Here is a 56553-nt window from a genome sequence, read left to right as displayed (position 1 = left end):
CCCCGGCCCGCGCGCTGGACGCGACCGGCGGCGCCCTGGTCAACGTCGTCGCCATGCTCCTGGTCGCCTGGCTGATCGGTTCCGCGCTGGCCCGGACCACGATGCCGACGATCGGCAAGGAGGTGCGGCAGTCCACGGTGCTGGGGGGTATGCAGGAGGTGCTGCCCGCGGGTGCCGACAGCTGGTTCGAGAGCTTCACGTCGGCCCTTGAGCAGAACGGCTTCCCGCAGGTCTTCAGCCCCTTCGCCAACGAGTCGATCCCCGACACGCAGCCGCCCGACCCCGCGCTGGCGAACAGCCCCGTCGCCGACCGCGCCAAGCGGTCCATCGTCAAGGTCATGGGCACAGCCCCCGACTGCGGCAAGGTCCTGGAGGGCACCGGCTTCGTCTTCGGCGACCGCCGGGTCATGACCAACGCCCATGTGGTGGGCGGCGTCGACGAGCCCACCGTGCAGATAGGCGGCGAGGGCAGGAAGTACGACGCGACGGTCGTCCTCTACGACTGGCGGCGCGACATCGCCGTACTCGACGTGCCGGAACTGGACGCGCCCGCCCTGCGGTTCGCGGACGAGGACGCGAGCCGCGACGACGGCGCGATCGTCGCGGGCTTCCCGGAGAACGGCGCGTACGACGTCCGTGCCGCGCGGATCCGCGGGCGCATCACCGCCAACGGTCCGGACATCTACCACCGCAACACCGTCGGCCGCGACGTCTACTCGCTGTACGCGACCGTCCGTCAGGGAAACTCCGGTGGCCCCCTGCTGACGCCCGAGGGCGAGGTCTACGGCGTGGTCTTCGCCAAGTCCCTGGACGACCCCGAGACCGGCTACGCGCTCACCGTGGACGAGATCCGCGAGGACATCAGCGAGGGCCGCGCCGCCAACCAGCAGGTGGACAGCGACAGCTGCGCGCTCTAGCGGTCACCCGGGGGATCTAGACCTGCGAGCCGCGTTGGTGGCGCAGTCGTACCGAGACCCAGCGGGCCCGGCGGCGCAGGATGAGGGGGATGCCCACCCGTGGGTCCGCACCCGCCAGTTGCGGGGTGCCGCCTCGTCGGTGGATGCTCATGCCGCTCGTGGAGCGGCCGTCGCGTGCTACGTCGTTGTAGTCGTGCGTCCAGCCCATACCGGCACGTGTGCCCCCGACCCAAGGTCGATAACCGCTCGGCGGGCGCCCAATTGGCCTATGCGCGAGGCAAGTGGCCGTTCATAGGACAAGCGTTCTGGTTCGGATGCGGGGTGCGTTCGTTCCGTCACCGATCGGGTTCGGGATCCTTCAGCCAGTTGATCAGTTCGGTCGAGAACGCGACCGGGTCCTCTTCGTGCGGGAAGTGGCCGAGATCGTCGAACAGCCGCCAGCGGTACGGCGCTTCGACGTACTGCCCGGACCCGGCCGCGCTCCGCGTCCGCATCACAGGGTCGAGCGAACCGTGCAGGTGCAGGGTCGGCACGCGCACCGGCCGCTTCATGCGGCGGTAGAACTGGATGCCGTCCGGACGGGCCAGCGAACGCACCAGCCAGCGGTACGGCTCGACGGAGCAGTGCGCCGTGGACGGGACGCACATCGCGCGCCGGTACGCCGTCACCGCCTCCTCGTCCAGCAGCCGCGGCCCCGACCAGTCGTGGAGCAGCCGGCCGACCAGCGCGCCGTCGTCCGCGGTGAGCTGACGCTCCGGCACCCACGGGCGCTGGAACCCCCAGATGTAGGAGCCCGCCCGGCTCTGCCGGACGTCTCCGAGCATGGCCGAGCGCCAGCGCCGGGGGTGCGGCATCGAGGAGACCGCGAGCCGCCGCACCAGCTTGGGCCGCATCGCCGCGGCCGTCCAGGCCAGGTAGCCGCCCAGATCGTGGCCGACCAGCGCGGCGTCGGGCTCGCCGAGCGAGCGGACCACCCCGGTGATGTCCAGGGCCAGGCCGGCGGGGTCGTAGCCGCGCGGGGTGCGGTCGCTGCCGCCGACGCCGCGCAGGTCCATGGCGACCGCGCGGAATCCGGCGTCGGCGAGCGCCACGAGCTGGTGCCGCCAGGTCCACCAGAACTGGGGGAAGCCGTGCAGCAGCAGCACCAGCGGCCCGTCGCCCAGCTCGGCGATGTGGAAGCGCGCGCCGTTGGCCGCGACGTCCCGGTGGATCACCTCGTGGCCGCCGGGCATGGCCGGCCGGACGACCGAGGTGGGGGGCGGGCCCGAAGGGGTGGTGGAGCCGGTCATGAGGACGAGCGTGCCACAGCCTCGATGGCTTCGGGGGACCGGTCCGCGGGCAGTTCCGGACGCGGGTGCGGCTTGGCGTTCTGCAGTACGCCCGCCGACTGCTTCACCGAGGCGGCGACCTTCTGCGGGCCCTTGCCCTTCTTGGCCTTCTTCGCGAAGACGATGCCGATCAGCGCGAGGAGGGCCGCGACGAGGACGTTCGCCGCGAAGGACAGCAGGAAGCAGACGGCCATGTTCCAGCCGCTCCAGGTCCGGATGGCGTAGGCGAGCGCGAAGCTCAGCATCGGCAGCGAGAACAGGAGGACGGCCCCGGCCGCGGAGAACGCGCCGCCGCTCGTCGCCCCGCGCTTGACGTCCTGCCTCAGCTGCGCCTTGGCCAGTGCGATCTCGTCGTGCACGAGCGCCGACAATTCGGTGGTCGCCGAGGCGAACAGCTGGCCGATGCTGCGTTCGGTGCCGACCGGGCTGCCGTCGGGTGCGCTCATCGCGGTCTCCCTCTTCTGCTGGCTCATCTGCGTACGGTTTCGTGACGCCGTCCTCGGCCCCGATACGTCCGGTCCGAGTGCGAACGGTCCCGTCTTCTGTACCGTCTCGTCAGATCATGCCGGACCGCCGCCCTCATCGCCTGCCCCGCCCTTCACTTCGGCAAGCCGTGCGGTCTCCATCTCCTCGGCGATCCGGCGGTGCTCGGCGGCCTTCTTGTCGTAGATGGCGGCCACGCGCAGGTGGTAGGCGGGGTCGTCCTCCTCGTAGATGTCCGGTACGCCGCTGAGGTCGTCGTCGCGCTCCTCGTTGGCCACCAACCCGCGGTACTTGGCGTTCCGTATCTTCAGCAGCACCGTCGCCAGGCCCGCCGCGATCAGCGAGCCGGTGAGGACGGCGGCCTTCACCTCGTCCGTCAGCGCCGCGTCGCCCTCGAAGGCCAGCTCGCCGATGAGCAGCGAGACGGTGAACCCGATGCCGGCCAGCGTCGCCACCGCGAACACGTCGGCCCATTCGAGGTCGTCGCTGAGCGAGGCCTTGGTGAAGCGCGCGGTCAGCCAGGTGCCGCCGAAGATGCCGACCGTCTTGCCGAGCACGAGGCCCAGCACCACACCGAGGGTCTCCGGCCTGGTGAACACGTCGGCGAGCGCTCCACCCGAGATGGACACACCCGCGCTGAACAGCGCGAAGAGCGGCACGGCCAGGCCCGCCGACAGCGGGCGCACCAGGTGCTCGATGTGCTCGCCCGGCGAGTGCTCCTCGCCCTCGTTCCGGTGGCAGCGCAGCATCAGACCCATCGCGACACCGGCGATGGTGGCGTGGATGCCGCTGTTGTACATCAGCCCCCAGATCACGAGGCCGAGCGGGACGTACACGTACCAGCCGCGCACGCCCTTGCGCAGCAGCAGCCAGAAGACGCCGAGGCCGACGACCGCGCCGCCCAGGGCGGCGAAGTTCAGGTCGGACGTGAAGAAGACCGCGATGATCAGGATCGCGAACAGGTCGTCGACGACCGCGAGCGTCAGCAGGAACGCGCGCAGGGCACTCGGCAGGGACGTGCCGATGACGGCGAGCACCGCGAGCGCGAAGGCGATGTCGGTGGCGGTGGGCACGGCCCAGCCGGCCAGGGAGCCGCCGCCCGTGGTGGCGGTGACGGTGTAGACGAGGGCCGGTACGACCATGCCGCACAGGGCGGCCACCACGGGGAGGGCGGCGGCCTTGGGGTCCTTGAGGTCACCGGCGACGAGTTCGCGCTTGAGCTCGATGCCGGCGACGAAGAAGAAGATCGCCAGGAGCCCGTCGGCGGCCCAGTGTGCGACGGAGAGGTCCAGGCCGATGGCCGCGGGGCCGAAGTGGAAGTCGCTGACGCTCTCGTAGCTGTCGTGCAGCGCCGGTATGTTCGTCCACACCAGTGCGGCGACCGCGGCGACCAGCAGCAGCACACCGCCGAGGGTCTCGGTGCGCAGCGCCTCCGCGACGTAGTTCCGTTCCGGGAGGGACAGGCGTCCGAAGGCTTTGCGGGGGGTGTGGGGCGCGGTCACGGGGCAGACCTCCGGTCTGTGGGCAGCACTGAAGCACTCGCCGACCAGACTTCCCGGCACACCATGAGGATCTTGTGGGTTCTCTTACGCGCTTTTTAGGGTACCCAAACCCTGGCGCGGTGGCCGGGTGATCTTTGCAACTGTGCATAAGGGTGCCAAGCGCGCGAAAAGGGCACCCGGCGGTGTCGCCGGGTGCCCTCGGAACGGGTGGTTCAGTCCTCGCTGGGTGCCGCGGGGAGCTTCGTCTGGATGAGGTCCATGACGGTGGAGTCGGTCAGGGTGGTGACGTCTCCGAGCTGGCGGTTCTCCGCCACGTCCCGCAGCAGGCGCCGCATGATCTTGCCGGAGCGGGTCTTCGGCAGCTCGGCCACCGGCAGGATCCGCTTGGGCTTGGCGATCGGGCCGAGCGCGGTGCCGACGTGGCCTCGCAGCTCGGCGACCAGGTCCTCGGACTCCGCCGCCGTGCCGCGCAGGATCACGAAGGCCACGATGGCCTGTCCGGTCGTCTCGTCGGCCGCGCCGACCACGGCCGCCTCGGCGACCGAGGGGTGGGAGACGAGGGCCGACTCGACCTCGGTGGTGGAGATGTTGTGGCCGGAGACGAGCATCACGTCGTCGACCCGGCCGAGGAGCCAGATGTCGCCGTCGTCGTCCTTCTTGGCGCCGTCGCCCGCGAAGTACCTGCCCTCGAAACGCGACCAGTACGTGTCGATGAACCGCTGGTCGTCGCCCCAGATGGTGCGCAGCATCGACGGCCACGGCTCGGTGAGGACCAGGTAGCCGCCTCCGCCGTTCGGCACCTCGTTCGCCTCGTCGTCGACGACGGTGGCGGAGATGCCGGGCAGCGCGCGCTGGGCGGAGCCGGGCTTGGCCTCGGTCACGCCGGGCAGCGGTGTGATCATCATCGCGCCGGTCTCGGTCTGCCACCAGGTGTCCACGACCGGGGTCGCGTCCGCGCCGATGTTCTTGCGGTACCAGACCCATGCCTCGGGGTTGATCGGCTCGCCGACCGAGCCGAGGACGCGCAGGGAGGACAGGTCGAACTTCGCGGGGATGTCGTCGCCCCACTTCATGAACGTCCGGATCGCGGTGGGCGCGGTGTAGAGGAGGGAGACCTTGTACTTCTGCACGATCTCCCAGAACCGGCCCTGGTGCGGGGTGTCCGGGGTGCCCTCGTACATGACCTGCGTCGCGCCGTTGGCCAGCGGGCCGTAGACGATGTAGGAGTGCCCGGTGACCCAGCCGACGTCGGCGGTGCACCAGTAGACGTCGGTCTCCGGCTTGAGGTCGAAGACCGCCCAGTGCGTGTACGCCGTCTGGGTGAGGTAGCCGCCGGAGGTGTGCAGGATGCCCTTGGGCTTACCCGTCGTACCGGACGTGTAGAGGATGAACAGCGGGTGCTCGGCGTCGAACGCCTCGGGCGTGTGCTCGGCCGGCTGCCGGTCGACGGTCTCGTGCCACCACTTGTCGCGGGAGTCGTCCCAGGCGACGTCCTGCCCGGTGCGGCGGACGACGAGCACGTGCTCGACGATGCCGGCCCGCTCGGCGGCCTCGTCGACGGCAGGCTTGAGCGCGGACGGCTTGCCGCGCCGGTAGCCGCCGTCGGAGGTGATGACGACCTTGGCGTCGGCGTCCTGGATGCGGGTGGCGAGGGCGTCGGAGGAGAAGCCGCCGAAGACCACCGAGTGGGCGGCGCCGATCCGGGCGCAGGCCAGCATGGCGATCGCCGTCTCCGGGATCATCGGCATGTAGACCGCGACCCGGTCGCCCTTCTGCACGCCCAGCTCCAGCAGGGCGTTGGCGGCCTTGGAGACCTCGTCCTTGAGCTCGGCGTAGGTGACGGAGCGGCTGTCGCCGGGCTCGCCCTCGAAGTGGATGGCGACGCGGTCGCCGTGCCCGGCCTCCACGTGCCGGTCGACGCAGTTGTAGGCGACGTTGAGCTTGCCGTCCTTGAACCACTTGGCGAACGGCGGATTCGACCAGTCGAGCGTCTCGGTCGGCTCCTCGGCCCAGGTCAGCCGGCGGGCCTGCTCGGCCCAGAAACCGAGCCTGTCTGCCTTGGCCCGTTCGTACGCCTCTGCCGTGACGTTGGCGTTCGCGGCCAGGTCGGCGGGGGGTGCGAACCTGCGTTCTTCCTTGAGCAGGTTGGCCAAGGATTCGTTGCTCACGACATCTCCCTTTCTCAGGGTTGTCCGTTGTGTCCCAGGCCACAGCTCATCAGACCCGGGGGGCCGGTGACAAGGGCCGACGGGCAATTGGTTTAGACCTGTCGTGTTCCTTCGCCGCGTTCCCTTCACGGCCCTGGTCACCCGTACCCACGGACGTCGGTGGTGCCGAGTTCAGCCTCTGTAACGCCCGTCACACCCCAGGGGCGGTCAGGCGGTCAGGTCGGTCTCCAGCACCCGCTCGAACACGGCCTCCCCGCCGCCCTCGGCCAGCAGGTACGACTGGGCCTCGCCGACATGGAAGTACATGCCGTGCAGTTCCAGGTCGCCCGTGCCCAGGGCCCGGGACACCGACTCATAAGCCCGCAGGTGCTCCAACTGCTGGACCACGTTGGCCAGGCAGAGCTGCTCCGCCGCGTCGGCGGGCCCGCGTCCCGCGAGCCGGGGCAGGGTGCCGTCGTCCTCGGGCAGGCGCTCCAGGCTCGGCAGCCCGTGCCGCAGCCACCTCTTGAGCGGCGTCTGTCTGCCGCCGGGCTCGGCGCTGAGCAGCGTCTGCATGGCTCCGCACCCGGAGTGCCCGCACACGGTGATGGACCGCACCTTCAGTACGTCCACCGCGTACTCGATCGCGGCGGCCACCGAGTCGTCGCCCTCGTCGCCGGGCAGCGGCACGAAGTTGCCCACATTGCGTACGACGAAGAGGTCGCCGGGGCCGCTGGAGGTGATCATCGATGTGACGACCCGGGAATCGGCGCAGGTCAGGAAGAGCTGGGAGGGCTGCTGTCCCTCCCGGGCCAGCCGGGCCAGCTCGCCGCGGACCAGGGGGGCGGTGTTGCGCTGGAAGGCGCTGATGCCGCGCGCGAGTTCGCGTCCGTCGGCGGCACCGGGGGCCGTGTCGGGGGCGTCGCCGGCGGCGCCGGTGGCATCCGGCCGGCCGGTGCCGGGCGGGGGCGCGGTGGGCGGCCGTTCGCACTGGTGGTTGCGCCAGGGGGTCCAGGGGCGGCAGCGGCAGTTGTCCGTGTCCGCCGGTTCGGAGATGCGGGTGCCGGGACGGCGGCCGGTGATGTCGACGGAGCCGCCCTGCGCGGTGTGCGTCTTCTGCCAGTCCTGCAGCGTCTCGAACGCCGCGTGGTCCATGAACGACCCGTCCAGCTCCACGACGGCGGCCGATCCGTGCGGCACCTGGTGCAGGATCCGGCTGAGCCGGGGCACCGCGAGGAACGTCAACTGGCCCCGTACGTGGACGTGGTGGACGCCTTCGGCCTCGTCGTGGGTGATGCGCATGCGGGTGAGCCGGTGCAGGGCCACGGCGACGGCGACGGCGATGCCCAGGGCAACGCCCTCCAGGACGCCGAGGAACACCACACCGGTGGTGGTGACCGCGTAGACCAGCACCTCACGGTGGCGGGTCACCGTACGGATGTGGTTCAGCGAGACCATCTTGAGGCCGACGGACATCACCAGGGCGGCGAGCGAGGCGAGCGGGATCAGCTCCAGCGCCGGGACCAGCAGGAGCGCGGCGATCACTACGAGAACGCCGTGCAGCATCGTGGAGTTCCGGCTGACGGCGCCCGCCGCCACGTTCGCGGAACTGCGCACGGCCACCCCGGCGATGGGCAGTCCGCCGAGTGATCCGGAGACGATGTTGGCGGCGCCCTGTCCGAGCAGCTCGCGGTCGAGGTTGGAGCGCTCGACGCGGCCGGTCGGCCCCGGCCGGGCGGCGACCAGCTTGTCCACGGCGACCGCGCCGAGCAGGGACTGCACACTGCACACCAGCGTGGTGGTGAGGACGGCCGCGACCAGCCCGAGCACCGGACCCTCGGGCAGCGTCGCCAGTGCGTGACTGCTCCAGGACGGCAGGTCGACCTTGGGCAGGCGGAGTCCGGCGAGGGCGGCGACCGCGGTGGCGCCCGCGACGGCGATCAGGGCGGCCGGCATCTTGCCCAGGAGCCGCCCGGCCCGGCCCGGAACACGGGGCCAGAACGTCAGCAGGGTCAGCGTCAGCACGCTCACCGCCACGTCGGCCGGGCGCAGGTTCGCCAGTTGCGCGGGGAGCGCGACCAGGTTGTCGGGCACGGAACTCTGCGGGGTGCCGCCGAGGACGATGTGCAGCTGGGCGACGGCGATGGTGACGCCGATGCCGGCGAGCATGCCGTGCACGATGGCGGGGCTCACCGCGAGGGCCGAACGGGCCACGCGCAGGCATCCGAGGCCCAGTTGGGCGAGGCCGGCGACGACGGTGATGGCGCAGGTCGTGCGCCATCCGTACTGCTGGATGAGGTCGGCGGTGACCACGGTGAGGCCGGCGGCGGGGCCGCTGACCTGCAGGGGGCAGCCGCCGATCCGCCCGGCGACGATCCCGCCCACCGCGGCGGCGACGAGGCCTGCCTGGAGGGGGGCGCCGGTGGCGAGGGCGATGCCCAGGGAGAGGGGCAGGGCGATCAGGAAGACCGCGATGGCGGCCGACACGTCGGCGCCCGCGACGCGGAAGCGCCGGGGGCCGCGGGGCGGCGGGCTGTGCGGTGGGTGGACGTGCTCGGCACGGGCCGAATCGGCGTGGGCGGGGACGCAGGCTGACATCTTTTCCCGTCTCCTCCGGGGCTGCGCGGTCGCGGTCATGCGGCCGTGGGTCACGGCGTACAGCGGCGGGATGCCAGAGCGCTCGGTGATTGCGCTCAGTAAACAGAGCGTAATTCAGAGTAAAGAAAAGGCATAGGCTTTTCGCGCAAATGGAGTAATGGACCGCTCGACCGAGTGAACCGGTTATTTCATCGGCTTGTCGTACTAATTCCCTCTCATTTCCGTGTCACCTTGACGGCGCTGACGGCACGGCCCGGCTCAGCACCCGACATCGCCTCGTCGGCGTTGGCCCGAGAGAAGGAAGAAGGTGGGCGGAACATGGCCACCACCCACAGGATGGCCGCGTGCACCGTGGTCGCGGCGGTCTGCGCCTCCGCGCTCGCCGGTTGCGCGCTCGACAGCGGCAGCGGTTCCGGCGAAGGGACACACGGCTCGCAGAGGGAAAGGAAGGAAGCCGCCCCGGCGCCGAAGAACGCGGTCCGGCTGATCGGCGACGGTTCCACCGCGTACACCGGGGCGCAGCCGCACCTGCCGCGCCCCGAACGGCTCAAGCCCGGCCAGAAGCCACCGCAGTTCGTGGTCTTCTCGTGGGACGGCGCGGGTGAGGACAGTCAGAAATTGTTCTCCCACTTCCGTGAAGTGGCCAAGGAGAACAACGCCACGATGACGTACTTCCTGAGCGGCGTGTATCTGCTGCCGAAGGAGAAGCGGGACCTGTACAGGCCGCCGCAGCATTCCCCGGGCCGCTCCGACATCGGCTTCAACGACGAGCAGGGCATCGCCGACACCGTCGAGCAGTTGCGTCTGGCGTGGCTGGAGGGCAACGAGATCGGCACCCACTTCAACGGGCACTTCTGCGGCGCCGGCGGCGGCGTCGGCGAGTGGTCGGTCGAGGAGTGGAAGGACGAGATCAGCCAGGCCAAGCAGTTCGTGAAGTCCTGGAAGACCAACACCGGGACGAGGAACGCGTCGCCCCTTCCGTTCGACTACGACAAGGAGCTGATCGGCGCCCGCACCCCGTGCCTGGAGGGCCAGAAGAACTTCGTGCGGGCCGCGAGCGAGATGGGCTTCCGCTACGACAGCAGCGGCGTCAACAACCAGGTCTGGCCGGCCAAGAAGCAGGGCCTGTGGGACCTCTCGATGCAGCTCGTGCCGTTCCCCGGCCACTCCTACGAGCAGCTCACCATGGACTACAACTACATGGTCAACCAGTCGGGCACCACCACCCAGGGCGACCCCGCCAAGCGGGAGTTCTGGGGCGACCAGATGCGTGACAGCCTGCTCCAGGGCTTCCGGCGGGCCTACGACGGCAACCGCGCACCCCTGATCATCGGTAACCACTTCGAGTCCTGGAACGGCGGCACCTACATGCGCGCCATCGAGGAGGCCATCGAGCAGATGTGCAACGAGAAGGAGGTGCGCTGCGTCTCCTTCCGGCAGCTCGCGGACTGGCTGGACGCACAGGATCCGAAGGTCCTGAAGAAGCTGCGCACCCTCGGCGTCGGCGAGGCCCCCGCGAAGGGCTGGGCGCCCTTCCTGTCGGCCGCGCCCGCACCGGCGCCGAAGGGCGTCCCCGGGGCACCGGCCGCCAAGCAGTAGCCAGACGGCCCCCGCGCGGGGGTCACACGGGGGCGGCGACCTCCTCGCCGAGCACGAAGCCGGGGTCGACCTGCGCCGCCAGGTCGGCCCCGGTGCGCTCGTTGCCCCAGCTCTGGGCGTTCTTCAGGTGGAAGTGGACCATCTGGCGCGTGTAGCGCTCCCAGTCCCGCGACTCGTACGTCTCGTCCGCGGCCGTGCGCAAGGCGCGCAGCGCACGGCCGTTGACGTCCTCCAGGAGGTCGAACCGGGGCGGGCGGCCCTTCTCCATGGCGCGCACCCAGTCCGAGTGCCCGACGGTCACCAGGAGGTCGTCGCCGACCTGTTCGCGCAGGAAGTCGAGGTCGTCCGGTCCCTGCACCTTGTTGCCGACGACCTTCAGGGTGACGCCGAAGTCGCGGGCGTACTCCTTGTACTGCCGGTAGACGGAGACGCCCTTCCGGGTCGGCTCGGCGACGAGGAACGTGATGTCGAAGCGGGTGAACATGCCGGAGGCGAACGAGTCCGAGCCGGCGGTCATGTCGACCACGACGTACTCGTCACGGCCGTCGACCAGGTGGTTCAGGCACAGCTCCACCGCTCCCGTCTTGGAGTGGTAGCAGGCCACTCCCAGGTCGGCGTCGGTGAAGGGGCCGGTGACCATCAGACGGACGGCCCCGCCGTCGAGCTGGACCGGCCGGGCGCAGGCGTCGTACACCGGGTTGTCCTCGCGCACCCGCAGCAGGCGTGAGCCCTCGCCGGGCGGCGTCGTCTTGATCATCGTCTCGGCGGAGGAGATGCGCGGATTGGTGCCGCGCAGGTGGTCCTTGATCAGCGGCAGGTGCGCGCCCATCGCGGGCAGCGCGGCCGACTCCGCCTCGTCGAGGCCCAGCGCGGCCCCGAGGTGCTGGTTGATGTCGGCGTCGATCGCGACGACGGGTGCGCCGCCGGCGGCGAGATGGCGGACGAACAGGGAGGACAGGGTGGTCTTTCCGCTGCCGCCCTTCCCAACGAAACCAATTTTCATGTTCACCAAGCGTAGCTGCTCGATAGCTTTCCGTGTCACACGGGGCCGGTAATACGTGAAGAAGACCACTCATTCGTGGGGTGCGGCGCCGGGATGCGTAGGGTCGTACTCATGAGTACGACAGGCGCGACCGCCGATCCGCTCGCGGCCCTGGGCGCACTGCCCGGCGTGGCCGAGTCCGTGGAGTCCGTGCGCAAGGCCGTGGACCGCGTCTACGGCCACCGGATCATGCGGCGCCGCAGCAACGAGATCACCTCCGAGGCGGCCCTGCGCGGCGCCCGGGGCTCGGCCGCGCTGTCCGGCGCGGACTGGGCCCTGGAGGAGGTCCGCAGGCGGACCGACTTCAGCGGTGACGCCGAGGCACGCGCGGTGGGCGCGGCCCTGCGGCTGACCGCCGAGGCGGGGCAACTGCTCTCCATCTGGCGTCAGTCGCCGCTGCGGGTGCTGGCCCGGCTGCACCTGGTCGCGGCCGCCGACAAGGCGGACCAGGTGGGACGGCCCCGCCAGGAGGGCGAGCCGGTGGACGAACCGCTCGTCGAACTGCCGCTGCCCGGCGCCGGGGAGGCGCACGGCCGGCTGGACGGGCTCGCCGCGCTGGTCACGGCGGGCGGCTCCGCGCCGGCGCTGGTGACGGCCGCCGTCGTGCACGGTGAACTCCTGGCCCTGCGGCCCTTCACCTCCCACAACGGGCTGGTCGCGCGCGCGGCCGAGCGCATCGTCCTGGTCGGCAGCGGCCTCGACCCCAAGTCGGTCTGCCCGGCCGAGGTCGGCTACGCCGAACTGGGGCGCGCGCCCTACCTGGCGGCGCTCGACGGCTACGTTTCGGGGACTCCCGAGGGCATGGCCGCCTGGATCGCCCACTGCGGCAGGGCGGTGACACTGGGCGCGCGCGAGTCGACAGCGGTGTGCGAGGCGCTCCAGCGCGGGGCGGCATAGGCGCCGGGCAGAGAAATGCGGCGGTACGAAGGTTCGTACCGCCGCTGGCATGTCCACCGGGGTACCAAGCGTCCTCGGTGTGTTGCCCATCAGGCCGGGTACTTTGCCCGTCACCTGGTGCGGCTGGCCCGTAATCGACGGGTCGACGTCGCGTGGGTGCCCAGTGGCCATGCTCGGTCCGTGGGGCCAAATGCGTTCTCTAAGGTGATCCTTTCGGATGTCCTTGGTCTCGCGGGCCGTTGATTCCTTTGTACTCCTGCCCCCGGACAAGCGGAAGTGCTCGCCGCACTTCTTTACTTTTGCGCTCATACGCGGGTGAAAGGGCCCTACTGGATCGGCGTGCCGTCAGGCTGCCGCCGCGGACCTCCGTCGGCTCGCGTACCAGACGAGGCCCGCGGTGGCCGCCGCGGCGCCGACCGCCGCGGCGGCCACCAGGGCCGGGCGGGGCGGGACGGAGAACCCTCGGATCCGCTGCTTGAGCCGCACCGGCCGGTGGAAGTCGAGAATCGGCCACCCGCGCGTGAGGGCCTCGCGGCGCAGCGCCCGGTCCGGGTTCACCGCGTGGGGATGGCCGACGGCCTCCAGCATCGGCAGGTCGGTCGCCGAGTCGCTGTAGGCGTAGCAGCGGGACAGGTCGTAGCCCTCCGACCCGGCCAGCTCTCGGATCGCCGCCGCCTTCGTGGGCCCGTACGCGTAGTACTCCACCTCTCCGGTGAAGCAGCCGTCGTCGCCCACGATCATGCGGGTCGCCACCACCCGGTCCGCGCCCAGCAGTTCACCGATCGGTTCGACGACCTCGGCGCCCGACGTGGAGACGATCACGACGTCGCGGCCGGCGGTGTGGTGCTCCTCGATCAGGGAGGCGGCCTCGTCGTAGATGATCGGGTCGATCAGGTCGTGCAGGGTCTCGGCGACCAGTTCCTTGACCAACTGGACGTTCCAGCCCCGGCACAGTGCGGACAGGTACTCCCGCATCCGCTCCATCTGGTCGTGGTCGGCCCCTCCGGCGAGGAAGACGAACTGGGCGTATGCGGTACGCAACACAGCCCTGCGGTTGATCAGTCCGCCTTGGTAGAACGACTTGCTGAACGTCAGTGTGCTCGACTTCGCAATGACCGTCTTGTCCAGGTCGAAGAAGGCCGCTGTGCGAGGCATGGAGTGGGGCAAGGAGGGGTTTTCCACGACCCCGAGCATAGGCGCAGCCCATTCGGCGTAAGGTGGGGCGTGTGGGTTTGCCTGAGAAGGCTCTCGGGTACACCATGGAAGTCACGGATCGTTCGCGACCGTGCTAACCCGGTCCGACTCCTCCCCCCCCGAGTCGGCCGTGGAGACGACCCCCGCTCTCCCCCCCGGCGGGGGTCGTCGCATGTCCGGGTGGGTTTTCCGGCTCTCGTCCCGTTCCGGTCTCCGTGTCGTGGTGACGTACGGGGTCCTGTTGTCATGCCCATGAGCGACTACTCAGTGTAGTCGTCGGGCTGCTCTGCGGCAGCCGCGCACGGGTTCGGGCGCGGTGTGGACGGGGTGTGGGCGCGAGTACGGGAAGCCCGGCAGGGCTCACCGGTTTGAGTGACGGCGATATTCACAATCGTCAACTTGTCCACAGTTTTGGACCAAGATCCACACTATTTCCGCGTTCGCCGCACCGTGATTCCCATGCGTCCGGGCCGCGCCGACTTCATGGCCGGATCTCTTTGCCGGACGCGTCATGTCGGCCGTTCAGGCGGGGACCGCTTTCCGGTTCTCCCCACGGCCGCGAATCGAAGGGGGAAGCGAACCATGGCCGGAAACATCACGCACGATCCGCCGCCCACCGCGGGAGGGCGGCACGGCGGGCCGCTGATCGTCACCGAGGACACCGAACTCCTCGACGATCTGCTGCGCCTGTGCGCCGCGGCCGGCGCCACACCGGAGGTGCACCACTCGCTGCCGGCGGTGTCGGGGGCGTCCGCCGGGGGGACCGGGGGCGGTACGTCCGGACAGCTCGGGCGCTGGGAGGCCGCGCCGCTCGTGATCGTCGGTGACGACGCCGCGCGGCGCGTGCGCGGAGCGGCGCGGAGGCGGGGCGTGGTCCTCGTCGGCCGCGACCAGGACGACTCCGGGGTCTGGCAGCGGGCCGTCGAGATCGGCGCCGACCACGTCCTGGTGCTGCCCGACGGCGAGCAGTGGCTGGTCGACCGCATCGCCGACGTCACCGAGGGCGTCGGCCGGCCGGCCCTCACCGTCGGCGTCATCGGCGGCCGGGGCGGCGCGGGAGCGTCGACGCTGGCCTGCGCGCTCGCCGTCACCTCCGCGCGGGAGGGGATGCGCAGCCTGCTGGTGGACGCCGATCCGCTGGGCGGGGGTCTGGACGTCCTCCTCGGCGGTGAGACCGCCGACGGTCTGAGGTGGCCCGCGTTCGCCGCCTCGCGCGGACGCGTCGGGGGCGGCGCCCTGGAGGAGTCGCTGCCGGAGCTGCATGCGCTGCGGGTGCTCAGCTGGGACCGGGGCGACTGCGTCGCGGTACCGGCGCAGGCCGTCCGCGCGGTGCTCGCCGCGGCCCGGCGCAGGGGCGGCACGGTCGTCGTCGACCTGCCGCGCCGGATCGACGACGGCGTCGCGGAGGTCCTCGCCCAGCTCGACGTCGGGATCCTCGTCGTCCCCGCCGAGCTGCGGGCCGTCGCGGCGGCCGGCCGGGTGGCCACCGCGGTCGGCATGGTCCTGCGCGACCTCCGCGTCGCGGTACGCGGGCCGTACGCCTCCGGACTCGACGACCGCGAGGTGGCCCGGCTGCTCGGACTGCCCCTGGCCGGCGAGGTGCCGGTCGAGTCGGGACTCCTGCGCGCCACGGAGAGCCGACGCCCACCGGGCACGTCCGCCCGCGGACCCCTGGCGCGCTTCTGCCGGGAGTTCTGGGACCGGGCGCTGGTGGAGACGGGGGGTGCGGTGTGAGCGCGGTGGGTTCGGTCTTCGCGGGGGAGCTGGGCGGGGGAGTGGGTGCCGTGGACGAGGGATCCGGAGGGCGCGGTTCCGAGACGCCGAGGGGGCGGACTGCCGGAGTCGTCCCCGGCTGGGCCTCCCGGACGCCCTCGGGTGGCGCCGGTCCGGTCCGGACGGCCGGTTCGGTCCGGTCGGCCGGTTCGGTCGCGGGTGGGTCTCAGGGATCGGCTCCCGCTCCCGGGATGCTCGACGGGGTGCGGAGGTGGCTGGCCGAGAGCGGGGCGGAGCCGACACCCGCGCGCGTGGCGCAGGCCCTGCGCGAACAGGGGCGGGTGCTCGGGGACGCCGAGATCCTCGGCACGGCGGCCCGGCTCAGGTCGGAACTGGTCGGCAGTGGGCCACTGGAACCGCTGCTCGCCGACCCGTCGGTGACCGACGTGCTGGTCTCCGCACCGGACCGGGTCTGGGTCGACCGGGGCGGTGGTCTGGAACTCACGCCGGTCTCCTTCCCGGACGCCGGGGCGGTACGGCGGCTCGCCCAGCGCCTCGCCACCGTCGCCGGACGAAGGCTCGACGACGCCCGGCCGTGGGTGGACGCCCGGCTGCCCGACGGCACCCGGCTGCACGCGGTGCTGCCACCGGTCGCCGTCGGCTGCACCTGCCTGTCGCTGCGGGTGGTGCGCCCGCGCGCGTTCACGCTCGACGAGCTGGCGGCGGCGGGGACCGTGCCGCCGGGCGGGGACCGGGTGCTGCGCGCCCTGTTGCGAGCCCGGCTGTCGTTCCTCGTCAGCGGAGGCACGGGCAGCGGCAAGACGACGCTCCTGAGCGCGTTGCTGGGGCTCGTCGGACCGGACGAGCGCATCGTGCTGGCCGAGGACTCGGCCGAACTGCGGCCGGATCACCCGCATGTCGTCCGCCTGGAGACCAGACCCGCCAACCAGGAGGCCGCGGGCCTGGTCACCCTTGAGGACCTGGTCCGGCAGGCGCTGCGCATGCGCCCGGACCGGCTGGTCGTGGGCGAGGTGCGCGGCCCCGAAGTGGTCCATCTGCTCGCGGCGTTGAACACCGGTCACGAAGGCGGGTGCGGGACGGTGCACGCCAACGCCGCCGCCGACGTACCGGCCCGGCTGGAGGCGCTCGGCACGGCGGCCGGCCTGGACCGCGCGGCCCTGCACAGCCAGCTCGCCGCCGCCCTCTCGGTCGTCCTGCACCTGGTCCGCGACCGGACCGGCGGGCGTCGGATCGCCGAGGTGCACGTACTGGAGCGGGACCCGTCGGGGCTGGTGCGGACGGTACCGGCCCTGCGGTGGGGCACGTCGGCCTTCGTGGCCGAACGCGGTTGGGAGCGGCTGCGGGAGCTGCTGCGTGGCGAAGGGCGCGGAGAGCTCGGAGGGCTCGGAGGGCTCGGAGGGTTCCGGGGACTCGACGGATTCGGAGGGCCAGGAGGAGCCGGAAGGCTCGATGGAGTCGGAGGACTCGAAGGAGCCGGAGGGATCGACGGGCTCGACGGGCGGACCCGTAGGACGGGAGGCGGGCGATGACGGTGACCGGAGCGGGTGAGCTGTCGACGGGTGTGGCCCTGGCGTGCCTGGGGACCGCCGCCTGGCTGGCGGGCGGATGGCACTCCGGCGTACGACGCGCGCGGGCGGTGCTGGCGAAAAGGGCTGAGGGCGGGACCGGACCGCCCTCGGTGCGCCGGGTGACGGAGCGGCTGTGGCGGGCCCTTGGCCGGCTGGGGTTCGAGTGGTGGTCCCCGGCCGCGGGGCTGGTGCTGGCGCTGCTGGGCGCCTCGGTGCTGCCGCTGCTCGCGGGAGCGGCCGGGGTGCCGGTACTGCGGCGGACGCGGCTGGCCGGCGATGAGAGGCGGGCCCGGGAGCGGCGGCAGGACGCGGTGCTCGCGCTCTGCGGAGCGCTCGCCGGGGAAGTGCGGGCGGGCCGGCAGCCGGGCGAGGCGCTGTTGTGCGCCGAGCGTGACTCCGGCGGGCTGGGGGACGCGCAGGCCGCCGTGCTGGCGGCGGCCCGGTTCGGCGGGGACGTTCCCGCGGCGCTCGCGGCGGCGGCGCGGCAGCCGGGCGCCGAGGGGCTGCGGGGTCTCGCCGCCTGCTGGCGGGTCGCCGTCGACCAAGGGGCGGGGCTGGCCGCGGGACTCGACCGGCTGGAGGCCGCGTTGCGTGCCGAACGGGATCAGCGCTCCGACCTGCGCGCCCAGTTGGCGGGCGCCCGGGCCACGGCGGTGATGCTCGCGGGTCTGCCGGTCCTCGGTCTCCTGCTCGGCGTCGCTCTCGGCGCCGATCCGCTGCACGTGCTGCTGCACACCGGAGCGGGGCTCGGCTGCCTGCTGGCCGGCGGGCTGCTGGAGGGCCTGGGCGTGTGGTGGGTGACGCGGATCGTGCGCGGAGCGGAGGCGGTGTCGTGAGCGGTGACGTTGTCCACAGGCTGGGGGTGGTGGTGGGGGTTCTGGCGGCGGTCGTCTGGCCGGCGCGGATGCTCGGAGCCGCGCGGCGGGAGCGGACGGTGCACAGGCGGCTCACGGGGCTGCTGACGCCGGTCCCGGTCGCCGTGACGCCACGACGCACCGAGGAGGTGAGGGCCCTCGCCCGCGCGTGGCTGCCGCTGCTGGGCACGGTGTGTGCCGGCTGGGTCGCGGTCGGGGGTGCCGTCGGTGCCGTCGTGGGACTGGCGGGCGCGGCGTGGCTGTGGCGGCGACGCTCCCGACGTCCGGCCGCCGGTACGTCCGAGGCGGGGACAACCGCCGCACAGGCCGCGCGTCAACTGCCCTTGGCGGCCGATCTGGTGGCGGCCTGTGTCGCCGCGGGAGCGAGTCCGGTGACCGCCGCGCGGGCGGTCGGGGACGCCTTGGACGGGCCCGTGGGAGAGGCGTTGGGGCGGGGCGCCGCGGAGGTGCGACTCGGCGGTGAACCGGAGCGTGCCTGGCGGGGGTTGGCCGAGATTCCGGGCGCCGGTCCGCTGGCGCGGCTGCTGGAACGGGCCGACGTCTCGGGACTGCCCGCGGCAGGTCCGGCCGCCCGGCTCGCCGCCCAGGCCCGCGCCGACTGGGCCCGCACCACGACGGCTCGGGCCCGCCGGGCGGCCGTCATGGTCACCGCGCCGGTGGGGCTGTGCTTCCTGCCCGCCTTCATCGCGGTGGGCGTACTGCCGGTCGTCATCGGGCTGGCCGGCGGTGTGCTGGGAGACGGAGGAGGTGGTCGCTGACGGAAGCGGGTGTACCGGCGCGGGCCGGAGAGCGAGTGACCAGAAGGACGAGCGAGTGAACAACGGGACCGAACCTCACGGGGGTTGAGATGTATCAGGCGGTACGGGCACGGCTGCGTGCCCTGGTGTGCGGAGCACGGACGGCGCTGCGGGGACGGGGCGTGGGGCGGGACGCGGGCATGGTCACGTCGGAGTACGCGATGGGGATCGTCGCGGCGGTGGCCTTCGCCGTGGTCCTCTACAAGGTCGTGACGAGCGGTACGGTCAGCGCCGAGTTGCAGGGCATCGTGAAGCGGGCGCTCGATGCGCGGATGTGAGCGGACGGCGGGGACGGAGGCCGTGCCGGCGGCACGCCGGGGGTGCGGCCGCCGCTCGGACGGAGGGTTCGTGACCGCCGAGACGGCCGTGGTGCTGCCGGTGTTGGTGGTGTTCGCGATGGCACTGGTGTGGGGGCTGCTGGTGGTGGCCGCCCAGATCCAGTGTGTGGACGCGGCCCGCGCCGGCGCACGTGCGGCGGCACGCCAGGACCCGGACGGCGCGGTCGTCGAGCTGGCCCGGGAGGCGGCGCCGCGCGGGGCACGCGTCACGGTCGCCCGGGAGGCGGGCCTGGTCCGGGTGACCGTGGTGGCCGAGCCGCCGGCGTTGCACGGCCTGCCTTTCGAGGTACGGGAGGAGGCCGTGGCGCCGGCGGAGCGAGCGGTGGGGGCGGAGCCGTGAGGCGCGCTCACGACCAGGGGTCCGCCACGGTCTGGAGTGTGGGTGCCGTCGCCGTCCTGTGCCTGGTGTTCGGCCTCGTGCTGGCCCTGGGACAGGCGGTGGTGGCCCGGCACCGCGCCGCCGGGGGCGCCGATCTGGCCGCGCTGGCGGCGGCGGACCACTGGGACCGGGGCGGCACGGCGGCGTGTGCCGAGGCCGACCGGGTCGCGCGGGCCCAGGGCGCGCGGTTGGTGCGCTGCGTGCTGACCGGGCAGGTCTCGGACGTGTCGGCGGCGTCGGGCCGGGGCCCCTTCGCGGCGGAGGTCCGTGCGAGGGCGGGCCCGGGCCTGCCCACCGGGCGTCAGCCCACCGAGCCCCGGCCAACCGAAGCCCGGCCCGAACCTCGGCCCACCGAACCCCGCCCCACCGAGCCCCGGCCAACCGACGCCCGGCCCGAACCTCGGCTCACCGAACCCCGCCCCACCGAACCCCGCCCCACCGAACCCTTGCCTACTGGGCCTCCACCGCCGCTGTCGCCGCCTCCGCGCCCCGCAGCAGCACCGTGAGCAGCCGCACCGCCCCCCGCTTGTGCAACGGGTCGTTCCCGTTGCCGCATTTGGGCGACTGGATGCAGGACGGACAGCCGGCGTCGCACTCGCAGGAGGCGATGGCCTCCCGGGTGGCCGTAAGCCATTCACGGGCCGTGTGGAAGGCGCGCTCGGCGAAACCCGCGCCGCCGGGGTGGCCGTCGTACACGAAGACGGTGGGGAGCAGCGTGTCCGGGTGCAGCGGGATCGACACCCCGCCGATGTCCCAGCGGTCGCAGGTCGCGAACAGCGGCAGCATGCCGATGGAGGCGTGCTCGGCGGCGTGCAGGGCGCCGCCGAGGATCTCCGGGTTGATCCGGGCCGCGTCGAGCTGGTCCTCGGTGACCGTCCACCACACCGCGCGCGTGCGCAGCGTCCGAGGCGGGAGGTCGAGCTTCGTCTCGCCCAGGACCTCGCCGGTGATGAGGCGCCGGCGGAGGAAGGAGACCACTTGGTTGGTGACCTCGACGGAGCCGTAGCACAGGCGTCCGTCGCCCCAGGGGACCTCGATGTCGGTCTCCAGGACCGAGATCGCCGTCGTGTCGCGGGCGACCGTCGAGTAGGCGGGGGTGGCCTGTTCGACCAGGGCGACGGAGTCCTCCAGGTCGAGCGAGCGGACGAGATAGGTGCGCCCCTGGTGGAGGTGGACCGCGCCCTCGTGGACGCTCGTGTGGGCGGCACCGGCGTCCACCGTGCCCAGCAGCCGCCCCGTACCGGCCTCGACGACCTGGACCGGACGCCCGCCCTCCCCGCGGATGTCCGTCAGGTCGGCGGCCCGCTCCCGGCGTGTCCAGTGCCAGGCCCGGGTCCGCCGGCGGAGCAGCTTGGCCGCCTCCAGCTGGGGCAGCAGCTCCTCGCAGGCGGGACCGAAGAGCTTCAGGTCCTCCTCGGTCAGGGGCAGCTCGGCCGCCGCCGCGCACAGGTGGGGGGCGAGGACGTAGGGGTTGTCGGGATCGAGGACGGTCGACTCGACGGGCTGGTCGAACAGCGCCTCGGGGTGGTGGACGAGGAAGGTGTCCAGCGGGTCGTCCCGGGCGACCAGCACCGCCAGGGCCCCCTGCCCCGCGCGACCGGCCCGCCCCGCCTGCTGCCACAGGGATGCCCGGGTGCCCGGGTACCCCGCGATCACCACGGCGTCCAGGCCGGAGATGTCGAGGCCCAGTTCGAGGGCGTTGGTCGCCGCGAGACCGAGGAGTTCGCCGGAGTGCAGGGCGCGCTCCAGGGCGCGGCGTTCCTCGGGGAGGTAGCCGCCGCGGTACGCCGCCACGCGCCGGGTCAGGGAGCGGTCGACCTCGGCGAGGCGCTCCTGGGCGATCACCGAGATCAGCTCGGCGCCGCGCCGGGACCGTACGAAGGTGATCGACCGCATGCCCTGGACGGTGAGGTCGGTGAGCAGGTCGGCTGCCTCGGCGGTGGCCGTGCGGCGCACCGGGGCGCCCTTCTCGCCCTCCAGCTCGGTCAGCGGCGGCTCCCACAGGGCGAACACCAGTTCACCGCGTGGTGAGGCGTCGTCCGCGACCTCGACGACCGGGAGCCCGGTGAGCCGGCGGGCCGCCACCGACGGCTCGGCGGCCGTGGCGGAGGCGAGGAGGAACACGGGCGACGCGCCGTAGCGGGCGCACAGTCGGCGCAGCCTGCGCAGCACCTGCGCGACGTGGGAGCCGAAGACGCCGCGGTAGGTGTGGCACTCGTCGACGACGACGTACTTAAGCGATTTCAGGAAGGAGGACCAGCGGGGGTGGGACGGCAGGATGCCGCGGTGCAGCATGTCCGGGTTGGTCAGCACGTAGGTGCCGTACTGGCGGATCCACTCGCGTTCCTCGAACGGCGTGTCGCCGTCGTAGACCGCGGCGCGGACGGCCGTGCCGAGGGGTTGTGAAAGTTCCTTCACCGACCGGCACTGATCGGCCGCGAGCGCCTTGGCCGGGGCGAGGTAGAGGGTGGTGGCGCCGCGTCCGTTGGGGGCCTCGGAGCCGTCCAGCAGCGTCGAGAGCACCGGCACCAGATAGGCCAGCGACTTGCCGGAGGCGGTGCCGGTGGCGACCACCACGGAGTCGCCGTCCAGGGCGTGCTCGGCGACCCGTGCCTGGTGGGCCCACGGGCGTTCGATACCCGCGGCCTGCACGGCGGCGACGACCTCCGGCCGAATCCGGTCCGGCCAGCGGGCATGACGGCCCGCACGCGGGGGCAAGTGCTCCGTATGAGTGATGCGCGCAGCCCGACTCGGTCCCGCGGCGAGCCGGTCCAGGACCGTGCCTGGACCCGGCCGGGAGCCGGGCTCCGCCGGGGGTCGATCGGGTCGGTGATTCTTGGCCATCGGCACCGAGTCTGTCACTGGCGTGACGGACAATGGGACCAAGGCGTCGTGCACGCCTGCCGGTAAGTGATTGAATGCCATCGCGGCTGGCGTACCGTCCTGGGGGCTTCAAGCCGAGGTGTCCCGATGGACGACCGCTCGATAGCAAGGTGCTGGAGGATCCGTGGACCTGTCCCTGTCGACCCGTACCGTCGGCGATCGTACGGTCGTCGAGGTCGGTGGCGAAATTGACGTATACACCGCGCCCAAGCTGCGTGAGCAGCTGGTCGAGCTCGTGAACGACGGGAGTTTCCACCTCGTCGTCGACATGGAGGGCGTGGACTTCCTCGACTCCACGGGGCTCGGCGTGCTGGTCGGCGGACTGAAGCGGGTGCGCGCCCATGAGGGCTCGCTGCGCCTGGTCTGCAACCAGGAGCGCATTCTCAAGATCTTCCGTATCACCGGCCTCACCAAGGTGTTCCCCATTCACACCTCGGTCGAGGAAGCGGTGGCGGCCACCGACTGACGACCGGTCCCGGGCCCGCGGGCCCGGGAGGGTGAGAGAACGAGGGGGGTCCGGGCCGTCGCCGGCCCGGACCCTCGAAAGCACGCCCGTAGTTCCGAGGGGGATGCATGGCCACCGTTGAACTCCGCTTCAGCGCGCTGCCCGAGCATGTCCGTACCGCCCGTCTGGTGGCGGCCGCGGTGGCACGCAGGGCCGGAGTGGACGAGGCCGTCCTCGACGAGGTCAGGCTCGCCGTCGGCGAGGCATGCACGCGGGCTGTGGGCCTGCATCAGCACGTCGGCATCACGGCGCCGGTCAAGGTGTCGCTGATCGAGGAGGAGAAGCAGTTCTCCATCGAGGTCGGTGACGAGGCGCCGCACGCGGTACCCGGTGACCGGACCCCGGGCTCCGGGGCCGACGAACCGGAGGCCGAAGAGGACGAGATGGGCCTCGCGGTCATCAGCGGACTCGTCGACGACGTGGAGGTCAAGGCCGGCGAGGACGGCGGACTGATCCGCATGACCTGGCCGACCGCGCCGGCGGTGCTGCCGCCGGTCTGACCGCTCCCGCCTCACCACCCGTATCACCCGTGTCACCCGAAGGGCCCTACCTCGTAGGGCCCTTCGTCATGTGCGGATCTACAGTGGTGCCGTGCGGGCGCCAAGTGAATTCATTCACGATCAATGGCGCGGTGAATTGATCACAAATGGATCGCAGCAGGAAACCGAGACGTTAATGCGGGAAGGGCATTACTACTTCCCCGCTCCGTGTGGTTGACAGGTCATTTCCTTTTGTCGTGCACTGTTTTGATCAGCTTCCGGTACCTACAATCCCGTCCACATCTTGAGCTCAGCCCAAGCGTCAAGGAGGACGAATGGCGGAGCTTTCCACCCCTCATCAGTTGGGCGACCCCTCGACCCTCGCGGCCGCCGTGCTCACCGACGGAAACCGTGTCCTGATCGCGGTCATCGCCGTCGTCGCACTGGCCGCCCTGGTGCTCGCGGGCATCCTGGTGCGCCAGGTGCTCGCGGCGGACGAGGGCACCGAGAGCATGAAAGAGATCGCGGCGGCCGTCCAGGAAGGCGCGAACGCCTATCTGGCCAGGCAGCTGCGCACGCTCGGCGTATTCGCCGTCGTCGTGTTCTTTCTGCTCATGCTGCTGCCCGCGGACGACTGGAATCAACGAGCCGGGAGATCGATCTTCTTCCTGATCGGCGCGGCGTTCTCGGCGGCCACCGGCTATATCGGCATGTGGCTCGCCGTACGCAGCAATGTGCGGGTCGCCGCGGCGGCGCGGGAAGCGACCCCGGCCCCGGGCGAACCGGAAAAAGATCTCACCCTCGTCTCGCACAAGGCGACGAAGATCGCATTTCGCACGGGCGGCGTGGTCGGCATGTTCACGGTGGGGCTCGGCCTGCTGGGCGCCTGCTGCGTGGTGCTGGTGTACGCGGCCGACGCGCCGAAGGTCCTGGAGGGCTTCGGGCTCGGTGCCGCGCTGATCGCGATGTTCATGCGGGTCGGCGGCGGCATCTTCACCAAGGCCGCCGACGTCGGCGCCGACCTGGTCGGCAAGGTCGAACAGGGCATTCCGGAGGACGATCCGCGCAATGCCGCGACCATCGCCGACAACGTGGGCGACAACGTCGGCGACTGCGCGGGCATGGCCGCCGACCTCTTCGAGTCCTACGCCGTCACCCTGGTGGCCGCACTGATCCTCGGCAAGGTGGCCTTCGGCGACTCCGGGCTGGCGTTCCCGCTGCTGGTGCCGGCGATCGGTGTGGTCACCGCCATGATCGGCATCTTCGCGGTGGCGCCCCGGCGCTCCGACCGCAGCGGCATGAGCGCGATCAACCGGGGCTTCTTCATCTCCGCGGTGATCTCGCTCGTCCTGGTCGCGGTGGCCGTCTTCGTCTACCTGCCCGGGAAGTACTCGGAGCTGGACGGCGTCACCGACGCGGCGATCGCGGGCAAGAGCGGCGACCCGCGGATCCTCGCGCTGGTCGCGGTGGCCATCGGCATCGTGCTCGCCGCCCTGATCCAGCAGCTCACCGGCTACTTCACCGAGACCACCAGGCGCCCCGTCAAGGACATCGGCAAGACCTCGCTCACCGGTCCCGCCACCGTCGTCCTCGCCGGTATCTCCCTCGGTCTCGAATCCGCCGTCTACACCGCCCTGTTGATCGGCCTCGGCGTCTACGGGGCCTTCCTGCTCGGCGGCGCCTCGATCATGCTGGCGCTGTTCGCGGTGGCGCTGGCCGGCACCGGCCTGCTCACCACGGTCGGTGTGATCGTCGCCATGGACACCTTCGGCCCGGTCTCCGACAACGCGCAGGGCATTGCCGAGATGTCCGGCGACGTCGAGGGCGCCGGTGCCCAGGTGCTCACCGACCTGGACGCCGTCGGCAACACCACGAAGGCCATCACCAAGGGCATCGCCATCGCCACCGCGGTCCTCGCGGCGGCGGCCCTGTTCGGGTCGTACCGCGACGCCATCACCACCGGCGCGGCGGACGTGGGCGAGAAACTCAGCGGCGAGGGCGCGCCGATGAGTCTGATGATGGACATCTCGCAGCCCAACAACCTGGTCGGGCTCATCGCGGGCGCGGCGGTCGTCTTCCTCTTCTCGGGGCTGGCGATCAACGCGGTGTCGCGGTCGGCGGGCGCGGTGGTCCACGAGGTGCGGCGGCAGTTCCGGGAGCGGCCCGGAATCATGGACTACAGCGAGAAACCGCAGTACGGCAAGGTCGTCGACATCTGCACCAGGGACGCCCTGCGGGAACTCGCCACGCCCGGACTGCTCGCCGTGCTGGCGCCGATCTTCATCGGGTTCACGCTCGGCGTGGGCGCGCTCGGCGCGTTCCTCGCGGGCGCCATCGGCGCGGGCACGCTGATGGCGGTCTTCCTCGCCAACTCCGGCGGCTCCTGGGACAACGCCAAGAAGCTCGTCGAGGACGGCCACCACGGCGGCAAGGGCAGCGAGGCCCACGCCGCCACCGTGATCGGCGACACGGTCGGCGACCCGTTCAAGGACACCGCGGGACCGGCCATCAACCCGCTGCTGAAGGTCATGAACCTGGTGGCACTGCTCATCGCGCCCGCCGTCATCAAGTTCTCCTACGGTGCCGACGAGAGCATCGGCGTGCGGGTGGCGATCGCGGTCCTCGCGTTCCTCGTCATCGCGGGGGCGGTCTACGTGTCCAAACGGCGCGGGATCGCCATGGGTGACGAAGACAACGCCGGCCACGAGCCCAAGTCGGCCGATCCGGCGGTGGTTTCGTAGCGGGCGTCGCGGTGGCCTCGTAGGAGGTGCAGCTCAAGGGCCGGGCGGACGGCGCGTGTTGGCGCTGCGTCCGCCCGGCCCGTGCCTGTGCGCTCCCTTCGCCGTGACCCTTCTCTCTCTTGGTGCAAATGGCTTCAATACGGTCTTAACGGATGTTCGTCCGGTGGATGTCCCCCATCCGGCGTGTATGTTCCGGGGCCGAGAGCCATGGAAGGGACCAAACCGGTGAACAAGAAGCTCGCGGTCGCACTGTCCGGCGGTGCGGTACTGGCACTGGCGCTGACGGGATGCGGTGGCAGCGACGACAACGAGAAGCTGAACTCCTGGGCGAAGGACGTCTGCGACGGCGTGCAGCCGCAGGCCAAGAAGATCGAGGCGGCCAACGCGGCGATCCAGAAGGAGACCTCGGACAACAGCACTCCGGCGGAGGTCCAGAAGACCGACGCGAAGGCGTTCCAGGACATGTCCGACGCCTACAAGGCGATGGGTACCACCGTCCAGAAGGCCGGCGCTCCGGACGTCGAGGACGGCGAGAAGAAGCAGAAGGACGCGGTCACCGAGCTGAACGGCCTCTCCACGTCGTACGCCTCCCTCAGGAAGCAGGTGGAGGACCTCGACACCGAGGACCAGGCGAAGTTCGCCGACGGCCTCAAGGACATCGCCACCGAGCTGAACAAGCTCAGCAAGAGCGGCAGCGACGCGCTGAAGACCCTGGAGGAGGGTGAGGTCGGCCAGGCGATGGCGAAGCAGGAGAGTTGCAAGGCGGCCTCCGTCACGCCGTCGGCCGCGGCGGGCTGATCTCCCCGGGCGGACACGGCGCGGAGGGCGGGGAGCGGGGCCACAATGGGTGGTGTGAGTAACGCCAGCCTGTCCCCCCTGCCCTCCGCCGACCGCCCCGACGTCACCGCCCGGCTGCGGGACGCCCTGCTCGGGGCCTCCTTCACCGCCGACGGCCTGCTGGAGCTGCTCGGCGCCCCCGCCTACGCGGCGCTGTCGCGCAGCGAGACCGTGCCCGCGCTCCGGGCCACCCGCGGCGACACGCCGCTCGAACTGCTCGTCCGGCTGTTCCTGCTCCAGCAACCCGTGCCCCACGCGCGCGTGACGGACGTTCTGCCCGTCGACGCCTGCCTGGAGACCGGCTGGCTGGTCCGGGCGGACGACGAGGTGGCGGCCACCGTGGACGTACGGCCCTACGGCGGACCCGGTGGCGAGGACTGGTTCATCGTCTCCGACCTGGGCTGCGCGGTCGGCGGCGCCGGAGGCATCGGCAACCACGCCCAGGGCGTCGTCCTCGGCGTCGGCGGCGCCTCCATGACCCTCGCGGGCCTCACCGTGCGCACGCCCGTCTCCGCCGCCCTCGACCTCGGCACCGGCTCGGGCATCCAGGCGCTGCACGCCGCCGCGCACGCCACGCGCGTGACCGCGACCGACGTCAACCCGCGCGCGCTGCACATCACCGCGCTCACGCTCGCCCTGTCCGGGGCTCCGGCCGCCGAGCTGCGCGAGGGCTCGCTGTACGAGCCGGTCGACGAGGACGCGACGTACGACCTGATCGTCTCCAACCCGCCCTTCGTGATCTCGCCCGGCGCCCGCCTCACCTACCGCGACGGCGGCATGGGCGGGGACGATCTGTGCCGCCGGCTCGTTCAGGAGACGGGGGAGCGGCTGAACCCGGGCGGGTTCGCGCACTTCCTCGCCAACTGGCAGCACGTGGAAGGGGAGGAGTGGACGGACCGGCTGCGCTCCTGGGTGCCGCGCGGCTGCGACGCCTGGATCGTGCAGCGCGAGGTGCAGGACATCACGCAGTACGCCGAGCTGTGGCTCAGGGACGCGGGCGACCACCGCGGTGACGCGGCCGAGTACCAGGCGCGATACGACGCGTGGCTGGACGAGTTCGAGGCGCGCAAGGTCAGGGCCGTCGGCTTCGGCTGGATCACGCTGCGCCGGACCGGGGCCGCCGAGCCCTCGGTCGTCGCCGAGGAGTGGCCGCACCCGGTCGAGCAGCCGCTCGGCGAGACGGTGCGCGCGCACTTCGACCGCGTCGACTACCTCCGCGCCCACGACGACGCCGCCCTGCTCGAAGCGCACTTCACGCTGGCCGGCGAGGTCGTCCAGGAGCAGGTCGGGCTGCCCGGCGCCGAGGACCCGGAGCACGTCGTCCTGCGCCAGAACCGCGGCATGCGCCGGGCCACCCGGGTCGACACGGTCGGCGCCGGTTTCGCCGGCGTCTGCGACGGCACCATGAGCGCGGGCCGCATCCTGGACGCCATCGCCCAGCTGGTCGGCGAGGACCCGGTGGCGCTGCGCGACCGCACGCCCGCCCAGATCCGGCTGCTGGTGGAGCAGGGCTTCCTCGAACCGGCGTAGAGACCGGCGTAGAGACATGCCGCGCGCGGGCTGTCTCGTAGAGACATGCCTCACCGGCCCCCGGCCTCCCTCGCCGAACGGGAAGAACGAGCCACGCGCGGTGGACGGCCGCCCGTCGGCCCCCCGTTCACCTCGGGTTCGCCTGCCCGCCGCCCACGCGTGACAGCGTCCCCGATGCTGCACACGCGCGGGCTGGAGAAAAGGGGCACGGGGCCATGGAGAGCGGGCCGGCGATCTTCGCGGGACTGGTGTTCGCCCTGTTCGGGGCGGGTCTGCTGGTGTGGACCACGACGCGGGTGCGGCACGGCCGGCCCGTCGCGCACGGTGTGAGCCCCGTCGCATCGGCCACCGTCGCGAGCGTCGCCGGCGTGGTCGCGCTGATCCTCGGGGCCTGGTGCCTGACGCACGTCTGAGAGGCCGGTTCCGGCCCCCCTCCGCATCCTCCGCCGGGTAATCGGGGGATCGCGCTCCGGATATCCGGATCGGGGCCGGTGACCACTCCGGGCGGCAGGAACCGGGTTCGTCGGGTTACCGTTCGAGTGGCCGTTGCGGGCTTTTCCCGTTTGACACGGGGGCGGGAGGTACCGTCACACTCCGCAGCGTCACGACCGAAACGCAGTACGACCCGACCCCGGGGACCACGGCCCGGGGAGGCCAGCGTCGACCGGAGAGAAGAGCGAAGTTGTCCCCGACCAGCGAGACCGCGAACGGCGGCCGCCGACTCGTCATCGTCGAGTCGCCTGCCAAGGCGAAGACGATCAAGGGCTATCTCGGCCCTGGCTACGTCGTCGAGGCGAGCGTCGGGCACATTCGCGACCTTCCCAGCGGCGCCGCCGAGGTGCCCGAGAAGTACACCGGCGAGGTCCGCCGCCTCGGTGTGGACGTCGAACACGACTTCCAGCCGATCTATGTGGTCAACGCCGACAAGAAGGCACAGGTCAGGAAGCTCAAGGACCTGCTGAAGGACTCCGACGAGCTCTTCCTCGCCACCGATGAGGACCGCGAGGGCGAGGCCATCGCCTGGCACCTCCAGGAAGTCCTCAAGCCGAAGATCCCCGTCAAGCGCATGGTGTTCCACGAGATCACCAAGGACGCGATCCGGGCCGCCGTGGCCAACCCGCGCCAGCTCAACCAGAAGCTGGTCGACGCCCAGGAGACCCGCCGCATCCTCGACCGCCTGTACGGCTACGAGGTCTCGCCGGTCCTGTGGAAGAAGGTCATGCCGAAGCTGTCGGCGGGCCGCGTCCAGTCCGTCGCCACCCGTCTCGTCGTCGAGCGGGAGCGCGAGCGCATCGCGTTCCGCTCCGCCGAGTACTGGGACCTCACCGGCACCTTCGCCACCGGCCGCGCGGGCGACGCCTCCGACCCGTCGTCGCTGGTCGCACGCCTCCAGACGGTCGACGGCCGGCGTGTCGCGCAGGGCCGCGACTTCGACTCCCTGGGACAGCTCAAGGGCGCCAACACCCTCCACCTCGACGAGGCGAACGCCCGCGCGCTCGCCGCCGCCCTGGAGAACACGCGCTTCGCCGTCCGCTCGGTCGAGTCCAAGCCGTACCGCCGCTCGCCGTACGCCCCGTTCCGTACGACGACGCTCCAGCAGGAGGCGAGCCGCAAGCTCGGCTTCGGCGCCAAGGCGACCATGCAGATCGCCCAGAAGCTGTACGAGAACGGCTACATCACCTACATGCGTACGGACTCGACGACCCTGAGCGACACGGCGGTCTCCGCCGCCCGCGCCCAGGTCACGCAGCTGTACGGCGCCGACTACCTGCCCGCGCAACCGCGGACGTACGCCGGCAAGGTCAAGAACGCCCAGGAGGCGCACGAGGCGATCCGTCCGTCGGGTGATCGTTTCCGCACGCCCGCCGAGACCGGGCTGACCGGCGACCAGTTCAAGCTCTACGAGCTGATCTGGAAGCGGACCGTCGCCTCCCAGATGAAGGACGCGACCGGCAACAGCGTCACCGTGAAGATCGGCGGCGCCGCCTCCGACGGCCGCGACGTCGAGTTCAGCGCCTCCGGCAAGACCATCACCTTCCACGGCTTCCTCAAGGCCTACGTCGAGGGTGCCGACGACCCGAACGCCGAGCTGGACGACCGCGAGCGCCGCCTGCCGCAGGTCGCCCAGGGCGACGTGCTGACGGCCGAGGAGATCACGGTCGACGGCCACGCCACCAAGCCCCCGGCCCGCTACACCGAGGCGTCGCTGGTCAAGGAGCTGGAAGAGCGCGAGATCGGCCGCCCGTCGACGTACGCGTCGATCATCGGCACCATCCTGGACCGCGGCTACGTCTTCAAGAAGGGCACGGCACTCGTCCCGTCCTTCCTCTCCTTCGCCGTGGTCAACCTCCTGGAGAAGCACTTCGGGCGGCTCGTCGACTACGACTTCACCGCCAAGATGGAGGACGACCTCGACGCCATCGCGCGCGGTGAGGCGCAGGCGGTGCCGTGGCTGCGGCGCTTCTACTTCGGTGAAGGCACCGGGACCGGCGGCGCGGCCGAGGCCGGCAACGGCGACGGCGACCACCTCGGCGGCCTCAAGGAACTGGTCACCGACCTCGGCGCGATCGACGCCCGTGAGGTGTCCTCCTTCCCCGTCGGCAACGACATCAAGCTGCGCGTGGGCCGCTACGGCCCCTACGTCGAGCGTGGCGAGAAGGATGCCGAGAACCACCAGCGCGCCGACGTCCCCGACGACATGGCCCCGGACGAGCTGTCCGTCGAGCTGGCGGAGGAACTGCTCGCCAAGCCGAGCGGCGACTTCGAGCTGGGCACCGACCCGGCCACCGGCCACACCATCGTCGCCAAGGACGGCCGCTACGGCCCGTACGTCACCGAGGTGCTCCCCGAGGGCACCCCGAAGACCGGCAAGAACGCCGTGAAGCCGCGGACGGCCTCGCTGTTCAAGTCGATGGCGCTGGACACCGTCACCCTGGACGACGCCCTGAGGCTCATGTCGCTGCCGCGCGTCGTCGGCACCGACGCCGAGGGCGTCGAGATCACCGCGCAGAACGGCCGCTACGGGCCCTACCTGAAGAAGGGCACCGACTCGCGGTCCCTCCAGGCCGAGGAGCAGCTCTTCACGATCACGCTGGAGGAGGCGCTGGCGATCTACGCCCAGCCCAAGCAGCGCGGCCGGGCCGCGGCCAAGCCGCCGCTGAAGGAGCTGGGCACCGACCCGGTCAGCGAGAAGCCGGTCGTGGTCAAGGACGGCCGCTTCGGCGCGTACGTCACCGACGGCGAGACCAACGCGACCCTGCGCTCCGGCGACAGCGTCGAGGAGATCACGCCGGAGCGCGGCTACGAGCTGCTCGCCGAGAAGCGCGCCAAGGGGCCCGCCAAGAAGACGGCGAAGAAGACCACCAAGAAGACGGCCACCAAGAAGACGGCCGCCAAGAAGGCTCCGGCCAAGAAGGCGGCGGCGACCAAGAAGACGGCCGCGGCGAAGACCACGGCCGCCAAGAAGACCACCGCCGCCAAGAGCACCGCGAAGAAGACGGCCACCAAGAAGGCGACCGCCTCGCGGACGTCGGAGGACTGAGCCCGACTCAGGAACGCCTTCGCAAAACGAACGCCCCGGCATCATTCGGATGCCGGGGCGTCCGTACGTGCCGCCGGGCATGCCGGACTGTCGGCGGCGACCGATAGGCTGAACGCATGACGCGAGCCGAGCAACCAACGGCCCCTCACCCCGCCCCGGACGACGCCCTGGTCGCGGACTCCCGCGAGCGCGCCGTCCGCGCCCTGCTGCGCCGGCCGCAGCTGCGGCGTTTGTGGAGCGCACAGCTCGTGGGGGGTGTCGGCGACATCCTCGCCCTGCTGGTGCTGGTCCTCCTCGCCGTCCAGGCGGCGATCGGCGCGGGCTCGTTCGGCGGCGGCTACCGGGGCGTGGCGTTCGCGGTGGCGACCGTCTTCGGCGTCCGCATCCTGGCGACGCTGCTCTTCGGCGCCGTCCTGCTCGGGCCCCTCACCTCACTCACTTCGCAGGACGGCCCGCTCGACCGCCGCTGGACCATGGTCGGCGCCGACGGGCTGCGGGCCGCCCTGCTGATCGTCGCCCCCCTGTGGATCGACTGGACGCCGGACGACGCCCTGGCCGTCCTCCTGGTGACCGCCTTCGTCACCGGCGTCGCCGAGCGCTTCTGGACGGTCTGCCGCGAGAGCGCGGCCCCCGCGCTGCTGCCGGCGCCGCCCCCGGAGGGCGCGACCGTACGGCCGCTGCCCGACCACATGGACACGCTGCGCCGCCTGTCGCTGCGCACGGGCTTCGTCGCGATCCCCGTCGCCGCCGCCGTACTGGTCGTCGCGGCACTGGTGAACAACCTGCTGGGCGCCGGCATCGGCTGGTTCGCCGAGCACCAGGCGGCGCTCGCCTCGTACGTCGCGGCCGGCCTCTTCGCCGCGTCCCTGTCCGTGGTGACCTTCCTGGAGCTGCCCGGCGTCCGCACCCCGCGCGCGCGGTCGCCCCTGGAGGGCCTGCGCCGTCCCAAGAGCGGCACCGGCGTCGACAAGGGCCGCACCGGCGTCCTGCCCCTGCTGGTCTTCGCCTGCGCGGCGGTCGCCGCCGTCGTGGCCGCCGTGGTCGCCGTGGCGGTGCTGCACGCCAAGGACCTGGGCGGCGGCCCCGTGCTGTACGGGCTGATGGTGGGCGCGCTGACCGGCGGAGTCGTCGTCGGCATCCGTACGGCCCCGGCCCTGCTGCCCTCCCTGTCGCGACGCCGCCTGCTCGCGCTGGCGATCGCCTTCGCCGGCGTCGCCCTGCTGGCCGCCGGGCTCGTCCCGGACGACACCACCGTGCTGCTGCTCCTCGCGCTGGCCGGTGTCGGCGCGGGCGTGGCCGCGAACACCGGGCACGCGCTGCTCGACCAGGAGACCGAGGACGGCCGCCGCGCCCGCACGACCGAGCACCTGCACGCGGTCGTCCGGGTCTGCGTGGCCCTCGGCGCGGTCGTCGCGCCCGTGGTCGCCGCGGCGATCGGCCCGCACCGCCTGGAGAGCGGCAAGTTCGTCTTCGCGCACGGCGGCGCCGCGTTCGTCCTGATGCTGGTCGGCGCGCTGCTGCTGCCGGTGGCCGCGCTGGTGCTGGCCAAGGTCGACGACCGGTCCGGCGTCCCGCTCCGGCACGACCTGCGGGACGCGCTGCTCGGCGGCGACGACCCGGTGCCGACGCCCGCCACGGGCGGCTTCTTCATCGCGCTGGAGGGCGGCGACGGCGCCGGGAAGTCCACCCAGGCCGAGGCCCTCGCCGAGTGGATCCGGGGCAAGGGGCACGAAGTCGTGCTCACGCGCGAGCCGGGGGCGACCCCGGTGGGCAAGCGCCTGCGCTCCATCCTGCTGGACGTCTCCAGCGCCGGTCTGTCGCACCGCGCGGAGGCGCTGCTGTACGCCGCCGACCGCGCGGAGCACGTCGACACCGTGGTGCGGCCCGCGCTGGAGCGCGGGGCCGTGGTCATCTCCGACCGGTACATCGACTCCTCGGTGGCCTACCAGGGTGCCGGACGCGACCTGTCGCCCACCGAGATCGCCCGCATCAACCGCTGGGCCACCAACGGGCTCGTACCGCACCTGACCGTCCTGCTGGACGTCTCCCCGGAGACCGCGCGCGAGCGGTTCACCGAGGCGCCGGACCGGCTGGAGTCGGAGCCCGCCGAGTTCCACGCGCGTGTGCGCTCCGGTTTCCTCACCCTCGCCGCCGCCGATCCCGGGCGCTACCTCGTCGTCGACGCGGGCCAGGAGCCCGAGGCCGTCGGCACCGTCGTACGCCACCGGCTCGACCAGGTGCTGCCGCTGTCCGAGGCCGAGATCAAGGCCCGGGAGGAGGCGCGCCGCAAGGCCGAGGAGGAGGCCCGCCGCAAGGCCGAGGAAGAGGCCGCGCGCAAGGCCGAGGAGGAGCGCCTGGAGCGCGAGCGCCTCGAACAGCTGGAGCGGCTGCGCGCCGAGGAGGAGGAGCGCAAGCGGCGCGAGCTGGAGGAGGCGCAGCGGCGCGAGGCCGAGCGGCAGGCGGAGGAGGCCCGGCTCCGGGCCGAGGAAGCGAGCCGGAAGGCCGAGGAGGAGCGGGTACGGCTCCTCGCCGAGGAGAAGGCACGCGCCGAGGAGGAGGCGCGGCTGCGGGCCGAGGAGGAGCGCCGCCGCAGGCAGGCCGAGGAGGAGGCCCGGCTGCACGCCGAGGCCGAGGCCCGGCGGCTGGAGAAGCAGCGCAAGGCCGAGGAGGCCCTGCTGCGGGCCGAGGAGGCGCGCCGTGCGGCGGAGGCGGCGGCCGCCGCGGCCTCCGCGGGACCGAAGGCGTCGGCGCCGCCCGCCGCCGACGCGCCCCGGCCCAAGCGGACCGCGCCCCCCGCGGACGCCGCGACCGTGCCGACCCCGGTGGTGACCCCGACGAACGCCTCCGGCGGCCCCGTGGAGGACACGGCCGTCCTGCGGCCGGTGCGGGACACGCGGGACGGCGACACCGAGGGCGGATCCGGGGACGGCCCCCGGGCCGACGGGGCGTCCGGAGCAGCCGGGGCGTCCAGGGCCCGGGAGTCCGAGTCCGAGGTGACGGCCCAGCTGCCCAAGCCGCCCGAGCCGGCCGGATCGGCGGACGAGACGGCGGTACTGCCGGCCGTGGAGCCGCGGGACGTCGACGAGACGGCGGCCCTGCCCCCGGTGACGCCGGGCGCCGCGGACGAGACGGCGGTGCTGCCGCCCGTACGCGACGACGACCCCGCCGGCCGGGTCCCGCCGGGCTACTTCCGGGAGGACGGCCCCGGCGACGGTGCCGCCGACCGCGACCGGGCGGCCGAGGCACGGGACCGTACGCGCGAACTGCCGCAGATCGACCCGGACCAGGCGCCGCCCCGCCGGCGCCGTTCCGACTGGGCCGAGGAGACGCCGCTCGACGACCTGCCGACCCTGGCGGACGAGCTGCTCGGGCCGCGCGAGGACGAGGACGGCCGGGGCGACGGGGGCCGGGACGGCCGGGGTGGCGACGGTGGCCGCCGGGGCAAGGGCCGCGGGCGCCGCTGAGCACCGGGTCGCGGGCCCGCCGGTCGCGGGGCCGCCGGTCGCGATGTCCGGCCTCGTTGTCAGTGCCGCCCCGCACAATGGAAGGCGGTGCGACGCGGACAGGTGCGGCGCGGTGCGACGGCGGAGCGTGACGGAAGGACGGCGTGACCCATGACCGTGTGGGAGGACCTCGTCGGGCAGGAGAAGGTGAGCGAGCAGCTCACCACCGCTGCTCGGGACGCCGACGCCTTCGTCACCGCCGCCGCGGCGGCGGGCCCGCTGCCGGAGGCGTCGAGCATGACGCACGCCTGGCTGTTCACCGGCCCGCCCGGCGCGGGAGTCACCCAGACGGCGCGGGCCTTCGCCGCCGCGCTCCAGTGCGTGAGCCCCGACCGCGCCCTCGGGGGCGTCCCCGGCTGCGGCTTCTGCGACGGCTGCCACACGGCGCTCCTCGGCACCCACGCGGACGTCAGCACGGTGAGCGCGGTGGGCGCCGAGATCCTGGTGCGGGACATGCGGGACACGGTCCGCAAGTCGTTCACCTCACCGGCGAACGGCCGCTGGCAGATCATCCTCGTCGAGGACGCCGAACGGCTGAACGAGAAGTCGGCCAACGCCGTCCTCAAGGCCGTCGAGGAGCCCGCCCCGCGGACCGTCTGGATGCTGTGCGCCCCGTCCATCGAGGACGTCCTGCCCACCATCCGCTCCCGCTGCCGCCACCTGAATCTGCGCACACCGTCGGTGGACGCCGTCGCCGACATGCTCGTACGCCGCGAGGGCATCGAACCGGACGTCGCCGCAGCGGCGGCCCGTGCCACCCAGGGCCACGTCGAGCACGCCCGCCGCCTGGCCACCGACCCGGCCGCCCGGGAGCGCCGGGCCGCCGTGCTGAAGATGCCGCTGCGGGTCGAGGACGTCGGCGGCGCCCTCCGGGCGGCCCAGGAACTGGTCGACGCGGCGGCGGAGGACGCCAAGCAGCTCGCCGAGGAGATCGAGGCCAAGGAGACCGAGGAGCTGAAGGCGGCGCTGGGCGCGGCCCAGGGCGGCCGGCTGCCACGCGGCACGGCAGGCGTGATCAAGGATCTGGAGGCCGACCAGAAGCGCCGCAGAACGCGCACGCAACGCAACAGCCTCGACCTCGCCCTGACCGACCTCACCGCCTTCTACCGCGACGTCCTCGCCCTCCAGCTCGGCTCCCGCGTGGCGATCGCCAACGCCGACACGCAGGACGCCCTGGACCGGCTGGCCCACGGCAGCTCACCCGAAGCGACCCTCCGCCGCATCGAGGCGATCGCCGCCTGCGGTGACGCCCTGGACCGCAATGTGCCGCCGCTGCTGGCGGTGGAGGCGATGACGATGGCGCTCAGAGCGGGCTGACCCCGGCTGCCGTCCCGGCGCCGCATCCGCTGCGCCGCATCCGCTTGACGGGGTAACACGAACGAGGCACGCGTACCACGCACCGCATCAGTGTCGTCGCGGAGAGTTACGCTCGCTGAATGCACACAAGGCGCACTCACCGCAGGACCCGCATCGGCGGCACCCGGATCCGAGCCACGCTCCTCGCCGCCGCGCTGCTCGCCACCGCCTGCTCGGCGGGGGGCGCGTCGACGTCCGCCGGTTCGGCGGCTCAGGCGGCAGGGGCGACGGAGGCGGCGACGGCGTCCCTGGCCCCGCTGCCGAAGACCACGCCCGCCGAGCTGTCGCCGTACTACGCGCAAAAGCTCGGCTGGCGCGACTGCGGTGTCCCCGGCTTCCAGTGCGCCACCATGAAGGCCCCCCTCGACTACGCGAAACCGGCCGAGGGCGACGTCCGCCTCGCGGTGGCCCGCAAGAAGGCCACCGGCCCCGGCAAACGCCTCGGCTCGCTCCTGGTCAACCCGGGCGGACCGGGCGGCTCGGCCATCGGCTACCTCCAGCAGTACGCGGGCATCGGCTACCCGGAGAAGGTCCGCGCCCAGTACGACATGGTGGCGGTCGATCCGCGTGGCGTGGCCCGCAGCGAGCCCATCGAGTGCCTGGACGGCCGCGAGATGGACGCGTACACGCGGACCGATGTCACCCCGGACGACCAGGACGAGACGGACGTACTGGTCGACGCGTTCAAGGAGTTCGCCGAGGGCTGCGGGGCGGACGCGCCGGAGCTGCTGCGCCACGTCTCGACGGTCGAGGCCGCCCGCGACATGGACATCCTGCGCGCGGTGCTGGGCGACGACAGGCTGACCTATGTCGGAGCCTCGTACGGCACGCTCCTCGGTGCGACGTACGCCGGACTCTTCCCGGACCGGGCCGGGCGCCTGGTCCTGGACGGCGCGATGGACCCGTCCCTGCCCGCCCGCCGGCTGAACCTGGAACAGACGGCGGGCTTCGAGACCGCCTTCCAGTCCTTCGCGAAGGACTGCGTACGCCGAGCCGACTGCCCCCTCGGCGACAAGAACACCACCCCCACCCAGGTGGGCAAGAACCTGAAGGCGTTCTTCGACGACCTGGACGCCAAGCCGATCCCCACCGGCGACGCCGACGGCCGCAAGCTCACCGAGTCCCTGGCCACCACCGGCGTGATCGCGGCGATGTACGACGAGGGCGCCTGGCAGCGGCTGCGCACGTCGCTGACCTCGGCGATGAAGGAGAACGACGGCGCCGGCCTGCTCGCCCTGTCCGACAGCTACTACGAGCGCGAGGCCGACGGCGGCTACAGCAACCTGATGTTCGCGAACGCCGCCGTGAACTGCCTCGACCTCCCCGCCGCCTTCTCCTCGCCCGACGAGGTCCGCGACGCCCTCCCCGACTTCGAGAAGGCGTCCCCCGTCTTCGGCGAGGGCCTGGCCTGGGCCTCCCTGAACTGCACGTACTGGCCGGTGCAGGCCTCGGGCGAGCCCCACCGCATCGAGGCCGCCGGTGCCACTCCGATCGTCGTGGTCGGCACCACCCGCGACCCGGCCACCCCCTACCGCTGGGCCGAGGCCCTGGCCGACCAGCTCTCCTCCGGCCGCCTCCTCACCTACGAGGGCGACGGCCACACCGCGTACGGCCGCGGCAGCACCTGCATCGACTCGGCGATCGACACGTACCTGCTCCGCGGCACCGCCCCCGAGGACGGCAAGCGCTGCTCGTAGCGACCCCACACCCGCCTCACCCACCCCACCCGCCCCGGAATCCTGGCCTCCGGGGCGGGTACGAAGCACCCCCGGAAACTGTGTAGACTTACCGACGTCGCTGATCGCACCATGGTGCCCAGCACACGCCGCCTTAGCTCAGATGGCCAGAGCAACGCACTCGTAATGCGTAGGTCTCGGGTTCGAATCCCGAAGGCGGCTCCATCCCAAGCTCAGCTCAGACAGTGTCTGAGCTGAGCTTTTTCGTGGTGTGTGGCCGGTGGTGCGTAGCCTGGCGTCGTCCGGGACGGTTGCCGCCCCTTGCGAAGGGATGAGGCCCCGGGGAGGAGTGGGGAACGGAGGCCGGCGAGGGGGGCGGGCGCTCACTTCGCGTCCCCGTAGCACTCCACCACCGCCGTGGTGAACGGGAACCGCACCGGCGTGGCCCCGAACGTCAGCCGGCCCGCCAGCTCCGCGGACTCCCGGATCGCCGCCACGACCGCGTCGGCCTCCTCCTCGGGGCAGTGCACGATCACCTCGTCGTGCTGGAAGAAGACCAGCTCGGCCGCCATGTCCGCGCAGTGCCGCCGCAGCGCGGCGAGCAGCAGCAAGGCCCAGTCGGCGGCGCTGCCCTGCACGACGAAGTTGCGGGCGAAGCGGCCGCGCGCGCGGGCGTCGGTGGAGGCGTAGCCCGGCACCCACTCGTGCGGGCGGTCCGGAGGGCCGGTGGACTCGTCCTGCGGCAGGCCCGCCTCCTCGGCGCCGTCGGCGGCGCCGGCCGCCGGCGGGCAGGTGCGCCCGAGCCAGGTCCGCACGAGCCGCCCCTCCTCGCCCGCGCGGGCCGCGTCGTCCACGTACGCCACCGCCCTCGGGAAGCGGCGTCGGAGCGCGGCGAGGTTCTTCAGGCCGTCGCCGGAGGTCTGCCCGTACACCGCGCCGAGCACGGCGAGTTTGGCCTGCTCGCGGTCTCCGGAGAAGGCGCGGTCGGAGACCGACTGGTAGAGGTCGCTCTCCCGCCCGGCCACCTCCATCAGCCCGGGGTCGCGGGAGATCGCCGCCAGTACGCGCGGCTCCATCTGGTCGGCGTCCGCGACGACCAGCCGCCAGCCGGGGTCGGCGACGACGGCCCGCCGGATCACCTTCGGGATCTGCAGCCCGCCCCCGCCGTTGGTCACCCAGCGTCCGGTGACGGTGCCGCCGGCCAGGAACTCGGGGCGGAACCGTCCCCCGCGCACCCAGTCCTGGAGCCAGGACCAGCCGTGCGCGACCCAGATCCGGTACAGCTTCTTGTACTCGATCAAGGGCTTCACGGCGGGGTGGTCGAGCGTTTCCAGCTCCCAGCGGCGGGTGGAGCCGACCTTGACGCCCGCCTGCCCGAACGCCTTGACCACGTCCGCGGGCAGGTCGGGCCGCACCCGGCGGCCGAACGCCGCCGACACCTCCTCCGCCAGCTCGGCCAGGCGGCGCGGCTCGCCCCCGCCCGTGTACCGCTCGCCGAGCAGGTCGTGGAGGATCTCGCGGTGCACGTCGGCCCGCCAGGGGAGCCCCGCGTGGTTCATCTCGGCCGCCACCAGCATGCCCGCCGACTCGGCCGCGGTCAGCAGCCGCATCCGGTCGGGGTGGGCGGTCCGCTCGTGCCGGCGCTGCTGCTCGGCGTAGACGGCGAGCAGGTCGTCCAGGGGCAGGTGGACCCCCTGCGGTTCGAACAGCGGGGACTGCGCGCCCGGCTCGGCGGAGCGCTGCGGCGGATCGGCCGGTACGGGGCCGCCGCGCAGCCGGGCCAGGGCCGCCGCGGCCGAGCGCGGCTCCCCGTACCGCCCCTCGTGGCCTAGGAGCAGGGTCTCGGCCGCCTCCATGTCGTAGCACCGCTCGACTCGCACCCCCGTGGCGAGCAGGCGCGGAGCGACCTCGGCGGTGGACCGCCACACCCAGCGCGCGACCTCCGGCCTGCTCCGCACCGCCTCGGCGGGGCCGGCCTCGCGCCGCACCGGTCCGGCGGGCAGCCCGTCGGGGCCGAGGGGGGCGACGTCCACGCCACCGTCCTCGGCCACGGCGAGTGCCCACCGGTCGGCCATGTCGCGAGTGTCGCAGCAGGGTCTGACAACGCCCGAGCGGGACCGCGGCGGGGTTGTCATCCTGTCCTGCGGCGACCGCGGCGGCATGGTCACCCTGCCCCGCGGCGGCCGCGGGCGTCAGCCCTGTCCCCCGTCGCGGTCGTCCTCCGTCTTCATGAACTGCGCGAGTACCTCCGTGACGTACCGCTCGACCGACTCCTTGCCGATGCCGAGTCCGCTCAGTACGCCCTCGCCGTTCTCGTGCTCCAGCAGGGCGAGCAGGAGGTGCTCGGTGCCGATGTAGTTGTGGCCGAGGCGGAGGGCCTCGCGGAAGGTGAGTTCCAGGACCTTCTTCGCGGCGGGGCCGTACGGCACCAGTTCCGGGACCTCGTCGGCGGCGGGCGGCAGCTTCGCCGTCGCCGCCTCGCGGACCGCGTCGAGGGCCACGCCCTGCGCGTGGATCGCCTTGGCGGCCAGACCGTCGCGTTCGGTGAGCACGCCCAGGATCAGGTGCTCGGGCAGGCCCTCGGCGGCGCCCGCGGCCACCGCCTCGTTGTGCGCGGCCATCACGGCGTTCTGCGCGCGCGGCGTGTAGCGGCTGAAGCCCTGGCTCGCGTCCAGGTCGGCCGACTCCTTGGGCACGAAGCGTTTCTGCGCCGCCTGCCGGGTGACGCCCATGCTCTTGCCGATGTCCGTCCAGGACGCACCCGAACGCCGGGCCTGGTCCACGAAGTGTCCGATGAGGTGGTCGGCCACCTCTCCGAGGTGCTCGCCGGCGATGACGGCGTCCTGGAGCTGTTCGAGGGGCTCCGGGTGCACCTTCTTGATCGCGGTGATGAGTTCGTCGAGTCGTACGGATGACGTGATGCTCGGATTCGTCGCCATGTGTCAACCGTAGGTTGCGCTCCCGTGGCTGTCAACCAGTGGTTGACGGTACTCCTCGCGTTCGTCGGTTACTTCGGGGAAGCCACCACCAACCGCACCGCGAGTCCCGTGAACACCGTCCCAGAGACGATGTTGAGCCAGCGGTTCACTCGGGCACTGCGCCTGAGCAGCCCCGCCAGCCGGCCGGAGAGCAGGCCCACGAAGCCGTCCCACAGGAACCCCATCACCACGAGCGTGCCGCCGAGCAGCAGGAGCTGCGCGGGCACGTGACCGAGCGAAGGGTCGACGAACTGCGGCAGGAACGCCACGTTGAAGAGGATGACCTTGGGGTTGAGCAGGTTGGTGATCGCGCCCTGCCAGAAGGCCCGCCGCATCCCGGTGCCCCGGGCCGCCGCGTCCTCGCCCGGCACCGAACGGTCCCGGAACGCCTTCACCGCCAGGTACAGCAGATAGGCCGCGCCCGCCCAGCGCAGCACGTGGTACAGCGTGGGCAGCGTCGTGAACAGCGCCGACAGCCCGAGCGCGGCGGCGACCGCGTGCACCAGCATGGCGCAGGCCACCCCGGACGCGGCCATCACGCCCGCCGTGGGGCCGCCCCTCCCGCCCACCGCCACGATGAACATCATGTCGGGACCCGGGGTGACACAGAGCGCGAGAGCGGCGACGAGGAACGCCGCGTAGAGAGTCATGTCCACCATGCCCGCCATGCTCGACGCCACCGGGCCCCGCGCCGGTCGAATTCCGCGGAGTGAGACGGCCGGTGGGGCAACCACGCCCGGCCCCTGCCACCCCCTCCCTCCCACCACCCCCGAACCCGCCCCCGCCGGCCATGGCACGATCGCCGTGTGAGTACGTCCCGCACCGTCGACCGCGCCTTCGAGGCCGCCCTGTACGACACCGCCGAGCACGCCCTCGACACCGCCGCCTCGCTGCTCGCGGCCGACCCGGCGGCGGACGCGGAACTGGCCCGGCGCGGCGAGGAGTTCGTGGCCACGGCCTGGCGGCGCGGCTGGCAGCCCGCCGACCTCGTGCGCATCGTCCGCCGCGAACTGGACGACGTCCACGTACGGCTGGTCGCGGCGCTGATCCGCGCGCAGGCGCCGCACGACCGTGCGCGCGGCCCCCGCTGGGCGGCGCAGCTCGACGCCGTGCCGGACGGGACCGCGCCGCCCCGCACCGACCGCTTCTCGCACGCCACCGCCGTTCTGGAGCTGTACCGCCTGCTGCTGCGGCTGCCCGCGCTGGAGCCCCTCGACGCGGGGGAGGCCGGGCGGCCCCGGCAGGAGAACCGCCCCGAGTCCCGGGCCCTCGCCCGCATCCGCGCGCTGCTCGCCAAGGCGGAGGCGACGGGGTATCCGGAGGAGGCGGAGGCGCTGAGCGCCAAGGCGCAGGAGCTGATGGCCCGGCACAGTGTGGACGAGGCGCTGCTGTCGGCGCACGCGCCCTCGCCGGACGCCCCCGGCGCCTGCCGGATCGGCGTCGAGGCGCCGTACGAGCAGGTCAAGGCGGTGCTGCTGGACGCGGTGGCCGACGCCAACCACTGCCGGGCGGTGTGGAACGAGCCCCTCGGCTTCTCCACCGTCGTCGGTTTCGAGGCCGACCTGGAGGCCGTCGAACTCCTCCACACCTCACTGCTGGTGCAGGCCGAGGCCGCGATGACCAAGGCGGAGGCGGCCCAGCGGGCGGGCGGGCGCAAGCGCACCAAGACCTTCCGCCAGTCGTTCCTCGCCGCCTACGCCCACCGCGCGGGCACCCGGTTGCGGGCCGCCGCCGAGGCCGCCGCCGCCGAGGCCGGCCGCACCGGGGACGTGGACCTGCTGCCGGTGCTCGCCTCCCGGGACGTCGCGGTCACCGACCGGCTGGAGCGCATGTTCCCCGAGACGACCACGACCCGGCTGCGCGGCGCCGGTGACGCGGCCGGCTGGACGGAGGGCACCCGCGCGGCCGACCACGCCGAGGTCGGCCGCCGACGGCCGCTGCGGTAGGGGTCGACCGGAGCAGGCGCGGCTTCAGGAGCCGAGGCCCTCCGTCGGCAGGCCCGGCGGCAGCGACCCGCCCTCCGACTTGGTGTACGTCTCCTCGCCGAGACCGCCCTCCCAGATCATCTTGAGGGACTTGCCGTCCACCGACCCGACCGTGCCGGTCGACCGGTCGTCGCTGCCGTCGGTGCACTTGAGGCGGACGATCCGGGTGCCGGCGTCCTCACCGGCGGTGCCGCTGCACACCGTCCCGCCGGTGGCGAAGAGGGCGGCCTTGCCGCCGGTCACCATCAGCGCGACGGCCTGGCCGTCGGTGGTGGCCAGCCAGCTCCCCTCCAACTCCCCGGCGTCGGACGGCGACCCGCCGCTGCCGCCGCTCGGGTCCGTGCTCGCGGACGCCTCGGGCGCCGCCGAGGACTCGCCGCCCCCGCCCGAGCCACCGTCGTCGGAGCCGCCGTCGGTGCACGCGGTCAGCGCCAGCGCGCCGACCAGTCCGAGGGTTACGGCAGCGGCCCGCGCGGACCGCCGCGCCCGTCCGGGCGAGCGCTGCGCGCGGGGTGCCGGCAGAAGGCCATCCGTACTCGCCGTGCTCGCCGTACTCGTCGCGCTCGCCGTACTCTCCGCAGTCACCAACGTCACGGGAAGCTCCAAGCTGTTGCCGGACGGCCGGGCCTGCCCCGGGGCATCGCGGCCACGGGACGACCTGAGGACAGCCGCAAGTTACCAGGACGGCTTGCGGGCCCCGGCGGACGTCCGGCGCGCAGGGGGCGGACACGGGTGACGTACCTCTCCTTCAGAAGCGGCGGACGTAACTGTTAATGGAAGTCGTTTTCAGTAAGATGTCGGCATGGCACGCAACGAACTCCGCCCGGTCATCAAACTCCGGTCCACCGCCGGCACCGGCTTCACCTACGTCACCCGCAAGAACCGCCGCAACGACCCGGACCGGCTGATCCTGCGCAAGTACGACCCGGTGGCCGGCCGGCACGTCGACTTCCGAGAGGAGCGCTGACCCGTCATGCGCGAGGGAACCCTGGGCACCGCCGGACGCGTGGAGCGCTTCGCGCGCCGGTACGGGAAGTTCGCGCGCCGGTACGGGAAGGGTGGGGCATGAGCGGCCCGGACCGCCCGGCGCTGCCGGTGGTGATCGTCGGCGGGCTGCACGCCGAGGCCCGCCGGGCGACCGTGGCGCGGCTGCTGGCCGACGTGCCCGGCAGCGTCGTCCTCCACCACGACCTGGCGACGGCCACCGCGGGCACGGTCGTACGGACCGTGCGGGACGCCACCGGCATCCTCTCCGCCGGCGAGGCGCCCCTCGTCAACGACTGCGCCTGCTGCGCCCTGCGCGAGGACCTCGTCCCCGAGCTGGCCCGGCTGGCGGACGCCGGGGGCACCCCGCTGGCGGTGGTCGAGCTGTGGGACTCCGTGGAGCCCAAGGCCATGGCGGAGGTGGTGACGGCCGGCGGCTTCACCGTCACCGGCGTGATCACCGCTGTGGACCCGGCCCTGGTGCTGCCGTACCTGGGCAACGGCGACGACCTGGCCGAGGGTGGCCTCGCCGCCGCGGCCACCGACCAGCGCACCGTCGCCGACACCTTCGCGCGGCAGCTGGAGTACGCCCCGGTCCTCGCCCTGGCCGACTCCCTCCCCGGCTCGCCGGAGGCCGACGACGAGGACCGCGAGCTGCTGGCCCAGCTGCATCCGACGGCCCGCCGGGTGCCGGTCGGGCCCGGTGGTGGTCACGGCGGTGGCCAGGGCGATGGCCACGGTGGTGGCCAGGGAGACGGCCACGGCGGTGGTCACGGCTGTGGCCAGGGAGACGTCCACAGCGGATTCCCCGGGAGCGCCCCCGCCGCCGCAGGGAGCGCCCCCGCCGCCGCAGGGAGCGCCCCCGCCGCCGCAGGGAGCGCCCCCGCCGCCACAGGGAACGCCCCCGCCGCCCCGGGAAACCCGCCCGCCGCCCCCGGAAGCCCGCCCGCCACCCCGCCCTCCGAGCTGGCCCGCGCCGCCCTCGCCGGGTTCGACGTGGAGGCCGCGGCCGCCGCCCAGCACCCGGCCTGCGCCCTGCTGCCCGCCGAGGCCGACGCGCACGGCGTCACCACGCTGGTCTGGCACCGCCGCCGCCCCTTCCACCCGGGCCGGCTGTACACGGCGCTGGAGGACCTGACCTGTGCCGCCGCCCGCAGCCGGGGCCGGTTCTGGCTGGCTGACAAGGCGGACACGCTGCTGCACTGGGACGCCGCGGGCGGGGCGCTGTGCGTGGAGGGGGCGGGGCCGTGGCTCGCCTCGCTGCCCGACGCCGCCTGGGACCTGGTCCCGCCGGTGCGCCGCGCCGCCGCCGCGCTGGACTGGCACCCCGAGCACGGCGACCGCTGCCAGCACCTGGTCTTCACCTCTCCCGGCCTCGACCGCGACGGCCTGGCCCGGCTCCTGGAGTCCTGCCTGCTGACCGACGCCGAGTACGCCGCCGGGCGGGCCGCCTGGGAGCGGATGCCGTCCGGCTTCGACACCCTCCTGGAGGTCTGACCATGTCTGGGACCCCGCTGTCCCGGACCCTGTGTCCCGGATCCCACGGTCCCGGACCCCTCGCGGCGGTCAAGAACGCGCGCGAGATGGCCCTGCCGCCGTACGCGCCGCGCTGACCTGCGCCGCAGCCTCCCGTCCGGCGTCGCGCCGGGGGTCCGCCCAGCCGGGCGGATCCCCGGCGCTGTCGCATGTTGTTGCATGTTCTAGGAATTCGGGGGCAAACGGGGAACGTCTTCTCCGCCGTGGGCGTCCATCAGAGCAAGGGCTTTCGGGTAAAGCGGCCGTCAAGGCTGTAACCGCAGGAACACCGCGCGTGCACGTGCATTTGCTCATGCATCAGCACGTGAACGGGGTTATGATCCGGATCAGTTGACCACTGCATCAATGGCCACATCAGCCAGTGCACCACCGGGGAGCGACCTGTGGACCACGACGTGTACGACGTTGACCGCGTGTCCGGCGTGTACAACGGCATGGCCGCCACGCAGCTGCACGACGCAGCCTGGCAGAAGAGCCGGCACAGCAACTCGCAGGGGTCATGCGTGGAGTTCGCGCGGCTGCCCGACGGCGCCGTCGCGGTGCGCAACTCCCGCTTTCCCGACGGGCCCGCGCTCGTCTACACGCGGGCCGAGATCGAGGCCATGCTGCTCGGCGTGAAGGACGGCGAGTTCGACCACCTGGTCACGAGCTGACCCGCGGCGGCGCGTGGCACCCAGGGGGTGACACGCGTAGAACCGCGACGCGTCGAGGCGTCGCGGCGCTGCGTCATCCGTAGGCCGGGTCCGCTCCCTCGCAGGGCCTCGGGAGCCGGAACAGCGCCCAGACGACCTTGCCGTTGAGCGTCCCGGCGAGAGGGTGCCAGCCCCAGCTGTCGCTGAAGGAGTCCACGAGGAAGAGGCCGCGTCCCGACTCGGCCGAGAAGTCGTCGGTCTCGCGGGCCACCGGACTGTCGTGACTGGGGTCGCGCACCGCGCACACCAGCCGCTCGGTCCAGCGCATCAGGTGCAGCCGGACGGGGCCGTTGTGCTCGCCGTGCCGGGGGGTGTCCGCCGGCAGCGCGTGGCGCAGGGCGTTGGTGACGAGTTCGGAGACCACCAGGCAGACGTCGTCGAAGCGCTCGCCGGCGTCCCAGCCGTCCAGTGTCCTGCGGGTGAATCTCCGGGCCTCGCGCACCGCCTCGAAGCGCGGCGGGAGGGCGCAGGAGGCGGCGTTGGACACGGCCGCGGGGTCGAGTGGCGGAAGGCCCTGCCGTAACGGCTCGAGCATGGTCGATCCATTCGTCCCCATGCGAGGCACTCCCGAGAATTCGCGGTCGTAGCGATGCGGCGCGGTGGTGCGGGACCATGGTTTCGGATGCGTACCGCAGATGCAAGGGCAGATGCACGTGCACGTGACCGAAATGGACCTGCCCGTACCGCTTGTTGGGCAATTTTTCCGTCATTTTCGCCTCCCCTTCACCTTTGGCGACGACTGGTTTCGGATCACCGCCTGCATGATCCTGTGCGTTTCCTTTGGCTCGATTCCGTTTCCGTAACCGGACGAGTACTGCTCGGAGTGTTTTAGTGGCAGACTTCGGCCCCTGAAGACGGTTGGGGAGGCTGGCGAACGTGAGCGCGGGAGAGCCCGGATCGGTGGTGCGGCGCATGCTGCTCGGATCACAACTCAGGCGGCTGCGTGAGACGCGGGGGATCACGCGGGAGGCGGCGGGCTACTCGATCCGCGCCTCCGAGTCGAAGATCAGCCGGATGGAGCTGGGCCGGGTGAGCTTCAAGACGAGGGACGTCGAGGACCTGCTGACGCTGTACGGCATCACGGACGAGCAGGAGCGCACCTCCCTGCTCTCGCTGGCCAAGGAGGCCAATGTCGCGGGCTGGTGGCACAGCTACTCCGACGTGCTGCCCAGCTGGTTCCCCACCTATGTGGGCCTGGAGGGCGCCGCCTCGCTGATCCGGGTGTACGAGGTGCAGTTCGTGCACGGCCTGCTGCAGACCGAGGAGTACGCCCGCGCGGTGGTCCGGCGCGGCATGAAGGGCGCCGGCGCGGCGGACGTCGAACGGCGGGTCGCGCTGCGCCTGGAGCGGCAGAAGTACCTCGTCGCGGAGAACGCGCCCGAGTTCCACATCGTCCTGGACGAGGCCGCCCTGCGTCGTCCCTACGGCGACCGCGAGGTGATGCGCGGACAGCTCCAGCACCTGATCGAGATGTCGGAACGCCCCAATGTGCGGCTCCAGATCATGCCGTTCGGCTTCGGCGGACACTCCGGCGAGAGTGGCGCGTTCACGCTCCTCAGCTTCCCCGAGTCCGACCTCTCGGACGTCGTCTACCTGGAGCAGCTCACCAGCGCGCTCTACCTCGACAAGCACGAGGACGTCACCCAGTACGAGACGGCGCTGAAGGAACTGCAGCAGGACAGTCCGGGTCCGGACGAGAGCCGGGACCTTCTGAGGGGGCTCCTCCAACTCTCGTAAAACATAAGTACGATGACGCCCATTCAGGCGGCCCGCTCCGGCTGCGGCAGCTCAGGGGATTGAGGGATCACATGTCGTCGTACTTCACCGACCTCGCCCAGCAGTACATCGACGGCGAGTGGCGCCCGGGCACCGGCTCCTGGGACATCATCGACTTCAACCCGTACGACAACGAGAAGCTGGCCTCGGTCACCATAGCCACGGCCGACGAGGTCGACGCCGCCTACCGGGCCGCCGAGCGCGCTCAGAAGCAGTGGGCCGCGACGAACCCGTACGCGCGCCGCGCGGTGTTCGAGAAGGCGCTGCGCCTGGTGGAGGAGCGCGAGAAGGAGATCAGCGAGGCGATCGTCGCCGAGCTGGGCGGCACCCGTCTGAAGGCCGCCTTCGAACTGCACCTCGCCAAGGAGTTCCTGCGCGAGGCGGTCCACCTGGCGCTGCGCCCCGAGGGCCGGATCATCCCGTCCCCGGTCGACGGCAAGGAGAACCGCGTCTACCGGGTGCCGGTCGGCGTCGTGGGCGTCATCAGCCCCTTCAACTTCCCCTTCCTGCTCTCGCTGAAGTCCGTCGCCCCGGCCCTCGCCCTGGGCAACGGCGTCGTCCTCAAGCCGCACCAGAACACGCCGATCGTCGGCGGCACCCTGGTCGCGAAGCTCTTCGAGGACGCGGGACTTCCCGGCGGCCTGCTCAACGTCGTCGTCACCGACATCGCGGAGATCGGGGACGCCTTCATCGAGCACCCGGTCCCGAAGGTCATCTCCTTCACCGGCTCGGACAAGGTCGGCCGCCACGTGGCCACCGTCTGCGCCGCGCACTTCAAGCGCTCGGTCCTCGAACTCGGCGGCAACAGCGCCCTGGTGGTCCTCGACGACGCGGACGTCGACTACGCGGTCGACGCCGCCGTCTTCAGCCGGTACGTGCACCAGGGCCAGGTCTGCATGGCGGCCAACCGCGTGCTGGTCGACCGCGCGGTGGCCGACGAGTTCACCGAGAAGTTCGTCGCCAAGGTGAGCACGCTCAAGACCGGCGACCCGCGCGACCCGTCGACCGTCATCGGCCCGGTGATCAACTCCTCCCAGGCGGACGCGATCTCGGGCGTGGTCGAGCAGGCGCTCGCCGAGGGCGCCACCGCCCTGGTGCACGGCACGGTCACGGACAACCTGGTCGAGCCGTCGGTCCTGACCGGCCTGCCCGCCGACTCCGCGCTGCTGCGGCAGGAGGTCTTCGGCCCCGTCGCCTTCCTCGTCCCCTTCGACGGCGAGGAGGAGGCCGTACGCCTGGTCAACGACACCCCGTACGGGCTGAGCGGCGCCGTGCACACGGCGGACGTCGAACGGGGCGTGAACTTCGCCAAGCGGATCGACACCGGCATGTTCCACGTGAACGACGGCACCGTGCACGACGAGCCGATCGTGCCCTTCGGCGGCGAGAAGCACTCGGGCCTCGGCCGCCTCAACGGCGACACGATGCTGGACGCCTTCACCACCCAGAAGTGGATCTCGGTGCAGCACGGCCGCAGCGGGTTCCCCTTCTGACGTCCCCGGTGGCCGGGCCCTAACCTGGACCCCATGTCAGCGATCCGTCTCCTCGTGCTGGGCGCCGTGCGTCAGCACGGGCGGGCCCATGGCTACCAGGTGCGCAACGACCTGGAGTACTGGGGCGCGCACGAGTGGTCCAACGCCAAGCCCGGCTCGATCTACCACGCCTTGAAGCAGATGGCGAAGCAGGGGCTGCTGCTCGCGCACGAGATCGCGCCGTCCACGGCGGGCGGGCCGCCGCGCGTGGAGTACGAGGTCACCGAGCAGGGCACCGAGGAGTACCTCACCCTGCTGCGGGCCTACCTCACCGCCTACGACCAGCGGCCGGACGTGCTCACCGCGGCGCTCGGCTTCATGGTCGACCTCCCGCGCGAGGAGGCCCTCGCCCTGCTGGCGGAACGGGTGCGGAAGATCGAGGAATGGCGGGGCGCCGTCACCGAGTACTACACGCCCGAGGAGGGCCCGGGGCAGCTCGGGCACATCGGCGAGATCATGAACTTCTGGGTCCACTCGGCCGACACCGGCGCCGAGTGGACCCGGGGGCTCATCGAACGTGTCCGGGGCGGCGCGTACACCTTCGCCGGCGAGGGAGAACCGTTCGTCGGGGTGCTGGCGGAGGGGGAGGAGAACCCGTTCGCGGCGGGGCGGCCGCCCCGCGGAGACGACGGAGACGTCCGCTAATCAAGTTTGACCAGCCTTCGGTGGTGCGCTACTTTGGCGGAGTAGTCAAATTTGGCTAGCGAGGGGAGTGGCAGTGGCCGACGCGGCGATCACCGTCGAAGGGGCACGCAAGAAGTACGGGAAGAAGGACGCGCTGGACGGACTCGACCTCACCGTCGCGCGCGGCACGGTGCACGGCGTGCTGGGCCCGAACGGCGCGGGCAAGACGACGCTGGTCCGCATCCTGTCCACCCTGCTGCGGCCCGACGCGGGCCGGATCGAGGTGGCGGGGCACGACGTCGCCACCCAGGCGTACGCCGTACGGCTGCGCATCGGCCTGCTCGGCCAGCACGCGGCGCTCGACGAGGAACTGGGCGGCCGGCAGAACCTGGAGATGTTCGGCCGCCTCCACCACCTGGGCGCCAGACGGGCACGCGCGCGTGCCGACGAACTGCTCGCGCGCTTCGAACTGACCGACACCGGACGCAAGCCCGTCAGCGCCTACAGCGGCGGCATGCGGCGCCGCCTGGACCTCGCCGCCTCCCTGATCACCGAGCCGGAGGTGCTCTTCCTGGACGAGCCGACCACCGGACTCGATCCGCGCGGCCGGGCCGAGGTCTGGGACTCGGTCCGCTCGCTGGTCGGCGGCGGTACGACGGTCCTGCTCACCACCCAGTACCTGGAGGAGGCCGACCAGCTCGCCGACCGCGTCTCCGTCGTCGACGCCGGCCGGGTCGTCGCCGACGGCACGGCCGACGAACTGAAGGCCGCCATCGGCGGCGACCGCGTCGACGTCGTCCTGCGCGACGCCGGCCAACTGGGCGCCGCCGTCGCCCTGCTGCCCCTCACCGGCGTCCGGGTCGACCCCGACCGCCGCCTGCTCAGCGCCCCCGTCACCGACCGCATGACGGCCCTCTCCGGCGTCGTACGGGCGCTGGAGGAGGCCGGTCTGGAGGCCGAGGACGTGGCGCTGCGCCGCCCCACCCTGGACGAGGTGTTCCTGCACCTGACCGACCGCACCAAGGAGGCCGTGTGAGCACGAGCACCGTCCCGCACCCCCACCCCATGGCCTACGCCCTGACCGACTCCTGGACCATGACCCGCCGGGAGCTGGCCCGCTGGGCGCGGCAGCCGGTGACCATGGCCGTCAACCTGGTCTTCCCGGTCATGCTCCTGCTGATGTTCGGCTACCTGGTCGGCGGCGGCCGGGGCGTCAGCGGCGAGTACGTCGACTACCTGGTCCCCGGGATGCTGGCGCTCACCATGGCGTTCGGCCTGGAGGGCACCATGATCGCCGTCACCCAGGACCTCAACAAGGGCGTCGTCGACCGCTTCCGCTCCCTGCCGATGACCAACGGCGCGGTCCTGGTGGGCCGTTCCGCCGCCGACATGCTCCAGTCGGCCCTCGGACTCACGGTCCTGATCGCGGTCGGCCACGCGCTCGGCTGGCGGACCCACGGCGGCCCCGGCGCCTTCCTGGGCGCCGTCGGTCTGCTCCTGCTCTTCCGCTTCGCCATGCTGTGGATCGGCATCTTCCTGGCCCTGGTGGCCGGCAAGCCGGAGCTGGTGCAGGCGGTGCAGATCCTGGTCTGGCCGGTCGGCTTCCTCTCCAACGCCTTCGCCACGCCCGACTCCATGCCCGGCTGGCTGGGCACCGTCGTCCAGTGGAACCCCATGTCCCAGACCGCCACCGCCGTACGCGACCTGTTCGGCGGCCCCGGCGGCGAGTCCGGCCACGTGTGGGCGGCCATCGCCTGGCCCCTGGCCCTGCTCGTGGTGTTCTTCCCGCTGGCGGTGCGGAGGTTCGCGCGGCTCAGCCGTTGAGCGGGGGAGGTCAGCGCCCCGACCCGCCGTCCGCATGGGCGAGGAGACGGGCGCCCCTGCTCTCCGCGATGCGTGTCACGTCGGTCAGGGCCTCGTTCATGCGGGCCAGGAGGTAGCGGAGTTGGACGGCGGTCACGTCCGGGTCGTGCAGCATGTCGGCCGCGTGGTCGAGAAGGTCGACGGCCATGCCGAGTTGGACGCTCTCGACGGCGTCGGCGGCCCGGGAGAGGCGACCGGTGCCGTCGGTCAGGAGATAGCAGGGCTTGCCCTCGGGTCCTGCCCAGGGCAGGAGTCGGGCGGGAGTGGGGGCGTGGTGTGTCATGCGGTCAGTCCCAGGCGGTACGTCGGGTGCGGGGGCAGGTGGATGCCCTGGGGAGCGATCAGCAGGGAGCGGCGCCGGAGTTGTCGACGCCGTTCCTGCTCTCGACGTTCATGCGCTACGAGGTAGGGGCGTACGAGGCTGTGGTCCTCGCCGCGGAGGGGACGTGCGCCGAACTGGCGGGGGGCCGGGCCCTCGGCGGGCGGAGGAGGGAGGTCGTAGCCGCCCCGTGTGCCGAGCCGACGACGTCCCGTACCCGGGGCGACCAGGCTGAGCAGCGGTTCGAGGAGGCGAGTGATGAGGCCGAGCACGTGTGACTCCGTGATGGTCGAGGTCGCGTTCTGTAGTGATCGGCATACAGAGTGAGACGGCTCGGATTAGGCTCGCCAGGGGGTTCGAGGTGACAGAGCATTTGTCACAGAGGAGTTGATCTCGTGGGCACCAACTACGGCGACTGGCTCAAGGAGCAGCGCGAGACGGCGGGGCTGACGCAACAGCAGCTGGCCGAGGCGGCGGTCATGACTCGAACGCACATCGCGCATATCGAGGCGGGGCGCCGGGTGCCGTCGCGGGAGGATGCGCGGCGCCTGGACAACGCCCTGAACACGGGGAATGTGCTGAGCCGGTTCCTGCCGCAGGAGGAGGCGGCCGTCGCGGACTACTTCGAGGCGGCCCGGCTGCTCGAACAACAGGCGGTGATGATCCGGGAATTCGCCCCGTCATTCGTGCCGGGCATCCTTCAGACGGAAAGGTACGCGCGTGCGGTTCTGAGCACGTCGTTCCCTCCGGTGGGTGAAGAGGAATGTGACAGGCTCGTTGTCACACGCCTGGAGCGGGCGAAGGTCCTGGACGATCCGGTGACGCCCGTAGTGTGGGCGCTGCTGGACGAGGCGGTATTCCGGAGAGTCGTGGGTGGCCGCGAGGTCATGGCGGAACAGATCACGCATCTGGTTCGCTTGGTGGAACGGTGCCGCGTACGCGTGCATGTGGTCCCGCACGGGCTTGGTGCGTATCAACTTCTGCAAGGGCTGGTCACGCTGATGTCCTTCGAGGATCAACCGCCGTTGGCGTACTCGGAAGGCGTCCACGTAGGCAAGGTGCACGACTCTCCGTCTGTGGTCACACGCCTAGAGGGAGCCTACGATCTGGCACTGAGCGACGCGCTGTCGCTGAAGGATTCCGCTGCCATGATGCGGGCGATTGCGAAGGAGTACGGACGTTGTGAATGAGTCCCTCATAGCGGACGGAGCTTTGCTGAGCGGTTGGCGGAGGTCGTCGTACAGCGGCCCCGAGGCCGGTAGCTGCATAGAAGTACTGGACGGCCATCCTTCGGGCGTCCCCGTACGTGACTCGAAGAACCCCCATGGTCCCGCGGTGATCGTCCCGGCCCCGGCCTGGTCGACGTTTGTCACGGCGGTCGGGAGCGGCGCGTTCCCCTCCTGACCCGTCGGCGGAGCCGTCAGTGGTGGAACCCGGTGGCCGCCGCCTTGTCCCGGTCCAAGGGCCCCGGCTGTCGGCGCAGCTCCGGCAGCAACCGCTCCAGGTCGTCCAGGAGCAGGTCCGCCATGTCGGCGGAGAAGCCGTTGCGGCACACCACCCGCAGCACGGACAGGTCCTCGCGGTGCGGCGGGAAGGTGTACGCCGGCACCAGCCAGCCGCCCTCCCGCAGCCGCCGCGACACGTCGAAGACGTCGTACGCCGTCACGTCGTCGGCGGTCGTGAAGGCGAACACCGGCAACTGGTCGCCGCGGGTCAGTAGCCGGAAGTCGCCGAGCGCCTCGATCCGTTCGGCGAGCCCGCGGGCGGTGTCCCGCGCGGTCTGCTGCACCGCCCGGTAACCCTCCCGGCCCAGCCGCAGGAAGGTGTAGTACTGCGCCACCACCTGCGCGCCGGGCCGGGAGAAGTTCAGCGCGAAGGTCGGCATGTCGCCGCCCAGGTAGTTGACCCGGAAGACCAGCTCCTCGGGGAGCGCGGCCGCGTCCCGCCACAGCGCCCAGCCCACCCCGGGGTAGACCAGGCCGTACTTGTGCCCGGAGGTGTTGATCGAGGCGACTCGCGGCAGCCGGAAGTCCCACACCAGGTCCTCGTCCAGGAAGGGGGCGACCATGGCGCCGGACGCGCCGTCGACGTGCACCGGGATGTCGAGGCCGGTCCGCTCCTGGAGGGCGTCCAGGGCGGCGCACAGGTCGGCGATCGGCTCGTAGGAACCGTCGAAGGTGGAGCCGAGGATGCCGACGACCCCGATCGTGTTCTCGTCGCACAGCTCGGCGGCGGCCTGCGGGTCCAGGTGGAAGCGGTCGCCCTCCATCGGGACCTGCCGGGCCTCCACCTCCCAGAAGTTGCAGAACTTGTCCCAGCAGACCTGGACGTTCACGCCCATCACCAGATTGGGCCGCACGTCCTTCGCGGGGTACCGGTCGGCGTTGCGCAGGGCCCAGCGCCGCTTCAGCGCCATCCCGGCCAGCATGCACGCCTCGCTCGACCCGGTCGTCGAGCAGCCCACGGTCGCCGACGGGTCGGGTGCGTGCCACAGGTCGGCGAGCATCGCCACGCAGCGCCGCTCCAGCTCGGCGGTGCGCGGGTACTCGTCCTTGTCGATCATGTTCTTGTCCCGGCACTCGCTCATCAGCACCCCGGCCTGCGGCTCCATCCAGGTGGTGACGAAGGTGGCCAGGTTCAGCCGGGCGTTGCCGTCCAGCATCAGCTCGTCGTGGACCAGCCGGTACGCGCTCTCCGGCGGCAGCGGGGACTGCGGCAGCCGGTGGGAGGGCGGGGCCTCGGTCATGCCGCCGAGCGGGTTCGCCGCCGCGTGGAACGGGTTCACGGCGAGCCGGCGCCGGTCGCGATCGTCGCCGTGGCGCGGGCGGGGACCCTTGTGCAGTGACATGCGACCGACGGTAGGCCGGGACCCGCGGGCCCGCACCCGGGGCGGTACCGGCATGCACCGGGCTTGCACCTCACGTCGCGTGAGGCGGCAGCGTGGACGGCGTCAGAGAAGGGAGCGGAAGTGAGCTACTCCGTGGGACAGGTCGCGGGCTTCGCCGCGGTGACGGTGCGCACCCTGCACCACTACGACGAGATCGGCCTGCTCGTACCCGGCGGGCGCAGCCACGCGGGCCACCGGCGCTACAGCGACGCCGACCTCGACCGGCTGCAGCAGATCCTGTTCTACCGAGAGCTCGGCTTCCCGCTCGACGAGGTCGCCGCCCTGCTCGACGACCCGGCCGCGGACCCGCGCGCGCACCTGCGCCGCCAGCACGAGCTGCTGACCGCCCGGATCGAGAGGCTGGAGAAGATGGCGGCGGCCGTGGAGCAGGCCATGGAGGCACGCAGCATGGGAATCAACCTCACACCGGAGGAGAAGTTCGAGGTCTTCGGCGACTTCGACCCCGACCAGTACGAGGAGGAGGTCCAGGAACGCTGGGGGAACACCGACGCCTACCGCCAGTCGAGGGAGAAGACCGCCTCGTACACCAAGGAGGACTGGCAGCGCATCCAGGACGAGGCCGACGCCCTCACCCGGCGCTTCGTCGCCCTGATGGAGGCCGGTGAGCCCGCCGAGTCCGAGGCGGCCATGGACGCCGCCGAGGACCACCGGCGGGGGATCTCCCGCAACCACTACGACTGCGGGCACGAGATGCACACCTGCCTGGGCGAGATGTACGTCTCGGACGAGCGTTTCACGCGGAACATCGACGCCGCCAAGCCGGGCCTCGCCGCCTACATGCGCGACGCGATCCTCGCGAACGCCGTCCGGCACACCCACTGAGCGGTGGCCGTGGGCCCGGGGCCCCCCCCCCGGCCCCGACACCCCCCCCCCGCGGGCGGGAAGCCCGGGGTGGGGCGGGGGGGCC

The 56553-nt window shown here is 72.2% G+C and carries 48 protein-coding genes, 1 tRNA gene and 1 pseudogene (1 of these 50 cut by a window edge); 34 read left to right on the top strand and 16 right to left on the bottom strand.

Translation table 11 applies throughout. From position 1 onward, the window contains the following. Positions 1 to 917 carry the 3' portion of a MarP family serine protease gene (locus ACFW01_RS16455; protein ID WP_234959428.1) on the top strand. The gene continues 283 nt to the left of window position 1, outside the view, so the window shows 917 of its 1200 coding nt (coding positions 284-1200); its start codon lies beyond the left edge, outside the window; the stop codon is at positions 915 to 917. A 16-nt stretch (positions 918 to 933) separates the two neighbouring features. Here ACFW01_RS16455 and ACFW01_RS16450 read toward each other — a convergent pair whose 3' ends face one another. The 6 genes from ACFW01_RS16450 to ACFW01_RS16425 all read right to left on the bottom strand — a co-directional run bounded on the left by ACFW01_RS16450 (position 934) and on the right by ACFW01_RS16425 (position 8975). After that, positions 934 to 1125 (bottom strand): hypothetical protein, encoded by a 192-nt coding sequence (locus ACFW01_RS16450; RefSeq protein WP_234959429.1) that lies wholly within the window; start codon positions 1123 to 1125, stop codon positions 934 to 936. Positions 1126 to 1252: 127 nt separating this feature from the next. Continuing rightward, positions 1253 to 2206, bottom strand: a complete 954-nt coding sequence (locus ACFW01_RS16445) for an alpha/beta fold hydrolase (RefSeq protein WP_384504164.1) — start codon at positions 2204 to 2206, stop codon at positions 1253 to 1255. Continuing rightward, positions 2203 to 2691, bottom strand: a complete 489-nt coding sequence (locus tag ACFW01_RS16440) for a phage holin family protein (protein WP_234959530.1) — start codon at positions 2689 to 2691, stop codon at positions 2203 to 2205. The genes ACFW01_RS16445 and ACFW01_RS16440 overlap by 4 nt, the downstream gene beginning before the upstream one ends. A gap of 114 nt (positions 2692 to 2805) precedes the next feature. Then, positions 2806 to 4230, bottom strand: a complete 1425-nt coding sequence (gene nhaA, locus ACFW01_RS16435) for a Na+/H+ antiporter NhaA (protein ID WP_234959430.1) — start codon at positions 4228 to 4230, stop codon at positions 2806 to 2808. A gap of 212 nt (positions 4231 to 4442) precedes the next feature. Then, positions 4443 to 6398: an acetate--CoA ligase gene (gene acs / locus ACFW01_RS16430; RefSeq protein ID WP_234959431.1), complete on the bottom strand. Its 1956-nt coding sequence runs from the start codon at positions 6396 to 6398 to the stop codon at positions 4443 to 4445. Positions 6399 to 6605: 207 nt separating this feature from the next. Then, positions 6606 to 8975, bottom strand: coding sequence for a bifunctional SulP family inorganic anion transporter/carbonic anhydrase (locus ACFW01_RS16425; RefSeq protein WP_384504162.1), 2370 nt, complete (start codon positions 8973 to 8975; stop codon positions 6606 to 6608). 318 nt (positions 8976 to 9293) lie between these two features. Here ACFW01_RS16425 and ACFW01_RS16420 point away from each other — a divergent pair, with 318 nt between their 5' ends. After that, the gene (locus ACFW01_RS16420) at positions 9294 to 10574 is read left to right on the top strand and encodes a hypothetical protein (protein ID WP_234959433.1); all 1281 of its coding nucleotides are present in this window, start codon (positions 9294 to 9296) and stop codon (positions 10572 to 10574) included. Between the two features lie 22 nt (positions 10575 to 10596). Here ACFW01_RS16420 and ACFW01_RS16415 read toward each other — a convergent pair whose 3' ends face one another. Continuing rightward, positions 10597 to 11577 carry an ATP-binding protein gene (locus ACFW01_RS16415; protein WP_234959434.1) on the bottom strand — a complete coding sequence of 327 codons (981 nt, stop codon included), beginning with the start codon at positions 11575 to 11577 and terminating at the stop codon, positions 10597 to 10599. A 111-nt stretch (positions 11578 to 11688) separates the two neighbouring features. Here ACFW01_RS16415 and ACFW01_RS16410 point away from each other — a divergent pair, with 111 nt between their 5' ends. After that, on the top strand, positions 11689 to 12513 hold the full coding sequence (locus ACFW01_RS16410) for an oxidoreductase (RefSeq protein WP_122616807.1): 825 nt from the start codon (positions 11689 to 11691) through the stop codon (positions 12511 to 12513). A gap of 345 nt (positions 12514 to 12858) precedes the next feature. Here the strand turns inward: ACFW01_RS16410 and ACFW01_RS16405 are convergent, their stop codons facing one another. Next, positions 12859 to 13707 (bottom strand): HAD family hydrolase, encoded by an 849-nt coding sequence (locus ACFW01_RS16405; RefSeq protein ID WP_384504159.1) that lies wholly within the window; start codon positions 13705 to 13707, stop codon positions 12859 to 12861. A 582-nt stretch (positions 13708 to 14289) separates the two neighbouring features. Here ACFW01_RS16405 and ssd point away from each other — a divergent pair. From ssd to ACFW01_RS16370, 7 genes and pseudogenes are all read left to right on the top strand, one after another. Beyond that, positions 14290 to 15441 carry a septum site-determining protein Ssd gene (ssd, locus tag ACFW01_RS16400; RefSeq protein ID WP_234959437.1) on the top strand — a complete coding sequence of 384 codons (1152 nt, stop codon included), beginning with the start codon at positions 14290 to 14292 and terminating at the stop codon, positions 15439 to 15441. A 230-nt stretch (positions 15442 to 15671) separates the two neighbouring features. Continuing rightward, complete coding sequence (locus ACFW01_RS16395) at positions 15672 to 16970, top strand: TadA family conjugal transfer-associated ATPase (protein ID WP_384504157.1); 1299 nt, start codon at positions 15672 to 15674, stop codon at positions 16968 to 16970. Further along, positions 16967 to 17845 (top strand): type II secretion system F family protein, encoded by an 879-nt coding sequence (locus tag ACFW01_RS16390; protein WP_384504155.1) that lies wholly within the window; start codon positions 16967 to 16969, stop codon positions 17843 to 17845. Before ACFW01_RS16395 ends, ACFW01_RS16390 begins: the two co-directional genes overlap by 4 nt. Continuing rightward, on the top strand, positions 17842 to 18642 hold the full coding sequence (locus ACFW01_RS16385) for a type II secretion system F family protein (RefSeq protein ID WP_234959439.1): 801 nt from the start codon (positions 17842 to 17844) through the stop codon (positions 18640 to 18642). The genes ACFW01_RS16390 and ACFW01_RS16385 overlap by 4 nt, the downstream gene beginning before the upstream one ends. Positions 18643 to 18731: 89 nt before the next feature. Continuing rightward, entirely contained in the window at positions 18732 to 18959 is a 228-nt protein-coding gene (locus tag ACFW01_RS16380) for a DUF4244 domain-containing protein (RefSeq protein WP_234959440.1), read from the top strand. Continuing rightward, the gene (locus ACFW01_RS16375; protein ID WP_234959441.1) at positions 18946 to 19359 is read left to right on the top strand and encodes a TadE family type IV pilus minor pilin; all 414 of its coding nucleotides are present in this window, start codon (positions 18946 to 18948) and stop codon (positions 19357 to 19359) included. Before ACFW01_RS16380 ends, ACFW01_RS16375 begins: the two co-directional genes overlap by 14 nt. Further along, positions 19356 to 19691, top strand: a pseudogene (locus tag ACFW01_RS16370) (Rv3654c family TadE-like protein); the annotation flags it as partial. The gene ACFW01_RS16375 and the pseudogene ACFW01_RS16370, both read left to right, overlap by 4 nt. 157 nt (positions 19692 to 19848) lie before the next feature. Here ACFW01_RS16370 and ACFW01_RS16365 read toward each other — a convergent pair. After that, the gene (locus ACFW01_RS16365) at positions 19849 to 22323 is read right to left on the bottom strand and encodes a DEAD/DEAH box helicase (protein WP_384504152.1); all 2475 of its coding nucleotides are present in this window, start codon (positions 22321 to 22323) and stop codon (positions 19849 to 19851) included. A gap of 82 nt (positions 22324 to 22405) precedes the next feature. Here ACFW01_RS16365 and bldG point away from each other — a divergent pair, with 82 nt between their 5' ends. From bldG to ACFW01_RS16310, 11 genes are all read left to right on the top strand, one after another. After that, the gene (gene bldG, locus ACFW01_RS16360; protein WP_003975386.1) at positions 22406 to 22747 is read left to right on the top strand and encodes an anti-sigma factor antagonist BldG; all 342 of its coding nucleotides are present in this window, start codon (positions 22406 to 22408) and stop codon (positions 22745 to 22747) included. Positions 22748 to 22854: 107 nt separating this feature from the next. Then, positions 22855 to 23286, top strand: coding sequence for an ATP-binding protein (locus tag ACFW01_RS16355; protein ID WP_125490188.1), 432 nt, complete (start codon positions 22855 to 22857; stop codon positions 23284 to 23286). Positions 23287 to 23600: 314 nt separating this feature from the next. After that, positions 23601 to 26006 carry a sodium-translocating pyrophosphatase gene (locus ACFW01_RS16350; protein WP_234959443.1) on the top strand — a complete coding sequence of 802 codons (2406 nt, stop codon included), beginning with the start codon at positions 23601 to 23603 and terminating at the stop codon, positions 26004 to 26006. 207 nt (positions 26007 to 26213) lie between these two features. Then, positions 26214 to 26804: a small secreted protein gene (locus ACFW01_RS16345; RefSeq protein WP_234959444.1), complete on the top strand. Its 591-nt coding sequence runs from the start codon at positions 26214 to 26216 to the stop codon at positions 26802 to 26804. A gap of 45 nt (positions 26805 to 26849) precedes the next feature. Then, on the top strand, positions 26850 to 28373 hold the full coding sequence (locus tag ACFW01_RS16340; protein ID WP_384504149.1) for a methyltransferase: 1524 nt from the start codon (positions 26850 to 26852) through the stop codon (positions 28371 to 28373). Between the two features lie 215 nt (positions 28374 to 28588). Then, positions 28589 to 28786, top strand: a complete 198-nt coding sequence (locus ACFW01_RS16335; protein WP_234959446.1) for a hypothetical protein — start codon at positions 28589 to 28591, stop codon at positions 28784 to 28786. A 269-nt stretch (positions 28787 to 29055) separates the two neighbouring features. Beyond that, the gene (topA, locus tag ACFW01_RS16330; RefSeq protein WP_234959447.1) at positions 29056 to 31914 is read left to right on the top strand and encodes a type I DNA topoisomerase; all 2859 of its coding nucleotides are present in this window, start codon (positions 29056 to 29058) and stop codon (positions 31912 to 31914) included. A 116-nt stretch (positions 31915 to 32030) separates the two neighbouring features. Further along, positions 32031 to 35378 (top strand): dTMP kinase, encoded by a 3348-nt coding sequence (gene tmk / locus ACFW01_RS16325; RefSeq protein WP_384504147.1) that lies wholly within the window; start codon positions 32031 to 32033, stop codon positions 35376 to 35378. 150 nt (positions 35379 to 35528) lie between these two features. Further along, positions 35529 to 36734, top strand: a complete 1206-nt coding sequence (locus tag ACFW01_RS16320) for a DNA polymerase III subunit delta' (RefSeq protein WP_234959449.1) — start codon at positions 35529 to 35531, stop codon at positions 36732 to 36734. Between the two features lie 119 nt (positions 36735 to 36853). After that, positions 36854 to 38470 carry an alpha/beta hydrolase gene (locus ACFW01_RS16315; RefSeq protein ID WP_384504145.1) on the top strand — a complete coding sequence of 539 codons (1617 nt, stop codon included), beginning with the start codon at positions 36854 to 36856 and terminating at the stop codon, positions 38468 to 38470. A gap of 127 nt (positions 38471 to 38597) precedes the next feature. Next, positions 38598 to 38674: transfer RNA gene (locus ACFW01_RS16310), tRNA-Thr, on the top strand. A 158-nt stretch (positions 38675 to 38832) separates the two neighbouring features. Here ACFW01_RS16310 and ACFW01_RS16305 read toward each other — a convergent pair. From ACFW01_RS16305 to ACFW01_RS16295, 3 genes are all read right to left on the bottom strand, one after another. Then, positions 38833 to 40524, bottom strand: coding sequence for a bifunctional 3'-5' exonuclease/DNA polymerase (locus ACFW01_RS16305; RefSeq protein ID WP_384504143.1), 1692 nt, complete (start codon positions 40522 to 40524; stop codon positions 38833 to 38835). A 117-nt stretch (positions 40525 to 40641) separates the two neighbouring features. Then, positions 40642 to 41388 (bottom strand): Clp protease N-terminal domain-containing protein, encoded by a 747-nt coding sequence (locus tag ACFW01_RS16300; RefSeq protein WP_384504141.1) that lies wholly within the window; start codon positions 41386 to 41388, stop codon positions 40642 to 40644. 68 nt (positions 41389 to 41456) lie between these two features. Continuing rightward, the gene (locus ACFW01_RS16295; RefSeq protein WP_384504139.1) at positions 41457 to 42086 is read right to left on the bottom strand and encodes a LysE family translocator; all 630 of its coding nucleotides are present in this window, start codon (positions 42084 to 42086) and stop codon (positions 41457 to 41459) included. Between the two features lie 147 nt (positions 42087 to 42233). On the opposite strand from ACFW01_RS16295, the gene ACFW01_RS16290 reads away from it, so the two are divergent. Further along, positions 42234 to 43373: a DUF2786 domain-containing protein gene (locus ACFW01_RS16290; protein ID WP_384504137.1), complete on the top strand. Its 1140-nt coding sequence runs from the start codon at positions 42234 to 42236 to the stop codon at positions 43371 to 43373. 24 nt (positions 43374 to 43397) lie between these two features. Here the strand turns inward: ACFW01_RS16290 and ACFW01_RS16285 are convergent, their stop codons facing one another. Beyond that, positions 43398 to 43934, bottom strand: a complete 537-nt coding sequence (locus ACFW01_RS16285) for a hypothetical protein (RefSeq protein WP_384504190.1) — start codon at positions 43932 to 43934, stop codon at positions 43398 to 43400. Between the two features lie 280 nt (positions 43935 to 44214). Between ACFW01_RS16285 and rpmG the strand changes: the two genes are divergently transcribed. From rpmG to ACFW01_RS16270, 3 genes are all read left to right on the top strand, one after another. Beyond that, positions 44215 to 44379, top strand: coding sequence for a 50S ribosomal protein L33 (rpmG, locus tag ACFW01_RS16280; protein ID WP_234959456.1), 165 nt, complete (start codon positions 44215 to 44217; stop codon positions 44377 to 44379). A 98-nt stretch (positions 44380 to 44477) separates the two neighbouring features. Further along, positions 44478 to 45893 (top strand): GTP-binding protein, encoded by a 1416-nt coding sequence (locus tag ACFW01_RS16275; protein WP_384504135.1) that lies wholly within the window; start codon positions 44478 to 44480, stop codon positions 45891 to 45893. A gap of 422 nt (positions 45894 to 46315) precedes the next feature. After that, entirely contained in the window at positions 46316 to 46585 is a 270-nt protein-coding gene (locus ACFW01_RS16270; RefSeq protein ID WP_122616831.1) for a DUF397 domain-containing protein, read from the top strand. A 73-nt stretch (positions 46586 to 46658) separates the two neighbouring features. Here ACFW01_RS16270 and ACFW01_RS16265 read toward each other — a convergent pair whose 3' ends face one another. Further along, positions 46659 to 47159 (bottom strand): ATP-binding protein, encoded by a 501-nt coding sequence (locus ACFW01_RS16265; protein WP_234959458.1) that lies wholly within the window; start codon positions 47157 to 47159, stop codon positions 46659 to 46661. A 377-nt stretch (positions 47160 to 47536) separates the two neighbouring features. On the opposite strand from ACFW01_RS16265, the gene ACFW01_RS16260 reads away from it, so the two are divergent. The 5 genes from ACFW01_RS16260 (at position 47537) to ACFW01_RS16240 (ending at position 52380) form a co-directional block, all read left to right on the top strand. Then, a complete protein-coding gene (locus tag ACFW01_RS16260; protein ID WP_161327261.1) occupies positions 47537 to 48361 on the top strand; it encodes a helix-turn-helix transcriptional regulator in 825 nt (274 codons plus the stop codon). A 71-nt stretch (positions 48362 to 48432) separates the two neighbouring features. Continuing rightward, positions 48433 to 49893 (top strand): aldehyde dehydrogenase family protein, encoded by a 1461-nt coding sequence (locus ACFW01_RS16255; RefSeq protein WP_234959459.1) that lies wholly within the window; start codon positions 48433 to 48435, stop codon positions 49891 to 49893. A 33-nt stretch (positions 49894 to 49926) separates the two neighbouring features. Further along, entirely contained in the window at positions 49927 to 50577 is a 651-nt protein-coding gene (locus tag ACFW01_RS16250; protein WP_234959460.1) for a PadR family transcriptional regulator, read from the top strand. 73 nt (positions 50578 to 50650) lie between these two features. Continuing rightward, on the top strand, positions 50651 to 51592 hold the full coding sequence (locus ACFW01_RS16245) for an ATP-binding cassette domain-containing protein (RefSeq protein WP_384504132.1): 942 nt from the start codon (positions 50651 to 50653) through the stop codon (positions 51590 to 51592). A gap of 29 nt (positions 51593 to 51621) precedes the next feature. Further along, complete coding sequence (locus ACFW01_RS16240) at positions 51622 to 52380, top strand: ABC transporter permease (RefSeq protein WP_234959532.1); 759 nt, start codon at positions 51622 to 51624, stop codon at positions 52378 to 52380. A gap of 10 nt (positions 52381 to 52390) precedes the next feature. Here ACFW01_RS16240 and ACFW01_RS16235 read toward each other — a convergent pair whose 3' ends face one another. Then, positions 52391 to 52702 (bottom strand): hypothetical protein, encoded by a 312-nt coding sequence (locus ACFW01_RS16235; RefSeq protein WP_234959462.1) that lies wholly within the window; start codon positions 52700 to 52702, stop codon positions 52391 to 52393. An 80-nt stretch (positions 52703 to 52782) separates the two neighbouring features. Here ACFW01_RS16235 and ACFW01_RS16230 point away from each other — a divergent pair, with 80 nt between their 5' ends. The 3 genes from ACFW01_RS16230 (at position 52783) to ACFW01_RS16220 (ending at position 54142) form a co-directional block, all read left to right on the top strand. Further along, positions 52783 to 53016, top strand: a complete 234-nt coding sequence (locus ACFW01_RS16230; RefSeq protein WP_384504130.1) for a hypothetical protein — start codon at positions 52783 to 52785, stop codon at positions 53014 to 53016. A 117-nt stretch (positions 53017 to 53133) separates the two neighbouring features. Then, positions 53134 to 53928, top strand: coding sequence for a helix-turn-helix transcriptional regulator (locus tag ACFW01_RS16225; protein ID WP_234959464.1), 795 nt, complete (start codon positions 53134 to 53136; stop codon positions 53926 to 53928). Beyond that, positions 53921 to 54142 carry a DUF397 domain-containing protein gene (locus ACFW01_RS16220; RefSeq protein WP_234959465.1) on the top strand — a complete coding sequence of 74 codons (222 nt, stop codon included), beginning with the start codon at positions 53921 to 53923 and terminating at the stop codon, positions 54140 to 54142. The genes ACFW01_RS16225 and ACFW01_RS16220 overlap by 8 nt, the downstream gene beginning before the upstream one ends. Before the next feature lie 16 nt (positions 54143 to 54158). Here ACFW01_RS16220 and ACFW01_RS16215 read toward each other — a convergent pair whose 3' ends face one another. Next, the gene (locus ACFW01_RS16215) at positions 54159 to 55586 is read right to left on the bottom strand and encodes a glutamate decarboxylase (protein ID WP_384504128.1); all 1428 of its coding nucleotides are present in this window, start codon (positions 55584 to 55586) and stop codon (positions 54159 to 54161) included. Positions 55587 to 55706: 120 nt separating this feature from the next. On the opposite strand from ACFW01_RS16215, the gene ACFW01_RS16210 reads away from it, so the two are divergent. After that, complete coding sequence (locus ACFW01_RS16210) at positions 55707 to 56468, top strand: MerR family transcriptional regulator (protein ID WP_234959467.1); 762 nt, start codon at positions 55707 to 55709, stop codon at positions 56466 to 56468. Positions 56469 to 56553 lie beyond the last annotated feature (85 nt).

Origin of the sequence: Streptomyces sp. NPDC058985, from assembly GCF_042740985.1 — a bacterium.
Lineage (GTDB): Bacteria > Actinomycetota > Actinomycetes > Streptomycetales > Streptomycetaceae > Streptomyces.
This window is presented reverse-complemented; position numbering and strand designations above follow the sequence as displayed.

What these genes read in the sequence shown, in the direction of transcription:
- ACFW01_RS16390 (WP_384504155.1), top strand. Translation starts at nt 16,967, where the DNA reads ATGACGGTGACCGGAGCGGGTGAGCTGTCGACGGGTGTGGCCCTGGCG.
- ACFW01_RS16395 (WP_384504157.1), top strand. Translation starts at nt 15,672, where the DNA reads ATGCTCGACGGGGTGCGGAGGTGGCTGGCCGAGAGCGGGGCGGAGCCG.
- ACFW01_RS16315 (WP_384504145.1), top strand. Translation starts at nt 36,854, where the DNA reads ATGCACACAAGGCGCACTCACCGCAGGACCCGCATCGGCGGCACCCGG.
- ssd (WP_234959437.1), top strand. Translation starts at nt 14,290, where the DNA reads ATGGCCGGAAACATCACGCACGATCCGCCGCCCACCGCGGGAGGGCGG.
- ACFW01_RS16305 (WP_384504143.1), bottom strand. Translation starts at nt 40,524, where the DNA reads ATGGCCGACCGGTGGGCACTCGCCGTGGCCGAGGACGGTGGCGTGGAC.
- ACFW01_RS16420 (WP_234959433.1), top strand. Translation starts at nt 9,294, where the DNA reads ATGGCCACCACCCACAGGATGGCCGCGTGCACCGTGGTCGCGGCGGTC.
- ACFW01_RS16375 (WP_234959441.1), top strand. Translation starts at nt 18,946, where the DNA reads ATGCGCGGATGTGAGCGGACGGCGGGGACGGAGGCCGTGCCGGCGGCA.
- ACFW01_RS16415 (WP_234959434.1), bottom strand. Translation starts at nt 11,577, where the DNA reads ATGAAAATTGGTTTCGTTGGGAAGGGCGGCAGCGGAAAGACCACCCTG.
- ACFW01_RS16425 (WP_384504162.1), bottom strand. Translation starts at nt 8,975, where the DNA reads ATGTCAGCCTGCGTCCCCGCCCACGCCGATTCGGCCCGTGCCGAGCAC.
- ACFW01_RS16240 (WP_234959532.1), top strand. Translation starts at nt 51,622, where the DNA reads ATGGCCTACGCCCTGACCGACTCCTGGACCATGACCCGCCGGGAGCTG.
- ACFW01_RS16380 (WP_234959440.1), top strand. Translation starts at nt 18,732, where the DNA reads ATGTATCAGGCGGTACGGGCACGGCTGCGTGCCCTGGTGTGCGGAGCA.
- rpmG (WP_234959456.1), top strand. Translation starts at nt 44,215, where the DNA reads ATGGCACGCAACGAACTCCGCCCGGTCATCAAACTCCGGTCCACCGCC.
- ACFW01_RS16410 (WP_122616807.1), top strand. Translation starts at nt 11,689, where the DNA reads ATGAGTACGACAGGCGCGACCGCCGATCCGCTCGCGGCCCTGGGCGCA.
- ACFW01_RS16405 (WP_384504159.1), bottom strand. Translation starts at nt 13,707, where the DNA reads ATGCTCGGGGTCGTGGAAAACCCCTCCTTGCCCCACTCCATGCCTCGC.
- ACFW01_RS16275 (WP_384504135.1), top strand. Translation starts at nt 44,478, where the DNA reads ATGAGCGGCCCGGACCGCCCGGCGCTGCCGGTGGTGATCGTCGGCGGG.
- ACFW01_RS16250 (WP_234959460.1), top strand. Translation starts at nt 49,927, where the DNA reads ATGTCAGCGATCCGTCTCCTCGTGCTGGGCGCCGTGCGTCAGCACGGG.
- ACFW01_RS16440 (WP_234959530.1), bottom strand. Translation starts at nt 2,691, where the DNA reads ATGAGCGCACCCGACGGCAGCCCGGTCGGCACCGAACGCAGCATCGGC.
- ACFW01_RS16235 (WP_234959462.1), bottom strand. Translation starts at nt 52,702, where the DNA reads ATGACACACCACGCCCCCACTCCCGCCCGACTCCTGCCCTGGGCAGGA.
- ACFW01_RS16335 (WP_234959446.1), top strand. Translation starts at nt 28,589, where the DNA reads ATGGAGAGCGGGCCGGCGATCTTCGCGGGACTGGTGTTCGCCCTGTTC.
- tmk (WP_384504147.1), top strand. Translation starts at nt 32,031, where the DNA reads ATGACGCGAGCCGAGCAACCAACGGCCCCTCACCCCGCCCCGGACGAC.
- ACFW01_RS16260 (WP_161327261.1), top strand. Translation starts at nt 47,537, where the DNA reads ATGCTGCTCGGATCACAACTCAGGCGGCTGCGTGAGACGCGGGGGATC.
- ACFW01_RS16345 (WP_234959444.1), top strand. Translation starts at nt 26,214, where the DNA reads ATGGAAGGGACCAAACCGGTGAACAAGAAGCTCGCGGTCGCACTGTCC.
- ACFW01_RS16350 (WP_234959443.1), top strand. Translation starts at nt 23,601, where the DNA reads ATGGCGGAGCTTTCCACCCCTCATCAGTTGGGCGACCCCTCGACCCTC.
- ACFW01_RS16365 (WP_384504152.1), bottom strand. Translation starts at nt 22,323, where the DNA reads ATGGCATTCAATCACTTACCGGCAGGCGTGCACGACGCCTTGGTCCCA.
- ACFW01_RS16450 (WP_234959429.1), bottom strand. Translation starts at nt 1,125, where the DNA reads ATGGGCTGGACGCACGACTACAACGACGTAGCACGCGACGGCCGCTCC.
- ACFW01_RS16265 (WP_234959458.1), bottom strand. Translation starts at nt 47,159, where the DNA reads ATGCTCGAGCCGTTACGGCAGGGCCTTCCGCCACTCGACCCCGCGGCC.
- ACFW01_RS16445 (WP_384504164.1), bottom strand. Translation starts at nt 2,206, where the DNA reads ATGACCGGCTCCACCACCCCTTCGGGCCCGCCCCCCACCTCGGTCGTC.
- ACFW01_RS16340 (WP_384504149.1), top strand. Translation starts at nt 26,850, where the DNA reads ATGGGTGGTGTGAGTAACGCCAGCCTGTCCCCCCTGCCCTCCGCCGAC.
- ACFW01_RS16355 (WP_125490188.1), top strand. Translation starts at nt 22,855, where the DNA reads ATGGCCACCGTTGAACTCCGCTTCAGCGCGCTGCCCGAGCATGTCCGT.
- ACFW01_RS16255 (WP_234959459.1), top strand. Translation starts at nt 48,433, where the DNA reads ATGTCGTCGTACTTCACCGACCTCGCCCAGCAGTACATCGACGGCGAG.
- ACFW01_RS16300 (WP_384504141.1), bottom strand. Translation starts at nt 41,388, where the DNA reads ATGGCGACGAATCCGAGCATCACGTCATCCGTACGACTCGACGAACTC.
- ACFW01_RS16320 (WP_234959449.1), top strand. Translation starts at nt 35,529, where the DNA reads ATGACCGTGTGGGAGGACCTCGTCGGGCAGGAGAAGGTGAGCGAGCAG.
- ACFW01_RS16215 (WP_384504128.1), bottom strand. Translation starts at nt 55,586, where the DNA reads ATGTCACTGCACAAGGGTCCCCGCCCGCGCCACGGCGACGATCGCGAC.
- ACFW01_RS16295 (WP_384504139.1), bottom strand. Translation starts at nt 42,086, where the DNA reads ATGGTGGACATGACTCTCTACGCGGCGTTCCTCGTCGCCGCTCTCGCG.